Below are 55,454 nucleotides of genomic sequence, written 5' to 3'. Positions count from 1 at the left end.
GCGACGGGACGTTGAACGCCTGCGCCGCCGCGCTGGCCGGGACCGGCGTGCCGATGGCCGTGGTGCCGATCGGCACGGGCAACCTGGTGGCCCGGAACCTGGGGATTCCGCGCGATCTCGCCTCGGCCGTGGCGACCGCGGTCGGCGGCGCCGAGCGGCCGGTGGACCTGGGGCGTCTGGGACCGCCGGACGGCGGCGTGCTGGTCGGGATGGCGGGTGTGGGCCTGGACGCCGCGATGGTGCAGGACGCTCCGAAGGCGTTGAAACGCCGGGTCGGCTGGCCCGCGTACGTGGTGTCGCTCGTGCGCCATCTGGCGGACCGCGGTTTCCCCGCCGTGGTGGAGGTGGACGGCCGGCGCAGCCGTCACTGGAACGTCCGCACCGTCGTGGTCGGCAACGTCGGCGCGCTGCACGGCGGACTGGCGCTGTTCCCGGACGCGCAGCCGGACGACGGGGTGCTGGAGGTGGCGGTCCTCGCACCGCGGACGGTGCTCGGGTGGATACCCGTCGCGGCGCGGTTGCTGCGCGGCGGAGGCGGGCCGCCGACGGTGGTGCGGCGGCGCGGCCGGCACATCGTCATCACCGGCCGCGGCTCCCTGCGGCGCGAGGCCGATGGGGAGCCGCTGCCGGACGGCAGCGTGCTCGACGTCACCGTGGAGCCGGGCGCGCTGTTGCTCCGAACGGAAGGATGAGGGCGGCGGATCCTCGTCGGATCCGCCGCCCTGTCCCCGCCGACCGGTCTCAGCTGTCGATCAGCAGGTGGAATGCCTCGCGGCAGCGGAGCAGCCGCTCCCGCCACATCTCCTCGTCGCCTGTCCCGGACGTTCCGGCCCCGGGCTGGGCGACCGCGTCCGCGATCTGGCCCACCCGGCGCTTGACGCTGTCGGCCAGTTCGGCGACGAGGCGTTCGGCGGCCTCGGCCGCGCGCTGCGGATCGGCGACGAAGCCGGTCTGCACCGCGTCCCACTCGGTGAGGAACCCGGCGCGCTGGTCGTCGGCCAGCAGGGACGCGTCGCGGGGGCGGGCCGGCCGGCCCACGGGGGCGGCGTCGGCCTCGATGGGCGGTTCGGCGGCGGGGTCGGGGGCGGTGGCCGCGGTGGTGCCGCCGCCGTCCAGGCTGCCGTCCAGGCCGCCGGGCCGCGTCGCGGCCGGCCGGAGGTCGAAGTCGTTCGTCATCGTCGTCTCCTCCTTCACCATCGCCCGTACCAGCGGCGTCGGGTGCCGGCGGTCGCACCGCCGCCGAACCCGAAACCGACGAGCCAGGCCACGAACACGATCACGGCGATCCACCACAACAGGTGGGCGGCGAACCCGAGCCCGCCCAGGATCAGCGCTATGAGCAGCACGGTGAGAATGACGGCCACGAGCTGCTTCCCCTCTCGTCAGGGAGGCTTCGGGAGAGCGGACAGTGGTCGCTCACGTCAGTCGCTCCTTCCGGATGGTTCCGTGCCGGCCGGCCCGTTCCGGCCGGCGGCGTCCTCCGGGTGTCCAGCCGGGGCGGTGGTAAACGTCCTTCTCGCGCTCGTCGGCGACGCCGGCCCCGTCGACCCCTGATCCGGCCGGTTCCGGCCGCCGGTGCCGCGCCGGAACCGGAGCGGCCGGCAGGTCCCCGGGGCAGATCAGGCTCCGCAGTTGTCCGGCCGTCGGCCGCCGCCCGGGGTCGACGCACAGCATCGCGGCCAGCAGCGCGCGCCACTGCGGGCTCAGCCGGTCGGGGATCCGGGGCGGCCGGTTGACCACCCCGGCGACGCGCTCCAGCGGCGGGCCCGTGTACTCCGGCCGGCCCGTGAGCGCCTCGAGCAGGACCAGACCGAGCGAGAACACGTCCGAGGCCGGAACGGCCCCGCGGCCCCGCGCCTGTTCCGGCGCGAGATAGCCGGCGGTGCCGACGACGCAGCCGGTGGCGGTGTCGGTGGGGCCGTCCCACGCGTGGGCGATGCCGAAGTCCGCCAGGAAGATGCCGCCTTTCGGGTCCATCAGCACGTTCGCGGGCTTCAGGTCGCGGTGGACTATGCCCCGTGCGTGGATGTGGGCCAGCGCGTCGGCCAGCGCCGCGCCCAGCCGGGCGACCTCGGCGGGCGGCAGCGGCCCGCCCTGGATGATCCGCGCCAGATCCTCGCCCTGGATCAGCGGCATGACGAGGAACCGCCGGTCGCCGTCCCGGCCCGCGTCCAGCAGCGGGACCAGGTGCGGGTGGCGCGGATGGCCGACCGCCGCCAGCAGCCGTGCCTCCTCGGCGAACCGTCCCACCTGCTCGGGCCCGTGGTCCGCGGCCAGCAGGACCTTCACGGCGACCGGCCGCGCCAGCCGGACGTCGGTGGCTGCGAAGATCTCGGCCGCTCCGCCGACGGCGATGCGTTCACCGAGCCGGTAGCGGCCGCCGAGGACGGGCCGGCGGGTGGCGGGAAGAGTCACCGCCGCCCGATATCCCGGATCCGGGGGTTTACACGTCCGGCGCTGATTCCGTCGGCTCCGCGTCCGGTCGCTCCTCCGGCTGCTCCGCCAGCAGCTCCAGGAACGGACCGACCCGCAGATCCCGTTGCGCGGCGTGGCGGAAGGGCAGATCGAGGTTGACGCCGTAGTGGTTGCGCCGCCCGACCTTGTTGCGGGTGACGTAGCCGGCCGCCTCCAGATCCGCGATGATCGCCGCCGTGGCCCGCTCGGTGATGCCCGCCGCGGCGCTCAGCTCCCTGATCCGGGCCTGCGGGTTGCGCGCGATCTCCACCAGCACATGGCCGTGCGACGTGAGCAGCGTCCACGCGTCTCGTTTGCCAGTGCGTGTCACGTCGCGATGATAACTCATCGGAAGCGAGAAACATGTTTGGTGATTCATGCTTCGCCCGCGATTCGCCGTGCGGATCGCGGGCATGGGGGTCGGATGGAGATCCTGGCCTACGCCGACCGCGCGGTCGAGCTGGTGAACACTGACGTTCCCGGTGCGGACCGCGACTACTTGTCCTCCGAACAGGATGTGCGCCGCCTGCTGCCGGCGGCCTGGACCATCACCCGCCAGGCCGCCGAGGACGGCCTACGCGAGCTGCGTGAGGTCCGGCCCCGGCTGCGCCGGGTCTTCGAGCAGGCGGCGGCCGGGAACGGCCGCAGCGCGGTGCAGGCCGTGAACAAGTTGTTGGGCGATTTCCCTGCCTCACTGTCGATCAGCGACCACGACGACGATGGCTGGCACATGCACCTGGCCGACGCGGACTCCGGTCCGGCCCGCCGGTTCGTGACCGGGGCGGCGCTCGGGCTGGCCTACACCATCGCCGAGCGCGGGCCGGAGCGGCTGGGGGTGTGCGAGGCCACCCCGTGCCGGGCGGTGTTCGTGGACACCACCACCAACTCCTCGCGGCGCTACTGCTCCGACCGCTGCGCGACGCGCGCGAACGTCGCCGCCTACCGGGCCCGCAAACGGGCGGCCGCGCTCAGCTGAGGCCGGGTCCCAGGGGGTCGCCGGAACCGGGCGCCGGCGGTGCGGTGAGCGGCGCCGGCCCCGGGAGCGGTGCGGGCGGTTCGGGAAGCGGTGGAACGGCGGCACCGTCCGCCCCATCCATCACATCCATCACCTCCGCCACCGCATCCATCACCTCCGGCACAGCCGCCGCGGCGACACCTTCGGGAGCGGCCGCCACAGGGCCGGCCGGCGCGAGCCCCTCGGCGAGGCTGGTGCCCGTGAGCAGTTCCAGGAACGGCCCCACGTGCAGCCCGTTCTGCGCCGAGTGCCGGAACGGGTTGTCTCCGTTCAGCACGTACTGCGTGCGTCGCCCGACCCGGATGCGCTCCACGTACCCGGCCCGCTCCAGATCGGCGATGATCGACTGAGTGGCGCGCTCAGTGATGCCGATGATGGCGCTGAGGTCGCGCACCCGCGCCCGGGGGTCGCGCGCGATCTCGACGAGGACGTGGCCGTGGGAGGTGAGCAGCGTCCAGGGCCGGCGTTCGTCTCCCTCCATCTTTCGAGCATATCGCGGCCGGTATGGAATGGTGTTGATTCCTCGCAAGCTTCTGCGGCCGGTCGCCTGGTTCACGGCACGCCGACGGGGTAGACGGGCGCTTCGATCAGAAGATGCCCGGGAGGCCATCATGCGACTGCTCCTTCTCCACGACGACCCCGTGCGCCGCCATCAATGGCAGGACCGGGCCGCGTGCCACGACTACGGAAGCGACCTGTTCTTCGAGCCGGACAACGAGCTGCGCGTCGTGCGCGCCCGCCGTGAGCAGGCCGCGAAGCGGGTCTGCGCGGCCTGCCCCGTGCGCGCGGAGTGCCTGCGCTTCGCCGAGTCCGGGCCGGAGGTGTTCGGCGTCTGGGGCGGCACCACGCAGCGGGAGCGGGCCGTCCGTCGGCGCCGGCGCAAGCGGCGGGCCGCCCGCCGCCCCGGGGAGTCCGCGAGCGGACCGGCCCGTTTGAACGCATGAGGGCCGGGCAGGACGGCGCCTTCAGCCGGATCCCCCGTCGCAGGGGGCTGCCTCCGCGCCGGGATCCGGCCTCGTATGGGAGGTGATCGACATGGCGGTGATGAAACCGCAGACCACCACGACCGAGCCGGTCGAGGTGGGATCCCGGGTGTTCCTCACGGCGCTGGGCGCCCTCGGCCTGATCCTGGGCGCGTTCCAGCCCTGGACGCGGCACCTGGACGGCACGGACTTACCGTGGGGCGGTCTGTCGCAGGACACCGTCGACGTCCCCGACAACGCCATGCGCACCCTGGGCGCCGCGGCCATCGCCCTGGGGCTGCTCGCCGTGCTGGGCCTGGCCGACGCCAGCGGCATGCTGACCCGCGTGGCCGGTTCGGCCGGGATCGTGGGGCTGGTGCTGTTCATCATCCAGGTCGAGCGCTCGCCGTTCCACAGCATCGAGGACGGGGTCTGGATCGCGATGGCCGGCTCGGTGCTGTGCGTGGTCGCCGGGCTGAAGGCCGAGCGAGTGAAGGTGCCCAAGGAACCAGGGGACTACTGATCGGTTCCGGGCCGGTCTTGTCGGTCCGGGCAGGTCTGATCAGGTCTGATCGAGGCTGGGCGAGTTTGGACAGGTCTGGGCAGGTCGTTTCCGGGCGGCTTTCCTAGACTGGCCTCATGGCGCGGCTCAACGACGAAGTCGGCGCGCTGCTCCAGGAGTACGCCGACCTCATTCTGCTGACCGGCGGCAACGCCTTCCGGGCACGGTCCTACGAGAAGGCGGCCCGCTCGGTCGGCGGCTATTCGGAGGACCTGGCCCACCTCGACGAGGAGGGGATCCACAAGATCCCCGGGGTCGGCGACTCCACGGCCGCGAAGATCGCCGAGTACCTCGCGACGAAGCACATCGCCGCCCTCGACAAGCTGCGCGCCCAGGTCCCGCCCGGCGTCCGGGAGATCACCTCGATCCCCACGGTCGGGCCGAAGACGGCCGTCCAGCTGTACCGGCAGCTCGGGATCAAGTCGGTCGACGAGCTCCGGGCGGCCATCGACGCCGACAAGGTGAAGGGCCTGCCGGGGCTCGGGGCGCGCGCCGTCGAGAACATCCGGCAGGGCATCGACCAGGTGAGCCGGGCGGGACGGCGCTCGCTGCTGAGCACCGCGCTCGACCTGGCCGAGGAACTGGTCGCGGCGATCAGCGAGGTGCCGGGCTGCACCCGCTGCGCCTACGCCGGCTCGCTGCGGCGGATGCGCGAGACCGTCGGCGACGTCGACATCCTGGCCACCGCCCGGGACTCCGCCCCGCTGATGGCGGCGCTGCGCGACCGGCCGGACGTCGCCGACGTGATCGGCAGCGGCCCGACGAAGACGTCCGTGCGCACGGCGAAGGGCCTGCAGGTGGACCTGCGGGTCGTCCCGACGGCGGACTGGGGGGCCGCGCTGATGTACTTCACCGGCTCCCGCGCGCACAACATCAAGCTGCGCGGCCGCGCGGTGAAGGCCGGGATGAAGCTGTCGGAGTACGGGCTCTTCGACGTCGAGACCGGGAAGAAGCTGGCGTCCCGGACCGAGAAGGAGGTCTACGCGGCGCTCGGACTGCCCCTGATCCCGCCGACGCTGCGCGAGGACCGCGGCGAGATCGAGGCGGCGCTGGACGGCGAACTCCCGGACCTGGTCACCCTCAAGGACCTGCGGGGCGACCTGCACACCCACACCGACCTCACCGACGGCCTCGCGCCCCTGGAGGCGATGCTCGAAGCGGCGGCCGGTCTGGGCTACGCGTACTACGCCGTCACCGACCACGCGCCGAACCTGGCGATGCAACGTATGACCGACGACAAGATGCTGGCCCAGCGCGAACGTGCCCGCGCCCTCGACCGCACCTACCACGGCATGCGCGTCCTGCACGGCACCGAGCTCAACATCGACGCCGACGGCGGCGTGGACTGGCCCGCGGACTTCCTGGCCGGCTTCGACATCTGCGTCGCCTCGATCCACTCGTCCTTCAACCTGGACCGCGGCGCGCAGACCCGCCGCCTGATCCGCGCGTGCGAGAACCCCTTCATCAACATCATCGGCCACCCGACGACCCGCCTGCTGGACCGCCGCGAGCCCATCGACGTCGACCTGGACGCGGTCTTCGCGGCCGCCGGCCGCACCGGCACGGCGCTGGAGCTCAACTCCTCCCCGCACCGCCTCGACCTGAACGACGAGCAGATCATGGCCGCCCGCCGCCACGGCGTCCGCTTCGCCGTCGACAGCGACGCCCACTCGGTGCCGCAGCTCGTGGGGAACCAGAGGTTCGGCGTGGCCACGGCGCAGCGCGGGTGGCTCGGTAAGGACGACGTCATCAACACCTGGAGCCTGACGCGGCTTCGGCGCTTCTTGCGGAAGTCCGCGGTGCGTGAGTAGGCGGTGCGGGGGATGTCCTTGTGTGACATCCCCATGAGCTTGACCTATCGTATTATTTCAGAACACTGATGCAGTGGCTGACCAGGGGTAGTCTCCCCGCCTCGCAGTCTGGACCGGATGTCATGGCTCCCACGCGCCGAACCGTCCTCGCCGGGGCGGTCGCCACAGCCTTCTCCACCGCCGTGCCCTTGAAGACGAGCGCCGCCGCGGAGCCCCTGCCGCGGCTTTCCAACCTGGCGCACCTGGACTTCCTCCGCGCCTCGGTCACGCCACCGCCGACCCCTGGACACGCCACGTACGGCTCCGACCGGCTCGGCGTCTTGTGGACCTACGCCGACCGCCAAGCGGACGGCTCATACAAGCGGATCGGCGGGGGCACCTACGATCCGGTGACCGACACCTACAGTCAAGGTGCCTACAACGCCGACGACATCGCGCGAGCGGCCGTCGTCTACATCCGGCACTGGCAGCAGTTCCACGAAGCGTCGTCGCTCGAGGCGGCGCGCGGGCTGCTCCGGGCGCTCACCTTCCTGCAGTCGCCCAACGGCAACGTCGTCCTCTGGATGCAACCCGACGGCACTCTCAACCCGAGCGCCATCCCGGTCGAGCTCCCCGATCCCTCCGATTCCGGGCCGTCGTACTGGCTCGCCCGCACGGTCTGGGCGCTGGGGGAGGGCTACGCCGCGTTCCGGCATACCGACCGCGCGTTCGCGGGCTTCCTCCGGGACCGGCTCGAGCTGTCGATCGCCGCCCTCGAACGCCAGGTCCTGCCGCGCTACGGCCACTACAACGTCGTCGACGGCCGACGGCTCCCGGCCTGGCTGATCGTCGACGGCGCCGACGCGACGTCCGAGGCGGTCCTCGGGCTCGCGGCGTACGTCCGGTCCGGAGGTTCGGCCGATGCCCGTCGGGCCCTGGCCCGCTTCGCCGAGGGCATCGCGATGATGAGCGCCGGCTCGACGCGCGAGTGGCCGTTCCGCGCGCTCCTGCCGTGGGGCGCGTCGATCTGCGACTGGCACGCCTGGGGCGCCCAGATGTCCTCCGCGCTCGCCGCCGCGTCCGCGGCGCTGGGCTCGGCCGAGCTCCTGGCCCCCGCCATCGGCGACACCGCCGGTTTCACTCCGCTGCTGCTGACCTCCGGCGGCCCGGACAACGGCTGGCTCCCGGCCCCGACCGACCGGACCCAGATCGCGTACGGTGTCGACGCCCGCCTCCAAGCCCTCCTCGCCGTCGACCGTCCCGGGCACAGGCACCTCGCCGCCTTCGTCGCCGCGTGGTACTTCGGCGCCAACCGCGCCGGCCGGCCGATGTACGACGCCGAGACCGGCCGCACCTACGACGGGATCTCCGGCGCCGGCGTGGTCAACCGCAATTCCGGCGCCGAGTCCGCGATCCACGGCCAGCTCTCGATGCTCGCCCTCGACGCGCGCCGCGACGTCGCACGCCTGTCGGGCCCCTGGTCGTACGACGGTCTCCAGACCGTCGAAGCCGAATCCGCCGCCGGCGGCACGGTCGTCACCCCACCCTCGGCCTGGACCGGCGAATCGCAATGGAGCAACGGCTCCTACCTGGCCCTCGACGGCACGGCGACGTGGACGATCCCGCCGGCCACCCAGCCGCGCCTGGTCCTGCCGGTCGTCAACCTCCTCGACACGCCGACGCCCGCGCGCACGGCCTGGACCAGCGGATCCCGCTCCCTGGGCACGCTCACCCACCGGTGCGGGCCGCAGGGCGTCTCGGCCGCCCCCGGAGCGCTGCAGCCGTTGACGCTCGACCGTCCGCTGCCCGCCGCCGCCACCACGCTCACCGCGAGCTCCACGGGTCCGGCCCAGGTGGACGCCCTGCTCCTGCTGCCGATGCTCGGCACCCTCATCGTCGGCGCGTCGACGCTGCTGGCCAGCGTCGACGTCGTTCCCCGCGAAGTCAGCGCGCCTGGCAAGCAGGTCTTGACCTTCGACGCCGACGGAGAACCCGTCGCGTCCGGTGAGCGGGCGCTCGTGCCGCCCGGCGGGTTCGCGGTCGTGCGGAACCGGCCGTGAAGGGTGGCGGCCTCCAGGTCGCGGACCTGCAGCGCGACACGCACAGTGCCACGATCGCCACCAGTACGCCGTCCTGACCGCTCCGGCCGACGAGGCGGTCCGCCGTCGGTCACGACGATCGCAAACCGGCGTTCTCCTTCGACGCCTGCGTGGTCAGGAACGTGCTCACCCGGCGCAGGAAGTACGTGTAGTACCGGCTCATGAGGCGGTCGGGCGTCATGCGGTAGAACGTCGGCAGGTAACGGTCGGTCATCTCGGATCCGGCGAGCCGTGCGGCGTACGCCGCCGGGCGGGCCCGGGACCGTTCGTAGTCCGCCAGCGCAGCCGCCAGGTCACCGGGCGTCTTCCGCAGTGCTTGCGCGAGCGCCCAGGCGTCTTCCAGGGCCTGGTTCCCGCCCTGGGCGACGGTCGGCGGCATGGTGTGCGCCGCGTCTCCGAGCACGGTGACCCGCCCTTTGCTCCAGACGCGGGGGATCTTGTGCCCGTAGTGGGCGAAGTACTCGACGTCCTCGTCGGTGACCGCGTCGAGCAGGGCGTCGACCGGCGAGGACCAGTGCCCGAACCGCTTGCGCAGCATGGCGACCGGCGAGTCCGGCCGCGGCTCGTCAGGAGTCTGCCGCAGGTCGAACCACCACTGCAGGAGTCCGTCGCCGGCGGGCATCAGGCCGCAGAAACCCTCCGGCCCGAGGATCATCAAGCCGCACATCGACGTCGTGGTCTCCAGGGTGATCCGGCTCAGGCCCTGCCAGGTGGCCCAGCCGCTCGGCTGGAGCGGGTCCGATCCCCACACGTGCTTGCGGACGACGGACCGATAGCCGTCCGCGCCGATCACGAGGTCCGCCTCGGCCGTGGAGCCGTCGGCGAGAACGGCGGGCGCCTTGTCCGCATCCTGCTCGACGCTCGTGACCTGGCGGCCGAAGACGACCGTTCCTTCGGGCAGGGCCGAGGCGAGCCGGCGCACGAGGTTGCGTCGCGGCATCGAGATGTTCGGGTGGCCGTAGCGCTCCTCGGCGCGGGCGATGTCGAGACGGAGCAGAACCCTGCTGTCGAAGGTCCGCTGCTCGAGAGCGTCGACCGGCGCGCCCAGGCCGTCGGTCGCGATACCCAGGTCCGCCAGTACCCCCGTTCCGTTGCTCCACAGCGTCAGCGCCGCTCCGGAGGTCCGGAGCTCCGGGGCCCGCTCGACGACGGTGACATCGTGGCCCTCCCTGTTCAGCGCGTGGGCCGCGGCGAGCCCGCCGATACCCGCCCCGATCACCAGAATCCTCACAGGTGTCTCCCTCCGACCTGCACGTCTGATACCAGTGCTGCCATAGTACTATAGCGGAACTGGTAACATGCGGACCGTGGCGCCTCCTCCCAACCTGCAAAGACGCCGGGCGATCGCCGACGGCGCGATCGCCGTCCTGGCCGCCGTGGGTGTCCACGGCTTCAGCCACCGAGCCGTCGACGAGGCAGCCGGCCTCCCGACGGGCACGTCCGCGAACTACTTCCCGAGCCGCGACGCCCTGTTGAGCGCGGCGGCCGAGCGTGTCCTGGAGCTGCACCGCGCGGACATGGAAGCGGCGAACGGCGCCGTCGCCGGCCCGATCGACCGCGACGGCCTCATCGGCCTGATCGCCCTCTCCCTGGAGGCCTCCGCGACGGTCCACCGTGACCGCTATCTCGCCGTCTACGAGCTGACGCTCGATGCGACACGCCGTCCGTCGCTGCAGGCGACCTTCGACGCGATGAAGGAGGAGGCCACGGACTTCACCCTGCGCCAGCACCGGGCCCTGGGCCTGGACACCTCGCGGGAAGATGTCGCCGTCCTCATCACGCTCTTCGGCGGCGCCCTCTACACACTGGTCACCGGGCAGGCCGGCGCCGTCACCTCGGCGACGGCGTACGCACTCGCGCGGCAGATGGTGGCAGGGCTAGATGAGGCGGTCGACCCGGACTGAGACCGCCCGCCGGATCGCGGCGGACCGCCCTTGCCGGCCCCAGGGTCGCCGGAAGGCGCCATGGCTACTTCGGGAGCAGTACGTAGGACAGCCCCGTGTCGAAATGATCCAAACGGACATAAGCAGCCGATGGGACACACAGATCCGTCCGTGGCGGCCGAACGCGGACCCGACACGCCCACCGAACTTCCGGCGCGGAGCTGGTCGGCGGTCTTCAAGCGCACTGTGAAGGAGTTCCGCGACGACGAACTGCCCGACCGGGCCGCCGCCCTGACCTACTACGGCGTTCTGGCGGTGTTCCCGGCTCTGCTCGTGGTCGTGTCGATCCTCGGCCTCCTCGGAGCCTCCGCGACGAACACCCTGCTGGACAACGTCCAGAAACTCGCCCCGGGCTCCCTGCGCGATCTGCTCCACACCGCTGTCACGCAGGTGCGGGCCAGCCGCGGCATCGGCGGCACGCTGGCGGTGGTCGGCCTGGCCGGTGCGCTGTGGTCGGCGTCCGGGTACATCGCGGCCTTCATCCGGGCGGCCAACGCGGTCTACGACATCCGCGAGGGCCGGCCGGCGTGGAAGATCACCCCGCTGCGGGTCGGGCTCACGCTGCTGATGATGGTCCTGCTGCTGGCCAGCGCGGTGATCGTGGTGTTCACCGGGCCGGTGGCCCAGCGGGCCGGCGACGTCCTGGGCCTGGGCCACACCGCCCTGCTCGTCTGGGGGATCGCGAAGTGGCCGGTCCTGGTGGTGCTGGTGGCCTTCATGATCGCCCTGCTCTACTGGGCGGCGCCGAACGTGCGCGACCGGGGCTTCCGCTGGATCTCGCCGGGCAGCGTGCTGGCGGTGCTGCTGTGGCTGGCCCTGTCCGGCGGGTTCGCCGTGTACGTGGCGAACTTCGGTTCCTACAACCGGACCTACGGCACGGTCGCCGGGGTGATCGTGTTCCTGGTCTGGCTGTGGCTGTCGAACCTCGCCATCCTGCTCGGCCTGGAGTTCGACGCCGAACTCGCCCGCGAGCGCGCGATCGAGGGCGGCATGTCCGCCCGGCAGGAGCCGTACGTTCCGCCGCGCGACACCGCCAAGTGGCCGGATGACGAGACGGACGGTGCGGCGGACGGCGACCCGGACCATGAAGCGGACCACGAAGCGGACGACGAGTAGGCCTCAGACGGCGTCTCCGCTGTCATCCCTCTGACATCACCTCGTTCAGGACAGGCCCTGGCCGGATCCGATCGCGTCGACTACCTTGCCCCGCAGAACCAAAAGTTGGCCAGACAACTTATTTGTTGGCTGGACAACTTCGAGCTGTTCACCAAGCGCGGAGGCCCCGTCAACTTCGCGTCTCCATAGTCGTGTCGCGCTCCGTCACTGTCCCGCTGCCCGCTGAACGGAAGGAACCCGCCTTGACCCGTCTGTCTCTGCGCCACGCCGCCCCAGGCGGCAGGAGAACCCTGATCGCCTCCACCGCGCTGCTGGCGCTGCTGGCCGGCGCCCTGTCCGTGACCGCCGCCCGCCCGGCCCACGCCGCGGCCGCGATGAGCGGCAACCTGTTGGTGGACGCCGGTGCCGAGGACGCGGCCCAGTGCTCGTCCAACGGCCTGGACGGCATGACGATGCCCGGCTGGACCATCGTCTCCGGTGAGCCGAACGCCGTCTGCTACGGCGCCTCGGGATACCCCGACTCCAGCACCCCCGGCTCGCCCACGCGCGCCAAGCAGTTCTTCGCCGGCGGCGCCACCGGCAACTCGGACCTGGCGCAGACCGTCGACGTCTCCGCGGCCGCCTCCGCCATCGACGCCGGCGGCGTCCCCTTCAACCTGTCCGGCTGGCTCGGCGGCTACAGCACCCAGAACGACCGCGCCGGGATGACCGCGACCTTCCTCAACGCGGCCGGCACCTCGGTCGGCACCGCCTCCATCGCGCCGGTCACCAGCACCGACCGCGGCGGCAGCACCAAGTTCCTCCAGCGCACGGCCACCGGCACGCTTCCCGTCGGCACCCGCTCCATCAAGGTCGATCTGGGCTTCACCTGGACCGCGGGCAACACCACCGACGGCTACGCCGACGACGTGTCGCTGACCGTCGGCGCCACCGTCCCGACGCCGAACCTGACCGCCCCGCCGTCCTCCGTCCCGGGCTTCGACCACGTCTTCCTGGTCTACATGGAGAACGAGGACTACTCGGACATCATCGGCAACACCTCGCAGGCCCCGTACATCAACAGCCTGCTGTCCAAGGGCACGTCCCTGAGCCAGGCCTACGCCACCACACACCCGAGCGATCCGAACTACGTCGCCCTGGCCGCCGGCGGCCTGTACGGCCTGCACGACAACAGCGTCTCCACCACCACGATCAACGCCCCGCACGTCGGCAACAGCGTCGACAACGCCGGCAAGTCGTGGAAGGCGTACGTGGAGAACGCCAACGGGAACTGCGACTACTCCTCGCACGGCTACTACGCCCCGGACGACGTCCCGTTCACCTACTTCCAGAACTTCAAGGTGGACAAGTCGGCCACCGGCTACTGCGCGAAGCACGACCAGCCGCTTCCCCAGATGACCAGCGACCTCGCCTCGGCCTCGACCACCCCGAACTTCGTGTGGTTCGAGCCGGACGACTGCGACGACATGGAATCCTGCGGCGTCACCGCCGGTGACACCTGGCTCAAGAACACCCTGCCCACCATCTTCAACTCCCCGGCGTGGACGCAGCAGAAGTCGCTGCTGATCCTCACCTGGGACGAGGGCGCCACCAAGGCCTACGGCCCGAACTACCCGAACCGCGTCCCGGCCCTGCTGCTCGGGTCACAGAACACTGTGAAGGCCGGCTACACCAGCTCCCAGCGCACCGACCAGTACGGCCTGCTCCGCACGGTCGACAAGGCCCTCGGTCTGGCCCCGCTGACCAACAACGACGCCTACGCGGCCACGGTCAACGACGTCTGGACCCAGACCAGCGCCGCGACGCTCACCACGTCGACCCCGACCGTGGTGAACGGCTCCACGGCCACCTTCTCGTACACGACGCCCGCGGCCACCAGCAGCTCGACGAACTGGATCGGGATCTACAAGCAGGGCGACACCCCCGGCACCCAGTCCGCCACCGCCTGGCAGTACGCGCCCGGAACCAGCGGCACGCTCAACTTCACGGCGAACTACGGCCCGGGCACCTACCAGGCGTACTACTTCAGCAACGACGGTTACACCGCCCTGTCCGGTCCGGTGACCCTCACTCTGATCTCGACCACTCCCACGCTCACGACGTCGACGCCGACCGTCGCGAACGGATCGTCCATCACGTTCTCCTACACGACGCCGCCGGCCACGGACAGCGCGAAGAACTGGATCGGCTTCTACAAGCCGAGCGACACCCCGGGCAGCCAGGCGTCGACCGCCTGGCAGTACACGCCGGGAGTCACCGGCACCGCCACGTTCACCGCGAACTACGGGGCGGGCACGTACAACGTGTACTACTTCAACAACGACGGCTACACGGTCCTCGCGGGCCCGGTGACTGTCACGCTCAGCTAGCGGCGCGCCGCCCGCCTGCGCAGGGACATCGCGCGGGCGGGCGGCCGGCCAGTCACCGAGGTCCGCTCTCACCCCGTCCGCGCCATCCCGATGGAGTCCGGCGCAGTATCGACGAAGCCGAACTTGCGATAGAGGTGATGGGCCTCGCCGTCCGCGATCAGTGACACATAGGCGGTCGCCGGCGCGCGCCGTTCCAACGCGGCGGTCAGCTCCGCCATGATGCGGCGCCCGAGGCCCCGCCCCTGGTGCTCCGGCAGCACGCAGACGTCGACGATCTGAAAGTGACAGCCGCCGTCGCCGACGATCCGTCCCATCCCGACCGGGCGCCCGGCCGCACCGGCGGTGACTGTGACGGCGTGCCACGAACCGGCGAGGCCCAGGGTTGCGGCCTGCGGCGATTTGTCGTTGAGGCCTGAGCGGGCGCGGAGCATCCGATAGTCCGCGACGGACGGCGCTCCTGCGGTGATCTGGTACTCGTCGTTCATGGTGGGTTCCTTTCCGATCCGGTTCAGGCGTGTGCCGAGTAGCGCCGACGACCGACGGCGGCCGCCAAGGTCAAAGGGATGGCGATCAAGGTGCTGATTCCGAACAGCGCGCCGTATTCGCCGCGGTCGGCCAGGGGTGAGCCCAAGGCGGAGCCGACGGCGCTTCCGACGAACAGCGAGGCGACGAACAACGCCACAGACGTGCCGCGGGCGTCCGGCGTCAACGTCGTCGCCCAGGTCTGAAGTGACGAGTGCAGGAACGACCAGCCTCCGCCCAGCAGGATCGCGGCCAGGGAGACGGCGGCCGGGGACTGGTCCGCCGCCGCTGCGGCGAACCCCGCGCACATCATCAGGCCGCCGGCAGCCGTCAGCGTCCACGCGGCGCGCGTGGCGACCAGCCTGAGAAGCCGGGAGAACACGATCGTGCCCGCACCGTACAGAGCGGTCACGAGCCCGGCCCGGGCCGCGCTGAGGCCGCGGTGCTCCAAGGCGGCGGCCAGGAAGGTGAAGCCGCCCAGCAAGAGCGCGCCCTCCACCAGGCCGAGACCCATGACGAGCCACGACCAGCGGATCTTCAGGACCGCCGCGATCCGCTGACCGGGCCCGAGGGCGACGGCATCCGTCCGCGGCCCCTCGGGCGCCGTCCGCAGCCTGACCGCCAGCACCGCGGCCAGCGCTCCCGGCACGACGAACACGGTCCGCCAGTCGACGAGGTCGGCGCCGGCGCCCGCGGTCACGGTCGCCCCGGCAGTGCCGACGGCCAAGGCGAGCTGCAGGTCGGACAGTGCCCGCTGGCGCACCGCGACCGGGACGGTGTCCCCGACGTAGGCCAACGACGTCGGGACGACGCCGCCGAAGGCGGCACCCGTCGCCGTGCGCAGAACGATCAGCGCGCTGAGGTTCGGGGCCAGCGCCGAGCACGTCGCGCACCCGGCCGCCAGGCCGAGGGCCACGCGGGCGATGCGCAGGCGCCCATGGCGATCGGAGAGCACGCCCCAGACCGGTTGAGCACAGCCATAGGCGAAGAAGTACCCGCTCGCCACCAGGACGGCGGATCCCAGCCGGACGTGGAAGGCAGCGGAGAGGACCACCAGCATCGGAGTGATCGCGAATCGATCGAAGTTGCTGAGGAAACAGGCCAGGACCAGGGGTCTGGGAACGGCGGGAGCCGTCGTCCGGGCCGCGGAGGCGCCGGCGGGCGCACTGCCGGGCAGGCTGTCGGTCGTCATGATCCGATGGTGCGATCAGGCGCCGGCGGCCAGCCAGGCCAGAGATCATCCTGGTACTTTCGCTCCCACGATGACTTCTCCAGAGCAGGCAGCGACCGAAGCGGGACGCCGCGCCCTCGGCAGGTTCATCCGCTCCCGCCGCGAGCGGCTGTCCCCGGCGGACGCCGGCATCCCGAACGCCGCCCGTCGGCGTACCCCCGGGCTGCGGCGCGAGGAGGTCGCCGCGATCTCCGGCATCAGCCAGAGCTGGTACACGTGGCTGGAACAGGGCCGGGACATCAAAGTCTCCCGGCAGATCCTCAGCGCCCTGGCCCACACTCTCCAGTTGTCCGACACGGAGCGACGGCACCTGTTCCGCCTCGCGGGGGAGTTGCCGCCGGCCGAGGAGGAGTCCGGCACCTGCCCCCGTCCCGACGAGCAGCTTCTGAACATGCTGGACGCGCTCGACCCGAACCCCGCGTTCCTCCTCGACCAGCACTGGGACCTCCTCGGCTGGAACACCGCCGAGGCGGCACTGATCCCCGGCTACGACGACCTGCCCCCGGCCCGGCGCAACATGCTCTGGCTGCTGTTCGGCTGGCCCCCGGCCCGCGAGGTGATGGTGGACTGGGACCGCCAAGCGTCCCCGGTGCTGGCGCAGTTCCGCATGGTCGCCGAGGAACATCCCCACGACCCCCGGTACGCCGAGATCGTCGAGGACCTGCACCGCCACGTCCCGGACTTCTCCACCTGGTGGGAACGGCACGAAGTGGCGGACTACCGGACGGTGGTCAAGCGCTACGACCACCCGCTGGCCGGCCCGATGACGCTGCGCCAGTCCAAGATGACCGTCGCGGACGATCCACGGATCCACCTCGTGGCCCGCCTGCCCGCGGATCCCGCTTCCGCCGCCCGGCTCGTCGCGCTCCGCGACGCGAAGTGAGAGTCCTGACTCGCGGGCCCAGCCCGCGCGGCTACAGTGATGCTCAGTCCTAGTCCGTGGGAGGCGGTCGATGATCGAGCTGTCGCAGGTGATCCGGGAACTTCGCACCGAGCTGTACGAGGCGATCGCCACGGCCACCGGACAGGACCTGCGGTTCGAGGTCGGCCCGATCGAACTGGAGCTCACCGTCGCGATCACCCGCGAGACCGCGGGCGGCACCAAGATCAAATTCTGGGTGGTCGACGCCGACGCCTCGGGCAAGGCCGGCACCGTCACCACGCAGCGCGTCAAGCTCTCGCTGGAGCCGAAGCTGGGCCCCGGCGACCGCCGGCCGGAGGTCTCGGGGCGGGCCGGTGAGCGGGAGCGATGACGGGCTCGACGTCGGACGTGCCGCCGAGGTCATCGTCGAGCTGCGCGAAGGGCGAGGGCCCGGACGGCGCGGGTCGGGCTATCGGATCGGCACCACGGCGGTTCTGACTGCCGCGCACGTGGTCGCTGAGGCCGAGCGGATCGAGCGGATCCGGGTGCGGTTCAACGCCGACACCCCCGATGAATGGACGGCCGAGGCGGAAGTCGAGGTCGCGCATCAGGATTCCGATCTCGCGGTCCTGACGATCGATCGTGACGACCCCGTTCCGGCCGTCCGGTGGGGGCGCATTCCGGAGCGCGACGCCGTCGTGGCGTGCAGCGGCCTCGGGTTCCCCTGGTTCAAGCGCCGCGACGACGGGTTGACCACTTATCGCGAGCTGTTCCACCTCGTGGGCTCGGCCCCGGTGTTGTCGAACCACCGCGGCGGGACCTTGGAGATCGCGGTCGCCACGCCGCCGGAGCGCGATCCCGATCCGACCAGGTCCGCCTGGGAGGGCATGTCGGGTGCGCCGGTGTTCGCGGCGGGCCGCCTGATCGCCGTCGTCAAGAACCATCACGCGCCGGAAGGCGTCGGCCGGCTGGAGGCCGTCAGGCTGGACTCCCTGTTCCGTGACGCGCCGGTCGAACTGCGTCGTGCCCTCGGGCTTCCCCCCAGGCTGGAGGCGTTGCCCGACGTACTCCCGACTCCAGCCAGGTCGCTGGAGCTGGAGGCGCATCGCGCGGATGTCGCTTCGATCGCTCCGGAGTACCTGCTGGATCGCCGCCTGGAACTCGACGAGCTCACCGAGTTCTGCTCGAAGCCCGAGCGGTACCTGTGGTGGCAGGCCGGACCCTGGGCCGGCAAGACGGCACTCGCCGCCACCTTCGCGATCAATCCGCCCGACGGGGTGCGCGTCGCGTCCTTCTTCGTCACCGCACGCCTGGCGGGACAGGCCGACGCCGCGGCGTTCGCGACGTCGATGATCCGCCAACTCGCCGAGATCGCGGAGATCCCGCTGCCCGAGCGGGTCGGCGCCAACCTGATGCCGTACTTGGTCGGCGAGGCCTCCGCACGCTGCGCTCAGCGCGGCGAGCGCCTCCTGATGATCGTCGACGGCCTCGACGAGGACCAGGGCACCAAGCCGAGCATCGCCTCCCTGCTGCCCCGCCACCCACCGGACAACCTCCGCGTCCTGGTCATGAGCCGCCCGCACCCCGGCATCCCCGGCGACGTCGACGGATCGCATCCGCTGCGCACCTGCCGCGTCCGGGGCCTGGACCGCTCCGATTACGCCCGCCACCTGGAGATCCGTGCCCGCGAGGAACTCAAGGACCTGATCAGGGACAGCGGCGACGAATACGAGGTCGTCGCGCTGATCACGGCGAGCGGCGGTGGTCTGACCGTCGCCGACCTGGCCGAGCTCACCGGTCGCCGGCAGCATCAGATCACGTGGCACATCGAGAGCGTCTTCGGGCGGAGCCTCACCTCACGCACGCGTGCGACCGGTACCGCGTACCTGTTCGCGCACGAGACGTTGCGCGACATCGCCGAGGAGACGCTGCGTCCTGAGCTGCCCGCCTATCACGAGCGGCTGCACGCGTGGGCTGACCGCTACCGGCAGCTGGAGTGGCCGGAGGGGACACCCGGATACCTCCTGGCGCCCTACATGCGGCTGCTCACCAAACTCGATGAGCGCGATCGTCTCGCCTTCCTCGCAGCGGACAGTCGACGGCACGACCTGATGCTCGACGTCACCGGCACCGATCAGGAAATCCTCGCCGAACTCGCCAGCGCTTGGGAACTGGTCGCGGACGGTCCCCGCCTCGCGCCGTTGACGTTGCTGGCAGCCGAGCGTGGACGGCTCCTCCACCGCGCGCAGTACATGCCACCACAATTGGCGGGCGTGTGGGCGCGGCTCGGCTACTCCTCCCGCGCGGCGTATCTCAGTCGCCGTGTCCACTATGAGGACCTGGCTGACTTCGCCCTCGCTCTGGTGGAGACCGGGCGCCACCAAGAAGCCGAGCAGGTGGCGCTTCGAAGCACAGACGACAGCGCTTTGGACATATGGAGCGCGTTGCTGGAGGCGCACGCCGGCATTCCTGGGGAGTTCGATCGCATCCTGGCCGCGGCTCTGGATCATGTCGACCGGATGGCGTCCAGCGCCGCCGACATGCGCCATGTTCGGCGACTCCTCAAGGTCCTTCGGAAGTCGGCGGGGGAGCGCTTCGATCAGTCGGCGGCCCGGATCGCGCGCGTGGTGTCCGCGCGGGAGTTCGACCACGAGCAGCTCTGGTCGCTCCCGGCTGTCGCCGAATACGCCCCGCACGACGCACGGCGGATTCTGCGTGCGGCGATCCAGCGGTTCGTCGACGGGGACGGTCCTACCCGTCGGTCCATGGTCGTCCCCTTGGCCGTCGCGGTGTCCGAAACGAACCTGGCGACACCCGCCGAGACGCAGCGCGTGATCGACGTCGCGGAGTCCTGGGTTCGTGCACCCCAGGTGCCGTTGACCCTTGAGGAGAAGGTCAAGCTGATCACCGCGATCGCCAAGCGCGACGCCGAGCGCGCGGGAGAGATGCTGGCGACGCTGCTCCCCGAACTGGTCCGCACGCCCGACTGGGATTCGGGGCGGAACTGGGAGCAGCTGGTTTCGGCGTTGGTCCTCGCAGGCGGTGTGGCGTGGGCCGAGAGGCTGGTGTCGCCTGCGGGGCTCGACCCGATCGGCGTCGCCCGGTCGTGCTCCGCCTTGCTTCGTACGGGGCGGTTCGACGACGCTCCTGCAGCGGCCCACACGCTCATCGCGCGTGGAGCGGCGGCGGCGCGGTCGATCGGTGAGCCGCCCTTCGTTCCGGCCGACCGCCCCTACTTCCTCGCGGAAATGGCGGCCGTGGCCGTGCCCTTCGACAGATTGCTCGCCGCGGAACTCGCGATCGAGTCGGAGAGCGCCGCGCGCGGATTGCCGCTCCCGGAGTTCGACACGCAGATCAGAGAACCGCTGATCCGTGCCTTCTTGAGAGTCGGTCGCCCTGTCGCCGCGGAGCGTTTGTCGACCATCGACGGGCCGCTCCTGGCCGAGATCGCCCAGGAGTACGCGAGATCTTCGCCCGCTGATGCCGAACGCTTGGTCGACAGGGCTTTGAGCAGACCACGTTGGCCGATCGGAGGGGGGAAGGGCCGCAGGCTCGACGAGGTGGACCTGGCCCGTCTGGCGACGGCGGTCTCCGTGACCCGTCCCGCGCAGTCCGAGGAACTGGCCCGAAGGGCTCTCGCGCGTGCCCAGGCCCATCGGACGAGCGGGAAGAGGTTCGACGCGCTCCTCGCTCTGGGCACACACCTGCCCGCCTGCCACGGCGACATGGCGGTTTCGGCGATCAGGTCCGCGCTGGAAATGATCACCGCCGGCGAGGTGTCCACGGGCAGACGGAGCGCCGTGGCCAAGGCCTTGGTCCGGTTCGATCCCGAAGCCGCTGAGCACCTGGTGGAGATCGGGGATCAGACGCAGTGGACCGAGATCGAGCGGATCGCTGTGTTCGCGTCCACCGCCCCCGCCCGGGCCGCCGAACTGGCCGGTGAACGGCTCGGCCGGCCCGACTTCGATCAGTATGCCTGGTGGCTGCCGGACCTCGCTCAGGCACTCGTCGGGTCTCGCGACGATCCCGGCCATCCCTCTCTCTTGCCGATCGCCCGTCTTTGCGTCTTGGCCGCTCTGGCCGGGGAGGACTGGAGTGAGGCTCTGCCCGCTCTCGCGGTTCTGGAACCCGAAGCGGTGGAAGCCGTCGCGGCGTGGTTCGGAGTGTAACGTTCTGATTCATGAGCGAATCGCCCGATATGGTAGCGACCGCGTTCGACCGCCGCGTCGAGCCGATCGCGCAGCTGTCCGAAGCCGCTGACGCGATCGCGGCCGCCTGCCTCGCCATGGCGCGCGCCTTCCGAGCCGGCGGCCGCCTGCTCGTGTTCGGCACGGGGACCGCCGCGACCGATGCGCAGCACGTCTCCGTCGAGTTCATGCATCCGGTGATCGTGGGAAAGCGGGCGTTGCCCGCGTTCTCGTTGGCCGCGGATTCGGCGACGGTCAGTGGCCTGGCGCGGCGGGGCGGCCTCGATGCCGTGTTCGCGAACCAGCTCAGGGTGCTGGGACGCTCGCAGGACATCGCGGTGGGCGTCTCCGGGGACGGCGACTGCCCCGCTGTGGCACAGGCCCTCACCGTGGCACGCGCCAGCGGTATGACGACCGTCGCCCTCGTCGGCGCCGACGGCGGGCAGATCGCGGCGCGCGAGCTGGCCGAACACTGCCTTGTCGTCCGGTCCGGCGATCACCGCGTGGTCAAGGAAGGCCACGTCACGCTGTACCACCTCTTGTGGGAGCTCACGCACGCCTACCTGGAGCAGCCGCATGCTCTCGATCAGGCGTCCGCCCCCGATGCGTCCGCACCTGACGCGCCCGCCGACAATGCCAGCAGCGGCGGCGGCATCAGCGGGCTCTACCCGTTCCTCTACTCCGGCCCGACCTCCCTGGACGCGCTCACCGCCGAAGTCGCAGCCTCGGCGCGGGCGAAGATCGCCGAGATCGCCGACCTCCGGCGATCCGTCGGCGAAGCCGAGGGGGAGTCGCTCGCCGCATGCGCTGCCGCCTTGGCCGCCGGCTTCAGCCAGGGCGCCACACTGCTGGCGTTCGGCAACGGCGGCAGCAGCTCCGACGCGCAGGACATCGTCCACACCTTCCTCGACCCCGGCGCCCCGGAGAGTGTCGCCGCGGCGCTCCCGGCCCTGTGCCTCACCAACGACACCGCTGTCGTCACCGCCCTGTCCAACGACGTCGGCTTCGACGTCGTCTTCGCCCGCCAGCTCCAGGCCGTCGGGCGTCCCGGCGACATCGCCGTCGCGGTCTCGACCAGCGGCGGGTCCGCCAACGTCCTGGCCGCGCTGGCCGCCGCCCGCAAAGCGGGGATGACGACCGTCGGCTTCGCCGGCTACGGCGGCGGCAAGATGGCCGAGCCGGGCCTGGTCGACCACTTGTTCGCGGTCCCGTCCGCGTCCGTGCACCGGATCCAGGAAGTCCAGACGACGCTCTACCACGTGCTGTGGGAGCTGGTGCAGCAGGACGTGCGGCAGGACGCCGGCCTCACCGCAGCCGGTCCCGCGCCCCGCACACCGCAGCCTGTCCGAGGCTGATCCCGCCGTCGTTCGGCGGAACCCGGCGGTGGGTCAGCACGCTGAACCCCGCCGCCTCCAGCCCCGTGACGCAGCGCTCGACGAGCAGGACGTTCTGGAACACGCCGCCGGACAGCGCGACCGTGTCCAGCGCCGTGTCCCTCCGGATCAGCTCGCAGACCTCGACGACCGTCGCGGCCAAGCCGTTGTGGAAGCGCGCCGCGACGACCGGTGTCGGCACGCCGGCGCCCACGTCGGTAAGGACCGACTCCACCAAGTCCCCGCCCTGGACGACCAGAGGTGCCCCCGACTCGATCCGCGCGACGTAGCACCCGCACTCCGAACGATCGGCCATCTGTTCGAACTCGACCGCCGCCTGTCCCTCGTACGACACCACATCCCGAACCCCCGCCAACGCCGCCGCCGCGTCGAACAACCGGCCGGCACTCGACGTCAGCGGCGCGTTCAGCCCGGCGCGCGCCGCGGCCACGACCTGCCCGAACCGCTCGCCCCGCCGCGCGGCCATCGCCCGCACCGGCGCGACGTCCGGCCACTCGCTCCCGAACACGGCATCCAGATACGCCGCGCCCATCCGCCACGGCTCCCGCACGGCGCGCGCCCCACCCGGCATCGGCACCGTCGCCAGATGCGCCGCCCGCGTGTACCCCGCCAGGTCGGCGACCAGGAACTCCCCGCCCCACAGCGTCCCGTCGTCACCCATCCCCAGCCCGTCGAACGCGACGCCGATCACCGGCCCGGCCGTCTCGTTGTCGGCCAGGCACGCGGCGATGTGCGCGTGGTGGTGCTGCACAGCGACCAGCTCCACCTCCTCATCAAGGTCGCCGTAGTCGAGCGCGTACTTCGTCGACAGGTACTCCGGGTGCAGGTCGTGCACGACGGCCCGCGGCGTCACCGAGAAAAGCTTCCGCATGTGCTCCACACCTTCGGCGAACGACCGCAGCGTCTCGTGGTTCTCCAGGTCACCGATGTGGTGGGACAGGAACGCGTGCCGATCACGGCCCAGGCAGAAGGTGTTCTTGAGCTCCGGTCCGCAGGCCAGGACGTCGCGCGGGAACCCCCACGGCAGCGTCAGCGGCGCGGGCGCGTAACCGCGCGAGCGCCGGATCGGCAGCGCCGCGCCCCGGCTCACGCGCAGCACCGAGTCGTCGATCCGGGTGTGGATGGCGCGGTCGTGGACCAGGAAGGCGTCCGCCACGCCGGCCAAGCGGCGCAGCGCGTCGTCGTCGCGGTAGGCGATCGGCTCGTCCGACAGGTTGCCGCTGGTCATCACCAGCGGGTCGGGATGGGCCGCGGTCAGCAGATGGTGCAGCGGCGTGTACGGCAGCATGACGCCGAGGCTGCGCTGCCCGGGAGCCACCGACGGCGCGACGGCGGCGCCGGTCTCGTGGCGGCGCTCCAACAAGACGATCGGGCGCGCGGCATCGATCAGCAGGCTCTCCCCGGCGCCGTCCACCTCGCACAGCCGCCGCGCGGCGGCGACGTCGGCCACCATGAGCGCCAGCGGACGCTCCTCGCGGTGCTTGCGGTGTCGCAGTGTCCTGACAGCGGTCTCGTCCGCGGCCGCCACGGCCAGGTGGTACCCGCCCAGCCCCTTGATCGCCACGATCGAGCCGCCGGCCAGCAACTCGGCCGCTCCCTTCACCGGATCACCCGGCAGCTCCGTCCCGTCGCCCGACCGCAGCCGCAACCGCGGCCCACACTCCGGGCAGCACACCGGCTGCGCGTGGAAGCGCCGGTCGAGCGGATCCTCGTACTCCCGCTCGCAGGGTCCGCACAGCGTGAACGCCGCCATGGTCGTGCCCCGCCGGTCGTACGGCAGCTCGCGCACGATGCTGTACCGCGGGCCGCAGTCGGTGCAGTTCGTGAACGCGTAGGCGTGCCGCCGGTCGGCCGGGTCCGCCATCTCGGACAGGCAGGCGGCGCACGTCGCCGTGTCCGGCGCCACCAGGACGGTGCGCGGGCCCGACCGCTCGCTGGCCGAGATCGAGAAGCCGGTCTGTCCGAGCGGAGCCAGAGGCGCGACGTCGACCCGCTCCACCCGGGCCAGCGGTGGGGCCTGGCCGGTGAGCGCGTCCACCAAACGGTTGAGCGCCCCCGGGTCGCCCTCGGCCTCGATCACCACCCCCCGCCCGTCGTTGCCGACGAAGCCGCCGAGGCCCAGGCGACACGCCAGGCCGTACACGAACGGCCGATAGCCGACGCCCTGCACGACTCCCTGGACGCGCACCAGGATCCGCGTCTTTTCCGGTCCCGGTTCGTGCGGGGCGGCAATCCTCATGGTCTACAAATACCGACGAACCAGTGGAAAGCACCGTAGGTTGGACCGCGCGTCGGCCCGTGCCGCACCAGCACCACGAGAATCCGGAGTGCGGGCCGTTCCAGACGAACGGGAGGCGATCATGCCGGCTGCCGAAGCGGCCTCCGCCGAGGAGACCGTGATCCATATCCTGTGGCTGAACGCGGGGCTGAGTTGCGACGGTGACTCCGTCGCCCTGACCGCGGCGAGCCAGCCCAGCATCGAGGAGATCGCGCTGGGCGCGCTGCCCGGGCTGCCGAAGGTGGCCGTGCACTGGCCGCTGATCGACTTCGAGTGCGGGCCCACCGGCGGCGCGGACGACTTCCTGGAGTGGTTCCGCAAGGCCGACCGCGGCGAGCTGGAGCCGTTCGTGCTCGTCGTCGAGGGTTCGCTGCCGAACGAGTCGATCAAGGACGAGGGCTACTGGGCCGCGTTCGGCACCGACCAGGAGACCGGCCAGCCGATCACCACCACCGAGTGGGTGACCCGGCTGGCGCCGAAGGCCACGATCGTGCTGGCCGTCGGCACCTGCGCCACCTACGGCGGCATCCACGCCATGTCCGGCAACCCCACCGGCGCCATGGGCGTCCCGGACTTCCTGGGCTGGGACTGGACCTCCAAGGCGGGCATCCCGATCGTGTGCGTGCCCGGCTGCCCGATCCAGCCGGACAACCTGTCCGAGACCATCACCTACCTGCTCTACCAGGCCGCCGGCCAGGCGCCGATGATCCCGCTGGACGATGCGCTGCGGCCGGCCTGGCTGTTCGGCCAGACCGTGCACGAGGGCTGCGACCGCGGCGGCTACTACGAGCAGGGCCAGTTCGCCGAGTCCTACGGCACCCCGACCTGTCTGGTGAAGCTCGGCTGCTGGGGCCCGGTCGTCAAGTGCAACGTGCCCAAGCGCGGCTGGATGGGCGGCATCGGCGGCTGCCCCAACGTCGGCGGGATCTGCATCGGCTGCACGATGCCGGGCTTCCCGGACAAGTTCATGCCGTTCATGGACCAGCCGCCCGGGGCGATCATGTCCACCACCGCCTCCCGGGCCTACGGGAAGGTGATCCGCAACCTGCGGTCGATCACCGGCAAGACCGTCGACGCCGAGCCGAAGTGGCGCCGTCCCGGACCCCAGCTGACCACCGGCGCCAAGCGCACCTGGTGACCGCCCGCCAAATCCTCCGGCCTCGACGGACGACGAACGATGTGAGGGAACGCGCATGACCGCCACGACCAGCAGCAAAGGCAAGGCCGCCGCCAAGGACGGCCTGGTGGAGATGGCCTGGGATCCGATCACCCGGATCGTGGGCAGCCTCGGCATCTACACGAAGATCGACTTCAAGAACGCGACCGTGGCCGAGTGCCACAGCACCTCCTCGATCTTCCGCGGCTACAGCCTGTTCATGAAGGGCAAGGACCCCCGGGACGCGCACTTCATCACCAGCCGCATCTGCGGGATCTGCGGCGACAACCACGCCACCTGCTCCTGCTACGCCCAGAACATGGCCTACGGCGTGAAACCGCCGCATCTCGGCGAGTGGATCGTGAACCTCGGCGAGGCCGCCGAGTACATGTTCGACCACAACATCTTCCAGGAGAACCTGGTCGGCGTGGACTACTGCGAGCGGATGGTCAAGGAGACCAACCCCTCGGTGCTGGCCAAGGCCGAGAACACCCCGGCGCCGAACGCCGAGGCCCACGGCTACAAGACCGTCGCGGACATCATGCGGGCCCTGAATCCGTTCAGCGGCGAGTTCTACCGCGAGGCGCTGCAGGTCAGCCGCTCCACGCGGGAGATGTTCTGCCTGATGGAGGGCCGCCACGTCCACCCCTCCACGCTGTACGCGGGCGGGGTCGGCACCGTGGCGACCGTCCAGCTGATGACCGACTACCTGACCCGGCTCATGCGCTACGTCGAGTTCATGAAGAAGGTCGTGCCGATGCACGACGACCTGTTCGACTTCTTCTACGAGGCGCTGCCCGGCTACGAGAACGTCGGCCTGCGCCGGACCCTGCTGGGCTGCTGGGGCTCGTTCCAGGACCCGGAGTACTGCAACTTCTCCTACGCGGACATGACCGACTGGGGCCGGAAGATGTTCGTCACCCCGGGCGTCGTGGTCGACGGCAAGCTCGTCACCAACGACCTGGTGGACATCAACCTCGGCATCCGGATCCTGCTCGGCAGCTCCTACTACGAGGACTGGAACGACCAGGAGACCTTCGTCACCCACGACCCGCTGGGCAACCCGGTCGACCGGCGGCACCCGTGGAACCAGCACACGAACCCGCACCCGGCCAAGCGCGACCTGGAGGACAAGTACAGCTGGGTGATGTCCCCGCGCTGGTTCGACGGCAAGGACCACCTGGCGCTGGACACCGGCGGCGGGCCGCTGGCCCGGCTGTGGTCCACGGCGCTGTCCGGGCTCGTCGACAACGGCTACGTGAAGGCCACCGGCCACAGCGTGCAGATCGAGCTGCCCAAGACCGCGCTCAAGCCGCCCGTGACGTTCGAGTGGAAGATCCCGAAGTGGAGCAACACGCTCGAACGCAACCGGGCCCGGACCTACTTCCAGGCCTACGCGGCCGCGTGCGCGCTGCACTTCGCCGAGAAGGCGCTGGCCGAGATCCGCGCCGGGCGCACCCAGACCTGGGAGAAGTTCGAGGTGCCGGACCAGGCGATCAGCTGCGGCTTCACCGAGGCCGTGCGCGGCGTGCTGTCCCACCACATGGTGATCCGGGACGGGAAGATCGCGAACTACCACCCGTACCCGCCGACGCCGTGGAACGCCAGCCCGCGCGACTCCTTCGGGACGCCCGGGCCGTACGAGGACGCGGTCCAGGACCAGCCGCTGTTCGAGGAGAACAAGGGCGACGCGTTCAAGGGCATCGACGTGATGCGGACCGTGCGGAGCTTCGACCCGTGCCTGCCGTGCGGGGTGCACATGTACCTCGGCGGCGGGAAGACGCTGCAGAAGCTGCACACGCCGACGATGGCGACGCCCGAGTGATGGACGGCACCGACGAGATGGACCGGCTGGTCGAGGTCGGCGAACGGATCGAGCGGGTCCTCGAAGGGGGCGACCCGTCCCGTCCGGTCGCCCGGGACGAGGCGCGCGACCTGGTGCGCCTCGTGACCGACCTCTACGGCGCCGGACTGCAGCGGCTGCTGGCGCTCGTCGACGAGGCCGGGGCGCTGCACGACGCGCTGCTGTCCCGGATCGCCGACGATCCGCTGGTCGGGAGCCTGCTGCTGGTCCACGGGCTGCACCCGGACAGCGTCGAGCGGCGGGTGGCCGTCGCGCTGGAGGAGCTGCGGCCGCAGCTGGAGCGGCACGACGTGACCGTCGAGGCAGAGGTGCGCGACGACGCCGCGGTCCGCTTGCGCGTCGTCGGTGCGAGCGGGTGCGCCTCGACGTCGGAGGCGCTCGTCGACGGCGTCCGGGCGGCGGTCGAGGCCGCCGCGCCGGAGGCCGTGGTCGAGGTCGAGACGGCGCGCGCCGACTCCGGGACCTTCATCCCCCTGGAGTCGCTGATGCCGGGACTGCGGCCCGGCTCCGCCCCCGAGGCGCCCGGCCGGAGCGCCGCGGACGCGTCGTGCTGCACCGGCCCCAAGACACCGACCCGGAACGCGGTGCCGGCATGAACCGTCCGGCGGCCGCCCCACCCCAGCGCGACGCACTCGCCGCGCTGCGCCGGATCCGCACGAACGGTCCCAGGACCCGGCCCCGTTCCGGGTCGCCGGCCGTCGTCGAGCGCTGCGAGCTGTGCGCGGCGGTGGTCCCGGCCGAGCACCGGCACGTCGTCAACCTCGACAGCCGGGCGCTGCTGTGTGCCTGCCGGCCCTGTTCGCTGCTGTTCGAGCACGAGGGCGCGGACCTCGCCTACCGGACCGTGCCCGACCGCCACCTCGCGCTCCCGGCGCTGCCGCGCGAGCTCTGGGACCGCCTCGACGTCCCGGTCGGGCTGGCGTTCGTCTTCCGCAACACGCGGCAGGAGCGGACCGTGCTCTGCTACCCCGGTCCGGCCGGGGCCACCGAGGCCGACCTGCCGACCGACGCCTCCGAGGTCTTCAGCGAGGCCGTGCCGGATGTGGAGGCCGTCCTGGTCCGGGCCCGGGACGGCCGGTTCGACCGCTTCGTCGTGCCGATCGACGCCTGCTACGCGCTGGTGGGGCACCTGCGCAAGCAGTGGCGGGGCTTCGACGGCGGCGCCGAGGTCCACGCGCGCGTGGCGGAGTTCTTCGGCGACGTCGAGCGCAGGGCGGTGCGAAGCGCGTGACCGATCTCGCCTTCACCGTCCTGGACATCAGCCCCGAACCGTATGCCGCCGCTCCCAACCTGTTCGCGCGCCTGCGGATCACCGAGTCCTCCGGCGAGCCCGTGCACGCGATCGCGCTGCGCTGCCAGGTCCGGATCGAGCCTCGGCGCCGCGCCTACACCGCCGAGGAGAAGACCGACCTCGCGGACCTGTTCGGGGTGGCCTCGCGCTGGGGCGAGACCCTGCGGCCGGTGCTGTGGACGCAGACCTCGACGATGGTGCCGGGCTTCACCGGCTCGGCCGACGTCGACCTGCCGCTGCCGTGCACCTACGACTTCGAGGTCGCCGCCGCGAAGTACCTGCAGGCGCTCGGCGGCGGCGAGGTGCCGTTGAGCCTGCTGTTCAGCGGCACGGTGTTCACGCGCGGGCTGACCGGTTTCGGGGTGGAGCAGATCCCGTGGCATCTCGAGGCGGCCCACCGGATGCCGGTCCGGGTCTGGCGGGAGCTGATGGACGCGTACTTCCCGAACAGCGGCTGGATCCGTCTGGACCGCGAGACGCTGCGCCGGCTCGGGCGGTTCCGGTCCGAGCGGGCGATGACCGACTGGGGCCAGGTCTTCGACGCACTACTGCCGGCTGAGGAGCTGGAGGGCTCGCTATGACGCAGGTCGACGCCGCCGCCTCGGGGGAGGAGACGCGCCTGGCGGCCGCCCGGCGTGTGGCCGACGCGGTCCTGTTCGAGGGCTACATCCTCTATCCGTACCGGTCGACCTCCGCGAAGAACCAGATGCGGTGGCAGTTCGGCATGCTCGGGCCGGTCGGCGCCGCGCAGGCCGGCGTCGGCGAGGAGGCGGGGCTGCGCACGACCCTGCTGGTCGCGCCCGGTTCGAACGCCGAGGTGGGCCTGGACCTGACCCTGCGCTTCCTGCACCCGCAGTACCGGGCCGTCGAACGGGCGGCCGGCTCCGCGTTCGAGGCGGTGGACGAGCTGTCGATCGGCGGCGCGCGGTGGGTGCCCTGGCACGAGGGCGTGGTCTGCGAGGTCTCGCTGCCCGCCATCACGTCCGACACCGTGATCCCGATCGAGATCGCCGGCGGCGAGGACGTCGAGCCGCTGCGCGACGGCGAACGGGTCGCGGGGCGCCTGGTGCGCACGCGCGAGCCGCTGCGCGGTCAGGTGCGGGTGTCGTGGCGGCCGCTGGACGCCGCCGGTCCGCTCGTGGCGGTGGACATGGGGGTCGAGAACGTGGGCCGCTGGAACCGGTCCGGGGCGGAGGGCGGCCCGCGCACCGTCGCGCGGGACCTGGCGGCCCGGGTCTCCTTCGCCGGAGCCCACATCGTGGCCCGGGTGCGGGGCGGGCGATTCCTGTCGCTGATGGATCCGCCGTCCTGGGCCGCGGACGCCGCTGCCGCCTCGCACCAGTACCGGTGCTGGCCGGTGTTGCTCGGAGCGCAGGGCGGGCCGGACGATCTGGTGCTCGTCTCGCCGATCATCCTGTCGGACCGCCCCGCCGTCGCCCCGGAGAGCCCCGGCGACTTCTTCGACGCGACGGAGATCGACGAGATGCTCGCGCTGCGCGTGCAGACGCTGACCGACGACGAGAAGGCGCAGGCCCGGGGGACCGATCCGCGGGCCGCCGAGATCATCGAGCGCTGCGACACGATGAGCGACGAGACGATGGCGGGGCTGCACGGTGTGGTGCGCGATCGGGACGGCGGGGCCGTGGCGGCCGACCTGGCCGACGCCGTTCACCTGGCGTGCGCCGTCGACGCCGCCGACCACTCCGACGCGACCTTGCTCGACACCGGCGACACCCCGTGGTGGGACCCGGCCTCGGACGCGTCGGTGGCCCCCGAGAGCGACACGGTCCAGATCGCGGGCGTGGCCGTGGGCAAGGGCAGCGTGGTGCGCCTGCACCCGCTGCGCCGCGCCGACGCCCAGGACATGTTCCTCGCCGACCAGACCGCCACGGTGGCCGCGGTCCTGCACGACGTCGACGGGGCCGTGCACGTGGCCGTCACCCTCGACGCCGACCCCGGCAACGACCTGCACGCCTGGTACGGCCGCTACCACTACTTCGCCCCCGAGGAACTGGAACCCCTGCGATGAGCGCGCGCGTCCTGGTGGCCGGCATCGGCAACGTGTTCCTCGGCGACGACGGCTTCGGCTCCGAGGTGGCCCGGCGGCTGGCCGCCGAGCGGCTGCCCGAGGGCGTGTCCGTGGTCGACTACGGCATCCGCGGCATGCATCTGGCGTTCGACTTGCTCGACGGTTACGAGGTCCTGGTGCTCGTGGACGCGCTGCCGCACGGCGGCGCGCCCGGGGACGTCACGGTCCTGGAGGTCGGCGAGGAGGACCTCGGGTCGGGGGAGTTCGACGCGCACGGGATGAGTCCCGTCGCGGTCCTGGGCAGCCTCGGCTCGCTCGGCGGCCGGCTGCCGCCGCGGACCCTCGTGGTCGGCTGCGAGCCCGGGGACGTCGGGGAGGGGATCGGGCTGACGCCCGAGGTCGCCGCGGCGATCGACACCGCGTTATCGGCCATCCGGGTGCTTATCTCCCGCGACTCGGTAGACCTCACCAGCATCGCGAAAGGTGTGTGACATGAAGGTACTCGGCTTTTTCAGCGCGCTCGCTCTGACCGCCGCCGGCGCGGCCGCCGCTGTGATGGCGGTGCGCTCGCTCCCGGACGTGGCGCGCTATCTGAAGATCAGGAGCATGTGACATGCACGAGATCGGCTACTGCGCCGGGGTCCTGGAGGCCGTCGAGCGCCGCGCCGCCGGACGGCCGGTGGCGCGGATCGGCGTCCTGGTCGGGGCCCTGCACCGGATCTCGCCGGCCGCCTTCGAGCAGTCGTTCCGGCTCGTCGCCGACGGCGGGATCGCGGCCGGTGCGAGCACCGACGTGCGGATCGCGCCGGTGCGCGCCACCTGCGCGCTCTGCCCGGCGGCGTTCGAGACCGCGGAGGCCGCGCCGACGTGCCCGGACTGCCACGGCACCGACGTCGCCATCGAGGGCGGCGACGAACTGGTGCTGCAGTGGGTGGAGTACACCTCGCCGGACGGCGGGGAGGCGGCGCGCGAGGCCGCCGGTCCCGTCCCGGTCTCGGCGCGAGAGGACCACTGACCCGTGTGCCTGGCCATCCCGGGACAGGTCGCGGAGCTGGTGCCGGACAGCGACGACCAGCTGGCCGTGATCGACGTGGTCGGCGTCAAACGGAAGATCAACATCGGCCTGCTGCCGCCCGGCTCCCTGGCCCCCGGCGACTGGGTCCTGATCCACGTCGGCTTCGCCATGTCCAAGGTCGACGAGCGGGAGGCCGCCGAGGCGCTGGCCGTGCTGGAGATGATGGGCCAGGCCTTCGACGAGGAACTGCGGGCGGTCGCGGAATCGGACCCGGTGTGAGCGGCGGGGAGCCCGGGCCCGACGGCGGCTACGGGGCCTGCTCCGCCGACGGCGGGTGCCTGACCTGTGGCGACGTCGCGGTGCCGCTGACCGTGGTCGAGCTCGACGGCGCCGACGCCCGCTGCCGGGACGAGGCCGGGCGGGGGGAGACCGTCGCGATCGAGCTGGTCGGTCCGGTGCGGGTCGGGGACCGGCTGCTGGTGCACGCCGGGGTCGCGCTCGAGGTGCTCGCGCCGCCGCCGGTGACCGAGGCCTGACCCGCTTCCCGATTCTTCGAGCTGACGAGCAGGAGCCCGTGATGCGCTTTGTCGACGAATACCGCGACCCCGATCTGGCCCGGGTGCTGTCGGTGCAGATCGCCGCCCTCGCCGAGCCGGGGCGGCACTACAAGTTCATGGAGGTCTGCGGCGGTCACACCCACGCCATCTACCGCTATGGCGTCCACGACCTGCTGCCGGAGAACATCGAGCTCGTCCACGGCCCGGGCTGCCCGGTGTGCGTGATCCCGATGGGCCGCGTCGACGACGGCATCGCCCTGGCCGAACAGCCGGGCGTGATCCTGACCTGCTTCGGGGACATGATGCGGGTGCCCGGCGGCCGCGGCTCGTTCCTGGAGGCGAACGCGCGCGGCACCGACATCCGCATGGTGTACTCGCCGCTGGACGCGCTGCGCATCGCCCGCGAGAACCCGGACCGGCAGGTGGTGTTCTACGCCATCGGCTTCGAGACCACCGCGCCCTCGACCGCGCTCACCGTGCTGCGCGCGGAGCAGGAGTGCGTCGAGAACTTCTCGGTGATGTGCAGCCACGTCACGATCATCCCGGCGATCAAAGCCATCCTGGAGTCGCCGGACCTGCGCCTGGACGCCTTCATCGGCCCCGGGCACGTGTCGACGGTCATCGGCTGCCGTCCGTACGAGTTCATCGCGCGCGACCACGGCAAACCGGTGGTGTGCGCGGGCTTCGAGCCGCTGGACGTGCTGCAGGCGGTCCACATGATCATGAAGCAGCTCGCCGAGGGCCGCAGCGAGGTCGAGAACCAGTACGGGCGGGTGGTCCGCTGGGACGGCAACGAGCTGGCGCTCCGGGCCCTGAGCCGGGTCTTCGAGCTGCGGCCGTTCTTCGAGTGGCGCGGCCTGGGCTCGATCCCGCAGTCGGCGTTGCGGTTCAGCCCGGCGTACGCGCGCTTCGACGCGGAGCAGCGGTACGCGCTGCCGGGCGTGCGGGTCGCGGATCCGAAGGCGTGTCAGTGCGGCGAGGTGCTCAAGGGAGTGCTGAAGCCGTGGGAGTGCAAGGTGTTCGGCACGGCGTGCACGCCCGAGACGCCGATCGGCACCTGCATGGTGTCGTCCGAGGGCGCCTGCGCCGCCTACTACAACTATGGCCAGTACTCACGGCAGCGCCTCGACCTGCAAGTGCTCTGATAGGGAGTTCCCCATGCCGAAGGTCCTCACCGAGGAAGAGGTCGGTGCCCGCATCGAGGAGATGCGCCGGCGGCCGCAGCGGTTCCGGGACGGCCGGATCACCATGGCGCACGGCGCGGGCGGCAAGGCCAGCCGGGCGTTGGTCGAGGGGCTGGTCGTGCCGCTGCTGGGCGACCGAGCGCCGGCGACCCTGAGCGACGCGGCGGAGCTGACGGTCGACGGCACGCGGCTGGCGTTCACCACCGACTCCTTCGTGGTCCGCCCGCTCAGCTTCCCCGGCGGGACGATCGGCGAACTGGCGGTCAACGGCACCGTCAACGACCTGGCGGTCAGCGGGGCGCGTCCGCTGGCCGTGTCGCTGGCGATGATCCTGGAGGAAGGGCTGCCGGCCGAGGCGCTGGAGGAGCAGGTGCGCGCGATCGGCGCCGCGGCTTCGGCGGCCGGGGTGCCGGTGGCGACCGGGGACACCAAGGTCGTCGAGCGGGGCAAGTGCGACGGGATGTACCTGACGACGACGGGCGTCGGCGTGCTGCGGGCGGACGCCTCGCTGGCCCCCGAGCGCGTCCGGCCGGGGGACAAGGTCCTGGTGTCCGGCACGATCGGCGATCACGGGGTCGCGATCATGCTGGCGCGTGGCGGGCTCGACCTGGAGGCCGAGGTCCGCAGCGACACGCGGAGTCTGTGGCCGGTGGTGCATGCGCTGCTGGACGCGTGCGGACCGGAGGCGCACTGCCTGCGCGATGCGACGCGGGGTGGTGTGGCGACGGTGCTGAACGAGATCGCGGCCGCGGCCGAGGTCGGGGTGCTGGTCGCCGAGGATCGGCTGCCGGTGCGTCCGGAGGTGACCGGGGCTTGCGAGATCCTCGGCATCGATCCGCTTTACGTGGCCAACGAAGGCAAGTTGGTGGCGTTCGTCGCGCCGGAGGTCGCCGATGCGGCGCTGGAGGCGATGCGCGGCGTCGAGGCCGGTGCGGACGCGGCGGTGATCGGCGAGGTGCGGGACGAGCCGCCGGGGCGGGTGCTCGGGCGGACGGCGTTCGGCGGCCATCGGATCATCGACGTGCTGGTCGGGGATCCGTTGCCGCGGATCTGCTGACCAGCGGCGGATCGTCATGAACCCGCCGCGCGAAGCGGCTGACGATCTCGCCGACCAGATGGCCGCGGAGGACGGGAATGGTGGCGGCTGTGCCGCAGCTCCGGCGTCGTGGATGCGCCCGATTCACCTGCTACGGGGGCAGCGCAGGCTGTACCGCCGTCGGCGGTCTCGAGCGGTTCCCGAATCGCCCTATCGGTAATAACCCGCCATCAGCTCACGAGACCAGCGCGGCTGCGTCACCGGATCCACCGGCTCGAACTCCCGCATATACGGCTTGACGTCCAGCACGGGCGTCCCGTCGAGCGCGTCGAGATCCGCGACGTGCAGATCGAGTCCGTCCACCTTCAGCAGCCGGCACCGCGACACGCCCAGCCGGTTCGGCCGGAACGGCCCGTGTCCGGCGAACACGCCGACCGGCGGCCACTCCGGGTTCCCGCGGGCCGGACGGGGCTCGGTGCGGATCTTCGCCGGGTCGACGCGGTCGAACAGGAAGACGACCTCCAGGTGGGAGAAGTCCTCCAGGCCCTGGACGGCGCCGGTGCCGAAGCGGGAGGCGTCGAGGCGGAGGGTCGCCGTGACGCCGTACCAGTCGTCTTCGACCCACTCGTCGCGGCCGCCTATGACGGTGCCGATCGGGTGGACGAGGAACTCGGGTATCTCAGCGGGCATGGGAGAGTCTTACATCAGTCGAGTGCGCGGTATTCCGCCGGGGGCTCGACCAGGTGCGGGAGGCGCGTGACGTAGTCGTGTCCGTGAAGCGTCAGCATGGCCCAGTGCCAGGCTTCGTCGTGGAAGACGAGACCGCGGTAGGGGCCCGGCGGCTCGTAGGCGTAGAACAGCTCGGCCGCCTCGTCGGCCTCTTCCTGCGACTTGCCGCCGTAGGCGCGCATCACCCACGCGTAACGCGAACGCTCGCCCTTCAGGTACGCCAGGTACTCGTCCTCCTCGGCGAACGGCTCGTCGCCTCCCTTGTCCTCTCCCATAAGGATCATGCTAAGGCGTGCCAGTGTCCGTGTCCGTGTCCGTGTCCGCGCCCCGCGTCTCAGATCGCGCGCCGCAGCGCGGCCTCCACGGCGTCGATCAGCGGATCCCCGTCGGTCCGCGGGTGGCGGGTGAGTCCGAACTCGATGTCCGGGAGCTCGGGCAGCAGGTCCTGGTTGTGCGCGATCATCGACGGTTCCAGGTTCGCGGGCATCAGCGCCGCGACGCCGAGCCCGGCGCGGATCGCCCCCAGCACGCCGATCAGGCTGTTGCTCTCGAACGCGACCTGCCACCGCCGCTCAGCGCGCTCCAGCGCCTCCAGCACCCGGGTGCGCCACGTGCACGGATTCGAGAACAGCACCACCGGCAGCGGATCGGCCTTCACGTCCACCCCCTCGCCGACCGCCCACACCAGCGGGCGCCGCACCGTCCAGCGCGGCGGCCCGGGCACGTCCGACACCTCGTCGAGCACGAGCTGCACGCGCCCCGCGTCGTAGGCCTGCCGCGTCGCGGACTGCGAAAGGCAGAGCACTTCCAGCGTGGCGCCGGGGTGCAGCCGCGTGAGGTCGGCGAGGGCCAGCGGGAGCCGGGACGCGGCCAGGTCCTCCAGCAGTCCCACACCGCAGTGGCCGGTGAGCGCGCCTCCGGTCTCGGCGAGCGCCTGGGCCGCCAGCGACAGGATGCGCTCGGCGTACGGCAGCAGTTCCTCGCCCGCGCGGGTCATCACCACGCCGGCCGGAGAGCGGTGCAGCAGTGGACGTCCCACCGTGTGCTCGAGCTTTCGCAGCTGCTGGCTGAGCGCGGGCTGCGTCTGTCCGAGGGCGGTGGCGGCGCGGCTGATGCTGCCCGCGCGGACCGCGGTGACGAACGACCGCAGCAGCACGATCTCCAAGTCCTTGGCCATAAGCAACCATTATGCCGACTCCAACGAACTCGCCACTTCCTATGGCATCGGCGGCGATCTACCGTCGAGCACGTGACTGGATACCGACAGCTGTTCGCGGTTCCCGGAATGGCGTCGCTGCTCGCCGTCTCGCTGCTCGCCCGCATCGCGATCATGGCTGTGGCGATGGCGTTGACGATGTACGTCGTCCTGGGACTGCACATGAGCTATGTGGCTGTGGGCGGCGTCGACGGGGCGCTGACCGCGGGGATGGCTTTGGGCGGGCCGCTGCTCGGCCGCGTGATCGATCGGCGGGGTGCGCGGTTCGTGCTGCTGGTCACCGTGGTGGCGCAGTTCGTGTTCTGGCTGAGCGTGCCGGCGCTGCCTTACGCGGTCTTGCTGGTGGCGGCGTTCCCCGCGGGTTTGTTGATGGTGCCGGTCCCCCTGGTGGCTCGGCAGGCGATCGCCGCGATGACGACGGCGGGACAGCGCCAGGCTGCCTTCGCGCTGGAGTCGGTGCAGGGCGAGCTGTCCTATCTGGTGGGGCCGCCGACGGTGATCCTGTGCGCGACGATCGTGGCGCCCGGCGTGGTGGCCTGGGGTTCGGGGGCGGCGCTGGTGGCGGGTGGTCTGGGTATCGCGCTGCTGGATCCGCCGATGCGGCGTGCGGACGAGGCGGTGCCGGACACAGCGGACCGTCCCCGGCGACGGGAGTGGCTGGGGCGGCCCATGACCGCGGTGCTGCTGATGGCGTTCGGCACCACGCTGCTGCTCGCCGGCACCGACCTGGCCATCGTCGCGAGGCTCCAGGACGCCGGTCAGATGACATGGGCCACCGTGGTGGTGGCGGTGTACGGGACGTCGTCCGTCGTCGGCGGGCTGGTCTACGGCTCGCTGTCCCGGCCGCTGCCCACGTGGCTGCTGCTCGGCTTGCTCGGGGCGGCGACCGTTCCCGCCGGGCTGGCCCCCGGCTGGCCGGGGTTGTGCGTGGCCGGCGTCTGTGCCGGGCTGCTCACCGCGCCGACGCTCTCCACCGCGGCGGACGCGGTCAGCCGGCTGGCGCCGGACGGCGCGCGAGGCGAGGCCACGGGCCTGCAGTCCTCGGCGTTGAGCGCGGGGTTCGCTCTCGGATCCCCGATCATCGGTGCGGTGATCGACGCCTCCGCGCCGGCGGTCGGCTTCGTCGCGGCCGGGCTGGCCGGCCTTGGCGGCGCGCTGGTCGGGTATCTGCTGTCCCGCCGGGTGCCGGTGCCAGTGCCAGTGCCAGTGCCTGTGCCGGCGTCGGGGCGAGCGCGCGTGTCGGCCCTCGAACCCTGCGGGGCGGGAACCCAGCCCGTCGGCTGACCGGCGCAGAGCACTGTCAGCCCGTCGCGGCCCGCCGCCGCGCGTCCACCTCGATCTCGATCCTCATCCGCGGATCCGCCAACCCGCAGACCATCATCGTCGCGGCCGGCCGGACCTCGCCGAAGCACCGGCGCAGCGTCGGCCAGCAGGGCTCGAAGTCCTCCCGGTCGGGAAGCAGATAGCGGACGCGCACCACGTCCGCGAACCCGCTCCCAGCCTCGGCCAGCGCGTCGCCGATGTTCCGCAGACACTGTTCGGCCTGCTCGACGACGTCGTCGGAGATCGTCATCGAGGCGTAGTCGAAACCGGTCGTGCCGGACACGTGGACCCAGTCGCCGTCGACCACCGCTCGTGCGTAGCCGATCTGCTCTTCGAACGTCGACCCGCTGAGGACGTGCATCCTTTCCGCCATGGGGAGAACGCTAGGCAGGCAGCCGCGATATTTCCAATAGCTTGCAGGGCTCAATCTGATATCTCTAGCGATATGGAGCCTTCCGACCTGCCCCTTCCGCAGCTGCGCGCCTTCGTCGTCCTCGCCGAGGAACTCCACTTCGGGGCCGCCGCCGCGCGGCTCGGCATCGCACAGCCGCCGCTGAGCCAGCAGATCCGGAGGCTGGAGGACCGGGTCGGGTATCCGCTGTTCACGCGGGGGCCCCGAGGCGTCGCGCTCACGCCGGCCGGTGAGGCACTCCTTCCGGCCGCGCGCAGCACGCTGACCACGCTGGCCGAGGCCCTCGTGGCCGCCCGGGCCGTCGGCGAGGGCCGGGCCGGGAGCCTGCGGATCGGCTTCGCCGCCTCGCTGGGGCTGACGGTGCTGCCGACCCTGCTGCGCCGTTTCCGTGAACGGTTCCCGGACGTGCGCCTCCAGATCCAGGAGACGACGACGGCGCCGCAGCTGGCCGCGCTCCGGGATCGCAGCCTGGACGTCGGCCTGCTGCGCGAACCCGGCGACGACGACCCGGAGCTCGCGTTCCGGACCGTGCTGACCGAACCGTTCGTCGCGGTGCTCCCGGCCGGCCACCTGTACGCCGGCCGGGAGCGCGTCGCCGTCGCAGACCTCGAAGACTCGCCGTTCGTCCTGCCGCCGCGCCACGTAGGTCCCCGTCTGCACGACCAGATCCTCGGCCTGTGCACCGACGCCGGCTTCACCGCGCGGATCGCGCAACACGCGGTGGAGTGGCAGACCGTGTGCGCGCTCGTGGAAGCGGGCCTCGGCGTGGCCGTCGCCCCGGCGAGCATCGCGCGCATCCGGCTGGAAGGTGTCGTCTTCCGCCCGCTGGACGCGGACCTCCGTACCCGGGTCGCCGTCGGCTGGCACCGTGACCGGCACGGTCCGCTGGTCGATCACCTGCTGGCGGTTCTCGGCACGTGACGTGCTGTGGTCCCGGTAGCCCGAAGGGGCTAACAGATCGGTTTGTCCCCGCCTGTTCCGGGCACGTCTCGGCGGTCACGCCTCGGACGAGCAGCCTAAGGAGCCACCCCATGGGCGTCGGAATTTCCACCGCGGGAAGCGGAGCGGACCGCGACGACCCGAAGGACGCCCAGCTCGCCGCGTTCCGGTCCGGTCCGCCCGAGGACGCCGTCGTCACGACTGACCAGGGTGTCCGTGTCGACGACACCGACAACTCGCTGCGGGCCGGGGAACGGGGGCCGACGCTGCTGGAGGACTTCCAGGGCCGGGAGAAGCTCACCCACTTCGACCACGAGCGCATCCCCGAGCGGGTGGTGCACGCGCGCGGGTCGGCGGCCTACGGCTACTTCGAGTGCTACGCGTCGCTGAGCGACCTCACCTGTGCCGACTTCCTCTCCGAGGCCGGGCTGCGGACGCCGGTCTTCGTGCGGTTCTCGACCGTGCAGGGGCCGCGCGGTTCGGCGGACACGGTGCGGGACGTGCGGGGCTTCGCCACGAAGTTCTACACCCGCGAGGGGAACTACGACCTGGTCGGCAACAACATGCCGGTGTTCTTCATCCAGGACGCGATCAAGTTCCCGGACTTCGTGCACGCGGTGAAGCCGGAGCCGCACAACGAGATGCCCACCGGCGGGACCGCGCACGACACGTTCTGGGACTTCTGCTCCCTGCAGCCCGAGTCGACGCACATGCTGATGTGGGCGATGTCGGACCGCGCGATCCCGCGGAGCTTCCGGATGATGCAGGGCTTCGGCGTGCACACCTTCCGGTTCGTCACGGCCGACGGCCGCGGGACGTTCGTGAAGTTCCACTGGCGGCCCAAGCTCGGGGTCGCGTCCCAGGTGTGGGACGAGGCGCAGCTGACGGCCGGCAAGGACCCGGACTTCCACCGCCGCGACCTGTGGGAGGCGATCGAGGCCGGGAACTTCCCGGAGTGGGAGCTCGGCGTGCAGCTGGTGGCCGAGGAGGACGAGCGGAGCTTCGACTTCGACATCCTCGACGCCACGAAGATCATCCCGGAGGAGCTGGTTCCGGTGCGGCCCATCGGCCGGATGGTGCTGGACCGCAACCCGGAGAACTTCTTCGCCGAGACCGAGCAGGCCGCGTTCCACACGGCGAACATCGTGCCCGGCATCGACTTCTCCAACGACCCGCTGCTCCAGGGCCGCAACTTCTCCTACCTGGACACCCAGCTGATCCGGCTGGGCGGCCCCAACTTCGCGCAGCTGCCGGTGAACCGGCCGGTGGCCGAGGTGCACCACAACCACCGTGACGGCTACGGCCAGCAGGTGATCCACCGGGGAACCAGCTACGCCCCCAACTCCCTGAACGCGAACCAGCCCCACCAGGGCGGGCAGGAGCGGCAGGCCGGCGTCTTCCAGCACTACCAGCAGCGGATCGACGGCGACGTCATCCGCCGGCGCAGCGGAAGCTTCTCCGACCACTACAGCCAGGCCACGCTGTTCTGGAACAGCATGGCCGACTGGGAGCGCCGCCACATCGTCGAGGCGTTCCGTTTCGAACTCGGGAAGGTCGAAACGGCGGAGATCCGCGAGCGCATGGTGGGGAACCTGGCCCGCGTCGACGCCGACCTGGCGGGCCGCGTGGCCGAGGGACTGGGCATGCCGGCCCCGGAGAAGGCGGCCGAACCGCACCACGACCGCACCTCGCCGGCCCTGAGCCAGGACAACCTGCTGCCCGGAGACCCCAGTACCCGCAAGGTGGCGGTGCTGGCCGCCGACGGGGTCGACTCCGCGCGGGTCACCGCTGTCGTCTCGGCCCTGACCGAACGCGGCGTCATCGCCGAAGTCGTCGGGCCGCGAGGCGGGACGCTGCGGGATCAGGACGGCGGGAGCGGCCTGGAGGTGGACACGGCGCTGCCGACGACGGCTTCGGTCCTCTATGACGCGGTGCTGGTGCCAGGCGGCGAGGGGACGGTGCGGGCCCTGGCTGAGAGCCCTGACGCGCGCCGCTTCGTCGAGGAGGCGTACCGCCACGGCAAGCCGATCGGCGTGCTGGACAACGCCGCCGAGCTGCTGTCCGGCATCAGCGGCGCCGACCTCGCCCCCGACGTCGAGGGCAGCGGCGTGCGGTCCCGGCAGGGTCTCGTCGCCGCTGTGAGCGAGGGCGATCTGAGCGGGTTCCGCGACGCGTTCGTCGAAGCGCTGGCCGCGCACCGGTTCCCCGATCGCCTGTCCGCGAGCTGACGCCCTCCGCCGAAGAGCCGACCAGTGAAGGAGGTGGAGATGGAGCCCTCGGTGGACCGGATCGCCGACCCCTGGGGCGCCCGCACGCCCTACGGCGCCGGTGATCGCTGGCCGGTGCGGGTCGACACCTATCTGTCGCCGGGAGTCCGCGAGGCCGACGTGCGCCAGTGGGTCCCCTCCGCCTCCTTGCTGCACTCCAACGGCGACGCCATGGACATCGCCGTGGCCGACGGACGCGTCGTCGGCGTCCGCGGCCGCGCGACCGACCGGGTCAACCACGGCAGGCTCGGGCCGAAGGACCTGTTCGGCTGGCAGGCCGGCGCCTCCGCGGACCGGCTGCTGCGCCCGATGATCCGCGAGGGCGGGCGCCTGGTGGAGTGCGACTGGCCGACCGCGATGGGCCGGGTGGTGTCCCGTTCGCAGGAGCTGTTGAAGGAGCTTGGACCCGGTTCGATCGGCTTCTACACCTCCGGCCAGCTCTTCTTGGAGGAGTACTACACCCTCGCCGTGATCGCCCGCGCGGGCATCGGGACGAACCATCTGGACGGTAACACCCGGCTCTGCACGGCCACGGCCGGGGAATCACTCAAGGAGTCCTTCGGCAGCGACGGCCAGCCGGGGTCCTACACCGACGTCGACCACGCCGACACCCTCGCGCTGTTCGGACACAACGTCGCCGAGACCCAGCCGGTGCTGTGGATGCGGATGCTGGACCGCCTCGAGGGGCCGCGGCCGCCCCGCCTGCTCTGCGTGGACCCCCGGCCGACGCCCGTCGCCCTCCGCGCGGACGTCCACCTGGCGCCGAAACTGGGTACGAACCTCGCCCTTCTCAATGCGCTGATCCACGAGATCATCCGCCGCGGACACGTCGACAAGGCCTACGTCGAGGCGCACACCGTCGGCTTCGAGGAACTCGAATCCGGGACCGCGTCCTGCACACCGAAGTGGGCCGCCTCCATCTGCGACGTGCCGGCTCGCAGCATCGAGGAGGCCGCGGAGCTCCTGGGGACCGCGCGACAGCTGACGTCCACCGTCCTGCAGGGTGTCTACCAGTCGCATCAGGCGACCGCGGCCGCCGTCCAGGTCAACAACATCCACCTGCTGCGGGGCATGCTCGGCCGCCCCGGGTGCGGCGTGCTGCAGATGAACGGCCAGCCCACCGCCCAGAACACCCGTGAGTGCGGGGCCGACGGCGACCTGCCGGGCTTCCGCAACTGGAACAACGAGGACCACGTCGCGGATCTGGCGAAGGTCTGGAACGTCGATCCGGAGGACATCCCGCACTTCGCGCCTCCCACGCACGCCATGCAGATGTTCCGGTACGCCGAGCAGGGCAGCATCGGCATGCTCTGGATCAGCGGCACGAATCCGGCCGTGTCCCTGCCCGAGCTGGGGCGGGTCCGCGCGATCCTGGAGCAGGACCGGCTGTTCACCGTCGTCCAGGACATCTTCCTGACCGAGACCGCGCAGTTCGCCGACGTGGTCCTGCCGGCCGCGACCTGGGGCGAGAAGGTCGGCACCTTCACCAACGCCGACCGCACCGTGCACCTGTCGGCCAAGGCGGTCGAGCCGCCCGGCCAGGCCCGGCCCGACCTCGACATCTTCGTGGACTACGCCGATCGGATGGGCTTCCGGGACAAGGACGGCGCTCCGCTGGTGTCGTGGAGGCACGCCGAGGAGGCGTTCGAGGCCTGGAAACGGTGCAGCGCCGGACGGCCCTGCGACTACACCGGACTGACCTACGACAAGCTCCTCCAGACCGGCGGCATCCAGTGGCCGTGCACCGCGGAAGCCCCCGAGGGCACCGAGCGCCTGTATACGGACGGATTCCCTTGGGCCGCACCGGACGAGTGCGAGACCTACGGCAAGGACCTCCTCACCGGTGCCGCCACGAGTCCGACCTCGTACAAGGCGATGAACCCCGACGGCAAGGCCATGTTGAAGGCCGCCGAGTTCGTGCCGCCGCACGAACAGACCTCGCGGGAGTATCCGCTGCAGCTCACCACTGGCCGCACGATCTACCACTTCCACACCCGCACCAAGACCGGCCGGGTCGCGCAGCTCAACGACGCCGCCCCGGAAGTCTGGGCCGAAGTGTCGGCCCCGGACGCCGACCGCCACGGCATCGAGGAGGGGGACCTGGTCGTCATCGCCACGCCGCGCGGTCTGATCGGGGCGCGCGCCCGCATCAGCGGCATCCGCCCCGGGGTCGTCTTCGTCCCCTTCCACTACGGCTACTGGGACACCCCCCACGGGGACCGCCCAGGACTCGGCGAGCCCGGCCGCGCGGCGAACGAGGGGACGGTCACGGACTGGGACCCGGTGTCCAAGCAGCCGTTGTTCAAGCTCTCGGCCGCGCGGATCTCCTCGGTGCGCCACGACGGGGAGCCGTCCCGGGCCCCCACCACCGGGGCCGGCGCGCCGGTGGCCGCGGCCGGCGTGGCACCGACCGCTGGGGGCGGCGCGGCCCGCGCGACCCAGTCGCGAGGCGGCGCCGCGGAGGAAGCGGGGGGATCCTCATGAACGGCACCGCGCTGATGCTGGACGCCGTCCACGGAGCGGAGACGCGGCTGGCCGACGGCTTCGAAACGGTCGCGGAGCGTCACCGTCACGAGCCGGAGATCCGCCACGTCGCCACCGACCTGGCGGGCTGGTCCCGCGACCACGCCGCCCGTCTCACCGAGGCGGCCCGGGACCGGGGCCTCAGCGAACTCGCGGCGCCCGGCACGGGGTTCGGGCACAGCGCGGTCCTGCTGCGCGAGACCTCCGACGAGGCGCTCGGCTACCGCCCCGGGCTCCTGCTGCTCCGCGATCTGCTCGATCTGCACGCCGCCGCCGGGGCGAACTCCCTGTACTGGGACATGCTCACGGCGCTCGCCAAGGCGACCAAGGACGAAGGGCTGCTGGATCTGGCGAACAGCTGCCATCCGCGGACCCGGCGCCAGGTCGCCTGGGCGCGATCGATGATCGAAGTTCTCTCCCCTCAGGCGCTGGCCAGCGCTCCGGAAGCAAGGAGTCACTGATGGACCAGAAGGAACCGCAACCGCGACCGACCGCTGTCCCGGCCCCGGACCCGGAGCCGGAAGTGGAACCGGAATCGGTATCGGAATCGGAACCGGAACAAGAAACGGAAACGGCATCGGCATCGGCATCGGACGAGGCTGAGCAGCCGGCGACGGAGCCGGAGGAGTCGCTGGAGGAACGGACCGCCGAAGTGATGGCCGAGGCGCGCAAGGAGGTGGCGCGGGCCAAGGAGACGCTGCACGACCAGCTTCTGCCCGCGGCGGAAAGCGGCGTGGTGGGCGACTACGAGGACGAGGAAGGAGAGCCGGACAAGGACGACACCAGAGGGGCGTGGCCCAACTGGAGCTGACGTCACTCCCAGCGGACGGAGTTCTCCTCCGTCAACGACTCCGGGGCGGCGGGCAGGACGCAGAACGGCAGTCCCGCCGGGTCGCCCATCACCCACCACGTGTCGACGTGGCGTACGCGCACGGCGCCCAGTCCTTCCAGGCGCGCGACCTCCGCCTCGACGTCGTCGGTGTGGATGTCCAGGTGGATGCGCGGATGTCCCTCACCGAGCTCTTGGACCAGGAGGGTGAGGTGCTTCTCGTAAGGCAGGTCGGCGCCCACGTACTCGGGGAACCGCGGGTAGAGGCGGGTCAGTTCCGTGCCGAGGACGCCCTGCCAGAACTCGGCGGCCCGACGGGCCTCGGCGCCGGGCACGTCGATGACGACCTTTTCGAGCCGGCTGTGGTGGGGCATGCGCTCCTGCTGCCCCGCCGTCGTGGCGGCAAACGCGGGATCCCGGTCGGATCGCCCGTTTCCTTCGGATATTCCGGGGCACCGAGCAGCTCATGATCCAGATCGGCTACACGATGATGACCGAACAAGCCGGCCCTCGGCAGCTGGTCGAGGACGTGGTCCAGGCCGAGCGGGCCGGCTTCGACTTCTCCGTCGCCTCCGACCACTACTTCCCCTGGCTGGACGAGCAGGGGCACGCCCCGTACGTGTGGAGCGTATTGGGCGCCGCCGCGCAGGCGACGTCGCGGATTCCGCTGATGACGTACGTGACGTGTCCGACCTTCCGGTACCACCCGGTGGTCGTGGCGCAGAAGGCCGCCACGATGCAGCTGTTGTCCGAGGGGCGTTTCCGGCTCGGCCTGGGCTCCGGGGAGAACCTGAACGAACACGTGGTCGGGCGCGGCTGGCCCGCGGTGGCCGTGCGCGAGGACAAGCTGGGCGAGGCCGTGGAGATCATCCGGCGGCTGTTCGACGGCGGCTACGTGACGCACCACGGCGAGCACTTCCAGGTCGAGGGCGCCAAGTTGTGGGACCGCCCGGACACCCCGCCGCCGATCGGCGTGGCCGTCTCCGGACCCCGCTCGTGCGAGCTGGCGGGACGGCTGGCCGACGTGATGATCGCGGTGGAGCCGAAGGCCGAGCTGGTCTCGATGTTCGAGGACGGCGGCGGCCGGGGGAAGCCGAAGATCGGCCAGCTCCCCGTGTGCTACGACACCGACCGCGATCGTGCCGTGAAGCGCGCGCACGAGCAGTTCCGCTGGTTCGGCGGCGGCTGGAAGGTGAACGCCGAGCTGCCCGGCACGGCCGGGTTCGCCGCGGCCACCACGTTCGTCCGCCCCGAGGACGTCGCGGACTCGATCCCGTGCGGGGACTCCGTGGAGGACTTCGTCGAGGCGGTACGGCCGTTCGCCGACGCCGGTTTCACCGAGGTGGCGCTGGTCCAGGTCGGCGGCGACGCGCAGGGGCCGTTCCTGGATTGGGCCGAGAAGGCGCTGATCCCGGCGCTGCGTGAGCTGTGAGGCGGCCATGACCTCTTCCGCGAAGGCCGGCACGGCCGCGCTCCTCGACCTCGACGGGACCCTCGTCGACACCAACTACCAGCACGCGATCGCCTGGTACCGGGCCTTCCGGGACCACGGCGTCGTGCTCCCCGTATGGCGTCTGCACCGGCACATCGGCATGGGCGGCGGCCAGCTCGTGGCCGCCGTGGCGGGGGAGCGCGTGGAACACGGACTCGGCGACGATGTGCGCGATGCCCACAGCCGCCACTTCCGCGACCTCCTCGACGAGGCCGAGCTGATGCCGGACGCCCGGCGCCTGATCGAGGTCCTGCACGAGCGGGGCGACGCGGTCGTGCTGGCCAGCTCGGCCAGCGAGGAGAACCTGAAGCACTTCCGCTCCATGCTGGACGCCGACGATCTGCTGGCCGGCGCGACCTCGAGCGCCGACGTCGAGCAGGCCAAACCCGAGCCGGACATCATCTGCGCCGCGCTGGAGAAGGTCCCGGACGCCGAGCGCTCGGTGCTCATCGGCGACTCGACGTGGGACTGCATCGCCGCCCGCCGGGCCGGAGTCGCCTCGGTGGCGCTGCTGACCGGCGGGTTCTCCGAGCAGGAGCTGCGCGACGCCGGGGCGGCCGCGGTGTTCGAGTCGATCGCGGCGTTGCTCGAACAGCTGGATCGGACGCCGCTGGGGTGACCGGAGCGGCTAGGGCGTGTTTGAGAAGTCGGGTGGGTGGTGTCCCGCAGCCTGTGAGCAGGTCGAGCGCGACGGCTCAGCGGCAAGCATGGCAAGACGGACGGCCTGCCTCATCCTGGTTGGCTGTGGCTGGTCGTCCGGCGCCGCCAGGCGCCGCCGATCAGCCGTCACGCCCCGCCCGACTTCTCAAACACGCCCTAGCAGCCCTCTGACCGGAGCGCCGGATTCCGGAGCCGGCAGGCAGGGGCGAACGGCCTGTGCCGCTCCGGTTCCATCGCCTCTGTCCGCGGCGCAAGCCATCCAGTGACCTGGATAACGAGGCAGACGCAGTGAGGCGCTGCCCGGGCGAAGAAAGGCAGACGTCGATGGACGACGAACGAGAGGCCGCCGCTGTGCGTCGCACGACGCCGGTCCGCGTCGAGGGCGACCTCGAACAACCGCTGTCCCGGTGGCTGTGGCTGGCCAAGTGGCTGCTGGCGCTACCGCACTACATCATCCTGTGGGTCCTGTGGATCGCCTACTTCCTGCTGAGCGCGGTCGCGCTGGTGGCGATCCTGGCCACGGGGCGCTACCCCCGTGGGATCTTCGACTTCAACGTGGGTGTGCTGCGCTGGACGTGGCGCGTCGCGTTCTACTCCTACGGAGCGCTGGCCACCGACCGGTATCCGCCGTTCTCGTTGGCGGACGACCCGGACTATCCGGCACGGCTGGAGATCGCCTTCCCCGGGGAGCTCTCCCGAGGCAAGGCCCTGGTGAAGTGGTGGCTGCTGGCCATCCCGCACTACCTGATCGTCGCGGTGTTCCTGGGCGGTATGCACTTCGGGCCCACCTGGCCGGACGCGGGGCTGCTCGGCGCCGCCGTACTGGTCGCGGGGTTCGCGGTGCTGTTCACCGCGCGGTATCCGCTCGGCCTGTTCGACTTCGTCATGGGGATCAATCGCTGGGTTCTGCGGGTCGCGGCGTACGCGAGCCTGATGACGGATGAGTACCCGCCGTTCCGGCTCGACATGGGAGCGCGGGAGCCCCAGGACCGGTGAAGAGGGGCCGAAGGTCCCGGTCCGGTCGGGCGCGTTCGGCCCTGAACCGGGCCCGCCTTGATCGGCGAGGGTTGGGGCATTCGCGCTACCGCGCTTCCACCGCCTAGTCAGGGGACTTCCCATGAGCAACCACATCGACGCCGCCACCGGGCCGGCGTCCTCGACGGTCCCGCCGGACCCCGGTGCCGGGCCGGCGCACCGTTTCGGCCTTCCGACGGCGACCGCGCTGGTCGTCGGCACGGTCATCGGCACCGGCGTGTTCGCTCTGCCGTCAGCGCTGGCCCCCTACGGGCCGATCAGCCTGGTCGCCTTCATCCTCGTCACGATCGGGGCGCTGGCCCTGGCCTTCGCGCTCGCGGCGCTGTCCAAGCGCGTCCCGGGCTCGGGCGGCCCGTACGTCTTCGCCCGGGACGCCTTCGGCGACTTCGCGGGCTTCCTCAACGCCTGGTCCTACTGGATCACCGCATGGGCCGGCAACGCGGCCATCGTCGTGGCCTGGGTCGGCTACGTCGAGGTGTTCTGGAACAGCGGCCACACCAAGGCCTGGTCCATCGTGATCGCCCTGGCCGGCCTGTGGATCCCGGCGCTGGTCAACCTCTCCGGGCTGCGCAGCATCGGCGCCGCCCAGCTGGTCACCACGGTCTTCAAGTTCATCCCGCTGCTGTTCATGTCCACCGTCGGGCTGCTGTTCATCAAGGCCCACAACTTCGGGCCCTTCAACGGCAGCGGCACCGGGGCCGGCGGCGCCGTCTCCGCCGCCGCGGCCATCGCGCTGTTCAGCTACCTGGGCATCGAGACCGCGTCGGTCGCCGCGGGCCGGGTCCGCGACCCGAAGCGGAACGTGGCCCGGGCGACCGTGCTGGGCACCGTCGCCTGCGCCGTCGTCTACATCCTCGGCACGGTGACCGTGTTCGGCACCGTGTCGAACGCCGCGCTGCAGAAGTCCACCGCGCCGTTCACCGACTCCGCCAACGCCATCTTCGGCGGCCACTGGGCCGGCGACCTCGTGGCGGTCGCGGCGATCGTCTCGGGCATCGGGGCGCTGGTCGGCTGGACGCTGATCGTCGCCGAGATGCCGCAGGCCGCCGCCCGCGACCGTCTGTTCCCGGGACGGTTCGCCACCGAGAGTCGGCGCGGGGTCCCGGCGTTCGGCATCGTCGTCTCGACGGTTCTGGCCTCGGTCCTGACCGTGGTGAGCTACACCCGGTTCGACAAGGTCTTCACCACGATCGTGCTGCTGTCGGTCGTGACCGCCGTGATCCCGTACCTGTTCAGCGCCACCGCGCAGCTGTACTGGCTGCTGACCCGGGGCCGGGCGGCGAACTGGCCGCACCTGCTGCGGGACGTGGCGGTGTCCGTCATCGCGCTGGCGTTCTCGTTCTGGAGCCTGTCCGGCAGCGGCTACCAGGCGGTGTACTACGGAGCGTTCTGCTTGTTCCTCGGCCTGCCGGTCTACGTCTGGATGAAGATCGGGCGCGGGGAGTACGGCGAGAGCGTCGTCATCCCCGCCGAGCTGACGGTGGACGGATCATGAGCGCCGCGTGGGGCGTCGCATCAGAGGTCGGACAGCTTCGCGAGGCGATCGTGCACCGGCCCGGTCTCGAGCTGACCCGCCTGACGCCGGCCAACTGCCGGGAGCTGCTGTTCGACGACGTGCTGTGGGCCGACAAGGCCCGCGAGGAACACGACGAGTTCGTGCGCGTGCTCGCCGGCCGGGGCGTCCGGGTGCACCGCTTCGGCGACCTGTTCGCCGAGACGCTGCGCTCGCCGCAGGCCCGGGCGTTCGTGCTCGACCGGATCTGCACCCCGGACAGCCTCGGGCCGACCCTCGCGGCCGCGCTGCGCTCGCTGGCCGAGGACGCCGACGGCGAGACGCTCGCCGACCTCCTCATCGGCGGTGTGACCCGGGCCGACCTGTCGCCGCTGGCCATCCCCAGCCTGCGCTGGCAGAGCCTGGAACTCGACGACTTCGTGCTGCCGCCGCTGCCGAACACGCTGTTCCAGCGGGACAACGCCGCCTGGATCGGCCCGGGCGTCAGCGTCAACCCGATGGCGATGCCGGCCCGGCGGCGCGAGTCGGTCCACACCCGCGCCGTGTACCGGTTCCACCCGCTGTTCGCCGACGCCGGGTTCCCGGTGTTCTACGGCGGCGACGACGCGGACCACCAGCCCGCGACCCTCGAAGGCGGGGACATCCACGTCCTGGGCCGGGGAGTCGTCCTCGTCGGCATGGGGGAGCGCACGACCCCGATGGGCGTCGAGAACCTGGCCCGCGAGCTGTTCCGGCACCGGGCCGCCCGTCAGGTGATCGCGGTGCAGCTGCCGAAGTCGCACGCGTTCATGCACCTGGACACCGTGCTGACGATGGTCGACACCGACACGTTCGTCCGCTACCCGTATCTGGACGCCGGGGCGCTGCGGCCCTGGCTGATCACTCCCGCCGACCCGGACGAGGTCGTCGAGCGCGACAGCGCGGGCCTGCACATCGAACGCCGGGACGACCTGTTCCAGACCATCGCCCGGGCCCTGGACCTGGACAAGATCCGGGTGCTCAGCGCCGAGGAGGACCTGCGCGCCGCCCAGCGCGAGCAGTGGGACGACGCGAACAACTTCCTGGCCCTCGCGCCCGGCGTCGTCGTCGGCTACGAGCGCAACACCGTCACCAACGCCATGCTCCGCGACAACGGCGTCACCGTCCTGCCGATCCCCGGCAGCGAGCTGGGCCGCGGACGGGGCGGGGCCCGCTGCATGACCTGCCCGATCCGCCGCGACGGCATCTGACGCCGACTCGCACTCCCACCACTTCGACCCTTATATAGGAGAATGACCATGATCGTGAACCGGCACCCCGGATCGTTGCTGAAGGAACTGGACCTCACCAAGGAGCAGTTCCTGGCCCTTCTCGACCTCGCCCGCGACCTGAAGAAGGCGAAGAAGGCGGGCACGGAGACCCGGCACCTCGTCGGCAAGAACATCGCCCTGGTCTTCGAGAAGTCGTCCACCCGCACCCGCTGCGCCTTCGAGGTCGCCGCCCACGACCAGGGCGCGCACGTCGCCTACATCGGCCCCGAGGGCTCCCACATCGGCCGCGACGAGTCCATCGCGGACACCGCCCGCGTCCTGGGCCGGATGTTCGACGGCATCGAGTTCCGCGGCTACGCGCAGGACGCGGTCGAGACGCTCGCCGACCACGCCGGGGTACCCGTCTGGAACGGCCTGACCGATCAGTGGCACCCCACCCAGATGCTCGCCGACATCCTGACCATGACCGAGCACAGCGACAAGCGCCTGGAGGACGTCGCCTACTGCTTCGTCGGCGACGGCCGCAACAACGTCGCGCGCTCGCTGCTGGTCACCGGCGCGCTGCTGGGCATGGACGTGCGCATCGGGGCCCCGCGCGACCTGCAGCCGCCGCCGGAGGTCGTCGCCGCCGCCGAGAAGCTCGCCGCGGCCAGCGGCGCCCGCCTCACCGTCACCGATGACGCCGCCGAGGCGGTGCGTGGCGTCGACTTCGTCTACACCGACGTGTGGGTGAGCATGGGCGAGGCCGCCGACAAGTGGGCGGCGCGCGTCCCCGAGCTGCTGCCCTACCGCGTCACCGAGGACCTCATGGCCGCCACCGGGAATCCGGAGGCGAAGTTCCTGCACTGCCTGCCGGCCGTCCACGACGACCGGAGCGACCTCGGCCGCCGGGTCCGCGAGGAGTTCGGCCTGGTCGGCGCGGAAGTGGCCGACGAGGTCTTCGAGTCGCCGCGCTCGGTGGTCTTCGACCAGGCCGAGAACCGCATGCACACCATCAAGGCGGTCATGGTCGCCGCCTACCGGGATCCCCGATGAGGATCCTGGTGGCGCTCGGCGGCAACGCCCTGCTGGAGCGCGGAGAGAAGCCGGACGCGGCGATCCAGCGCGAGCACGTGCGGGTGGCGGCCCGGGCCCTGGCCCCGCTGGCGGACGAGCACGAGCTGATCCTCACCCACGGCAACGGGCCGCAGGTCGGCGTGCTGGCGCTGGAGAGCGCGGCCGACCCCGCGCTGTCCAGGCCCTACCCGCTGGACGTCCTGGGCGCCCAGACCCAGGGCATGATCGGCTACTGGCTCGCCCAGGAACTGGGCAACGCCGGGGTGAAGCGCCCGATCGTCGCGGTGATCACGCAGACTGTCGTGGATCCGGCGGATCCGGCGTTCGCCGCGCCGTCGAAGTTCATCGGACCCGTCTACTCCGGGCGGGAAGCCGAACGCCTGGCCGCGGACCGCGGCTGGGCCATGGCCCGGGACGGCGCGTCGTGGCGGCGGGTCGTGGCCTCCCCGCAGCCGGCCGACGTGCCCGAGATCGCGTCGATCCGCAACCTGAGCGCCTCCGGCACGATGGTGATCTGCGCCGGCGGAGGCGGCGTACCGGTGACGCGGAGCGAGGACGGCGTTCTCACCGGTGTGGAAGCCGTCGTCGACAAGGACCTGTGCGCCGCGCACCTGGCGATCGAACTGAAGGCCGACCGCCTTCTGCTGCTCACCGACGTGGCGGCGGTGATGAAGGACTTCGGGACCCCGCGTGCCGAGCCGATCCGCCGCCTGAGCCTCGCGCAGTCGTCGGAGCTGCATCTGCCGGCCGGGTCCATGGGCCCCAAGGTCGAGGCGTGCGGACGGTTCACGGCCGCCACCGGCAATCCCTCTGCCATCGGCTCGTTGCGGGAAGCGGCGGCGGTGATCGGGGGGACGGCCGGTACCACGGTGGTGCCTTGATGGTGTGGTGATGACCGCCGGCCGACCGCGACGAGGCGGCCGGCAGCCATGCCACGGCCTGGCACGACCAGCTCGGATCCTGGCTTATGACGGTGGTTCCACCGAACGGGTGCGCGCCAGGCGGCCCGTCACCGGGAGCGGTCGGGCGCCGCGGGTCCCGGATCGATGTGGACCGAGGTCCCCCGCAGGCCTTCGACGTCCGTCTCGCCGCTGCGCAGCAGCTTCTCGCCCAGGGCGATCAGCGCCCGCCCCGCGGCGACTTCGTCGCCGATCTCCGGGACGTCGAACTCATCGGGTTCGCACAGCGCCTCGCCGACGACCTCGATCGTGCCGGCGCTGGCTTTCAGCCACAGGCGTGCCTGGGTCTGGCCGTCTTCTTCGAAGAAGTAGAGCCTTATCGGCCACTCTCTGACGTGTTGCATGGTGGGCCCGCTTTCCGGGAACGGTTTGGCGTTTTCCATCCTTCGCCTGGGTGCGTGTGCCTTTCAGTGCTCGGCCTCCAGGAGATTCTCCTCGTCCGTCATCCGCCTCGTGTCCGCGGCCATGCGGTCGATGAGCGTACGGACCTCGTCGGTGATGCCGGTGGCGGCGGTCTGGGACAGCTCGTCACACTCGGCGATGCGGTCTGTCAGGTTCTTCCGCAGTGTGAGCAGCCGGGTCTCCTCGGCGACGACGGCGCCGCGTGCTTCGGTGAGTGTCATGAGGAAGGCATCCGCTCGGCTGCGTTCGTCGTGCGGCTCGTGGGGGATGGCGGCGTACCCGTCCGCGGCCGCGATCGTCCTGGTGCCGCCCAGGCGGGCGGTGTGTTCGCGGGTGCGCCTGATCTCGCCGTCGATGTAGGCGAGCTCCTCTGACGTCTCGTCCAGGCCGCGCCGCACGTGCTCGAGCAAGATCCGTTGGCGCCGGTGGGTGACCGCCAGCACGTCGGCGGGGTCGCGATGTCCGCCCTGGCCGGGACGGACGGCGTCGATGGCGCGACGCAGGAGTCCCACGGCGACTCACCTCCTTCGCGGGGCGCCTCACCGACGCCGCGGGGGCGGATTCCGTCGCAGGACCCTCATGGCATCCGCACTCCCCGGCGGCGTCGGCGCTCGACGGGAGAGGCCCGATCCGCTTCTCGCGGATTCCGATTGCGCGGTGCGCGGCACGGGGGAACCGCTGCTCCGCGTCGTCCGTACCCGGACCTCTCCCGCACTCCTAGTCGATCGCATCCGCGGGCCGCGTCCCAGGGCCGAACGGCCCTGATCCGCACCGGGCCGGACGGCCCGGCCCGGGCCGTCCGGGGCCCGCCCGGGACCTTCGGCGTCCCGGAGAAGGCCGTCCGGCCCTGCCAGCTGGGGGAACATGGGCCCATCCTGGACGGGGAACACGGAAAACATCCGGGAGAGAGCCATGAAAGCCCTGATCGTCTACGAGTCCATGTACGGCAACACCCGCGCCGTCGCCGAAGCCGTGGCCTCCGGCTTGAGTTCCGCCTACGAGACCGAGGTCAAGCCCGTCGCCGAGGCCACCGGCGCCGACGTCGGCCAGGCCGATCTGCTCGTCGTCGGCGGTCCGACGCACGTCCACGGTCTGTCGCGGCCCTCCACCCGCAAGGCGGCCGCCGACGCGGCGGCGTCCGACGAGGACCTGTCGCTGGAACCGGCGGCGCAGGGGGTCGGGCTGCGGGAGTGGTTCGATCACCTGGACCGGGGCGACGGCAAGCGCGCCGCCGCGTTCGACACCCGCCTGTCCGCGCCGCCGCTGTTCACCGGCCGCGGGAGTCTGCGCATCGCCAAGCACCTGCGGAAGTCGGCGTTCGAGGTCGCCGACGACCCCGTCAGCTTCCTCGTGGACAAGAAGAACCACCTGCTCGACGGGGAGCTGGAGCGCGCACAGGAGTGGGGTAAGAGCTTGGCCGGTTAGGGCGGTTCCCCAGCGCACACCTCGCGCTACCACTGGATCCTCGGCGCACGCCTCGCGCTGCCACTGGCGTCACGCGGGCGGTTCGAGCACGGCGGACTCGGACGCCGCCGAGGGGCTCGGCCCGTTGACCTCCGTTTTAGTGTGGCGGGCTCAGCGGTGCGGAACGATCAGCAGTGGGCAGGCGGTGTGGCGGAGCAGGGTGTGGGTGGTGGGGCCGATGCGGACGCCCCGGCGTTCGCCGTCGAGTCGTTGGGCGCCGGCGATGAGCAGGTCGGCGTGGTGGGAGGCGGCCGTCAGTACGGCGCTGGCCGGGCCGTCCAGGACTTCGGTGTTCACCCGGGTGTGGGCACAGCGGTCCTCACGTTCCTTGACGCGCCGGTTCAGTTCCAGGCTGGCTTCGGCGAGGGCGCCGGCGCAGACCTCGTGTGCTTCCGGGGTGTCGTCCAGGGCGGAGCGGATCTCGGTGAGGTCGTGGGCGCTGATCACGCGGAGCAGGGCGGTGCGGCGT

General features: G+C 71.5%; 57 protein-coding genes (1 of these 57 running past the window's edge). 40 read left to right on the top strand and 17 right to left on the bottom strand.

The window, feature by feature from the left end; translation table 11 throughout:
* On the top strand, positions 1-692 hold the 3' portion of the coding sequence (locus ABD466_RS28310) for a diacylglycerol/lipid kinase family protein (protein WP_344660238.1). 265 nt of this gene lie to the left of the window's left edge; only the last 692 of its 957 coding nucleotides appear in the window; its start codon lies off the left edge, out of view; its stop codon occupies positions 690-692.
* 49 nt (positions 693-741) lie between these two features.
* Here ABD466_RS28310 and ABD466_RS28305 read toward each other — a convergent pair whose 3' ends face one another.
* The 4 genes from ABD466_RS28305 to ABD466_RS28290 are packed head-to-tail and all read right to left on the bottom strand — an operon-like array spanning position 742 to position 2,803.
* Positions 742-1,176, bottom strand: a complete 435-nt coding sequence (locus ABD466_RS28305; RefSeq protein WP_344660237.1) for a hypothetical protein — start codon at positions 1,174-1,176, stop codon at positions 742-744.
* 14 nt (positions 1,177-1,190) lie between these two features.
* The gene (locus ABD466_RS28300; protein ID WP_344660236.1) at positions 1,191-1,364 is read right to left on the bottom strand and encodes a hydrophobic protein; all 174 of its coding nucleotides are present in this window, start codon (positions 1,362-1,364) and stop codon (positions 1,191-1,193) included.
* A gap of 52 nt (positions 1,365-1,416) precedes the next feature.
* Positions 1,417-2,415 (bottom strand): serine/threonine-protein kinase, encoded by a 999-nt coding sequence (locus ABD466_RS28295; RefSeq protein WP_344660235.1) that lies wholly within the window; start codon positions 2,413-2,415, stop codon positions 1,417-1,419.
* Between the two features lie 28 nt (positions 2,416-2,443).
* Positions 2,444-2,803 carry a helix-turn-helix transcriptional regulator gene (locus ABD466_RS28290; protein WP_344660234.1) on the bottom strand — a complete coding sequence of 120 codons (360 nt, stop codon included), beginning with the start codon at positions 2,801-2,803 and terminating at the stop codon, positions 2,444-2,446.
* A 75-nt stretch (positions 2,804-2,878) separates the two neighbouring features.
* Here ABD466_RS28290 and ABD466_RS28285 point away from each other — a divergent pair, with 75 nt between their 5' ends.
* Positions 2,879-3,430 (top strand): CGNR zinc finger domain-containing protein, encoded by a 552-nt coding sequence (locus tag ABD466_RS28285; RefSeq protein WP_344660233.1) that lies wholly within the window; start codon positions 2,879-2,881, stop codon positions 3,428-3,430.
* Here ABD466_RS28285 and ABD466_RS28280 read toward each other — a convergent pair.
* On the bottom strand, positions 3,423-3,950 hold the full coding sequence (locus tag ABD466_RS28280; protein WP_344660232.1) for a helix-turn-helix transcriptional regulator: 528 nt from the start codon (positions 3,948-3,950) through the stop codon (positions 3,423-3,425). The genes ABD466_RS28285 and ABD466_RS28280 overlap by 8 nt on opposite strands.
* A 130-nt stretch (positions 3,951-4,080) precedes the next feature.
* Between ABD466_RS28280 and ABD466_RS28275 the strand changes: the two genes are divergently transcribed.
* The 4 genes from ABD466_RS28275 to ABD466_RS28260 all read left to right on the top strand — a co-directional run bounded on the left by ABD466_RS28275 (position 4,081) and on the right by ABD466_RS28260 (position 8,843).
* Positions 4,081-4,413 carry a WhiB family transcriptional regulator gene (locus tag ABD466_RS28275; protein ID WP_344660231.1) on the top strand — a complete coding sequence of 111 codons (333 nt, stop codon included), beginning with the start codon at positions 4,081-4,083 and terminating at the stop codon, positions 4,411-4,413.
* A gap of 91 nt (positions 4,414-4,504) precedes the next feature.
* Complete coding sequence (locus ABD466_RS28270; protein ID WP_344660230.1) at positions 4,505-4,954, top strand: sugar:proton symporter; 450 nt, start codon at positions 4,505-4,507, stop codon at positions 4,952-4,954.
* Positions 4,955-5,070: 116 nt separating this feature from the next.
* A complete protein-coding gene (gene polX / locus ABD466_RS28265) occupies positions 5,071-6,804 on the top strand; it encodes a DNA polymerase/3'-5' exonuclease PolX (protein ID WP_344660229.1) in 1,734 nt (577 codons plus the stop codon).
* Between the two features lie 122 nt (positions 6,805-6,926).
* The gene (locus tag ABD466_RS28260) at positions 6,927-8,843 is read left to right on the top strand and encodes a hypothetical protein (RefSeq protein ID WP_344660228.1); all 1,917 of its coding nucleotides are present in this window, start codon (positions 6,927-6,929) and stop codon (positions 8,841-8,843) included.
* 109 nt (positions 8,844-8,952) lie between these two features.
* Here ABD466_RS28260 and ABD466_RS28255 read toward each other — a convergent pair whose 3' ends face one another.
* On the bottom strand, positions 8,953-10,113 hold the full coding sequence (locus ABD466_RS28255; protein WP_344660227.1) for an FAD-dependent oxidoreductase: 1,161 nt from the start codon (positions 10,111-10,113) through the stop codon (positions 8,953-8,955).
* 76 nt (positions 10,114-10,189) lie between these two features.
* Here ABD466_RS28255 and ABD466_RS28250 point away from each other — a divergent pair, with 76 nt between their 5' ends.
* From ABD466_RS28250 to ABD466_RS28240, 3 genes are all read left to right on the top strand, one after another.
* Positions 10,190-10,786 (top strand): TetR/AcrR family transcriptional regulator, encoded by a 597-nt coding sequence (locus ABD466_RS28250; RefSeq protein WP_344660226.1) that lies wholly within the window; start codon positions 10,190-10,192, stop codon positions 10,784-10,786.
* Positions 10,787-10,915: 129 nt separating this feature from the next.
* The gene (locus ABD466_RS28245) at positions 10,916-11,941 is read left to right on the top strand and encodes a YihY/virulence factor BrkB family protein (protein ID WP_344660225.1); all 1,026 of its coding nucleotides are present in this window, start codon (positions 10,916-10,918) and stop codon (positions 11,939-11,941) included.
* 242 nt (positions 11,942-12,183) lie between these two features.
* Positions 12,184-14,310: an alkaline phosphatase family protein gene (locus tag ABD466_RS28240; protein WP_344660224.1), complete on the top strand. Its 2,127-nt coding sequence runs from the start codon at positions 12,184-12,186 to the stop codon at positions 14,308-14,310.
* Positions 14,311-14,378: 68 nt separating this feature from the next.
* On the opposite strand, the gene ABD466_RS28235 is transcribed toward ABD466_RS28240, so the two are convergent.
* Both ABD466_RS28235 and ABD466_RS28230 read right to left on the bottom strand, forming a co-directional pair.
* The gene (locus ABD466_RS28235; protein WP_344660223.1) at positions 14,379-14,795 is read right to left on the bottom strand and encodes a GNAT family N-acetyltransferase; all 417 of its coding nucleotides are present in this window, start codon (positions 14,793-14,795) and stop codon (positions 14,379-14,381) included.
* A 23-nt stretch (positions 14,796-14,818) separates the two neighbouring features.
* Positions 14,819-16,024 (bottom strand): MFS transporter, encoded by a 1,206-nt coding sequence (locus tag ABD466_RS28230; RefSeq protein ID WP_344660222.1) that lies wholly within the window; start codon positions 16,022-16,024, stop codon positions 14,819-14,821.
* A 70-nt stretch (positions 16,025-16,094) separates the two neighbouring features.
* Between ABD466_RS28230 and ABD466_RS28225 the strand changes: the two genes are divergently transcribed.
* The 4 genes from ABD466_RS28225 to ABD466_RS28210 all read left to right on the top strand — a co-directional run bounded on the left by ABD466_RS28225 (position 16,095) and on the right by ABD466_RS28210 (position 22,467).
* Positions 16,095-16,946, top strand: coding sequence for a helix-turn-helix transcriptional regulator (locus tag ABD466_RS28225; protein WP_344660221.1), 852 nt, complete (start codon positions 16,095-16,097; stop codon positions 16,944-16,946).
* A 70-nt stretch (positions 16,947-17,016) separates the two neighbouring features.
* Complete coding sequence (locus ABD466_RS28220) at positions 17,017-17,316, top strand: trypco2 family protein (RefSeq protein ID WP_344660220.1); 300 nt, start codon at positions 17,017-17,019, stop codon at positions 17,314-17,316.
* Positions 17,300-21,094, top strand: a complete 3,795-nt coding sequence (locus tag ABD466_RS28215; RefSeq protein ID WP_344660219.1) for a trypsin-like peptidase domain-containing protein — start codon at positions 17,300-17,302, stop codon at positions 21,092-21,094. The genes ABD466_RS28220 and ABD466_RS28215 overlap by 17 nt, the downstream gene beginning before the upstream one ends.
* A gap of 29 nt (positions 21,095-21,123) precedes the next feature.
* Positions 21,124-22,467, top strand: coding sequence for a D-sedoheptulose-7-phosphate isomerase (locus tag ABD466_RS28210; protein WP_344660218.1), 1,344 nt, complete (start codon positions 21,124-21,126; stop codon positions 22,465-22,467).
* Here the strand turns inward: ABD466_RS28210 and hypF are convergent.
* Entirely contained in the window at positions 22,418-24,745 is a 2,328-nt protein-coding gene (hypF, locus tag ABD466_RS28205; protein WP_344660217.1) for a carbamoyltransferase HypF, read from the bottom strand. The genes ABD466_RS28210 and hypF overlap by 50 nt on opposite strands.
* A 121-nt stretch (positions 24,746-24,866) precedes the next feature.
* Between hypF and ABD466_RS28200 the strand changes: the two genes are divergently transcribed.
* Genes ABD466_RS28200 through hypE form a run of 13 tightly spaced genes read left to right on the top strand, consistent with a single transcriptional unit; the run spans position 24,867 to position 34,937 of the window.
* Positions 24,867-25,922, top strand: a complete 1,056-nt coding sequence (locus ABD466_RS28200) for an NADH-quinone oxidoreductase subunit B family protein (RefSeq protein WP_344660216.1) — start codon at positions 24,867-24,869, stop codon at positions 25,920-25,922.
* A 55-nt stretch (positions 25,923-25,977) separates the two neighbouring features.
* On the top strand, positions 25,978-27,765 hold the full coding sequence (locus ABD466_RS28195) for a nickel-dependent hydrogenase large subunit (RefSeq protein WP_344660215.1): 1,788 nt from the start codon (positions 25,978-25,980) through the stop codon (positions 27,763-27,765).
* Positions 27,765-28,400 (top strand): NifU family protein, encoded by a 636-nt coding sequence (locus ABD466_RS28190; protein ID WP_344660214.1) that lies wholly within the window; start codon positions 27,765-27,767, stop codon positions 28,398-28,400. The genes ABD466_RS28195 and ABD466_RS28190 overlap by 1 nt, the downstream gene beginning before the upstream one ends.
* On the top strand, positions 28,397-29,035 hold the full coding sequence (locus tag ABD466_RS28185; protein WP_344660213.1) for a DUF5947 family protein: 639 nt from the start codon (positions 28,397-28,399) through the stop codon (positions 29,033-29,035). The genes ABD466_RS28190 and ABD466_RS28185 overlap by 4 nt, the downstream gene beginning before the upstream one ends.
* Positions 29,032-29,676, top strand: a complete 645-nt coding sequence (locus ABD466_RS28180; protein ID WP_344660212.1) for a DUF6084 family protein — start codon at positions 29,032-29,034, stop codon at positions 29,674-29,676. The genes ABD466_RS28185 and ABD466_RS28180 overlap by 4 nt, the downstream gene beginning before the upstream one ends.
* Positions 29,673-31,124: a hypothetical protein gene (locus ABD466_RS28175; RefSeq protein ID WP_344660211.1), complete on the top strand. Its 1,452-nt coding sequence runs from the start codon at positions 29,673-29,675 to the stop codon at positions 31,122-31,124. Before ABD466_RS28180 ends, ABD466_RS28175 begins: the two co-directional genes overlap by 4 nt.
* Entirely contained in the window at positions 31,121-31,615 is a 495-nt protein-coding gene (locus tag ABD466_RS28170; protein WP_344660210.1) for a hydrogenase maturation protease, read from the top strand. The genes ABD466_RS28175 and ABD466_RS28170 overlap by 4 nt, the downstream gene beginning before the upstream one ends.
* Before the next feature lies 1 nt (position 31,616).
* Positions 31,617-31,736, top strand: a complete 120-nt coding sequence (locus ABD466_RS44500; RefSeq protein WP_425558761.1) for a DUF6893 family small protein — start codon at positions 31,617-31,619, stop codon at positions 31,734-31,736.
* Between the two features lies 1 nt (position 31,737).
* Positions 31,738-32,139, top strand: a complete 402-nt coding sequence (locus tag ABD466_RS28165) for a hydrogenase maturation nickel metallochaperone HypA/HybF (RefSeq protein ID WP_344660209.1) — start codon at positions 31,738-31,740, stop codon at positions 32,137-32,139.
* A gap of 3 nt (positions 32,140-32,142) precedes the next feature.
* Complete coding sequence (locus ABD466_RS28160) at positions 32,143-32,418, top strand: HypC/HybG/HupF family hydrogenase formation chaperone (RefSeq protein WP_344660208.1); 276 nt, start codon at positions 32,143-32,145, stop codon at positions 32,416-32,418.
* Positions 32,415-32,675 carry a HypC/HybG/HupF family hydrogenase formation chaperone gene (locus ABD466_RS28155; protein ID WP_344660207.1) on the top strand — a complete coding sequence of 87 codons (261 nt, stop codon included), beginning with the start codon at positions 32,415-32,417 and terminating at the stop codon, positions 32,673-32,675. The genes ABD466_RS28160 and ABD466_RS28155 overlap by 4 nt, the downstream gene beginning before the upstream one ends.
* A 41-nt stretch (positions 32,676-32,716) precedes the next feature.
* Positions 32,717-33,841 carry a hydrogenase formation protein HypD gene (gene hypD, locus ABD466_RS28150; RefSeq protein ID WP_344660206.1) on the top strand — a complete coding sequence of 375 codons (1,125 nt, stop codon included), beginning with the start codon at positions 32,717-32,719 and terminating at the stop codon, positions 33,839-33,841.
* A gap of 13 nt (positions 33,842-33,854) precedes the next feature.
* Entirely contained in the window at positions 33,855-34,937 is a 1,083-nt protein-coding gene (gene hypE, locus ABD466_RS28145) for a hydrogenase expression/formation protein HypE (RefSeq protein WP_344660205.1), read from the top strand.
* Between the two features lie 189 nt (positions 34,938-35,126).
* Here hypE and ABD466_RS28140 read toward each other — a convergent pair whose 3' ends face one another.
* The 3 genes from ABD466_RS28140 to ABD466_RS28130 are packed head-to-tail and all read right to left on the bottom strand — an operon-like array spanning position 35,127 to position 36,822.
* Positions 35,127-35,606 (bottom strand): SAM-dependent methyltransferase, encoded by a 480-nt coding sequence (locus tag ABD466_RS28140; RefSeq protein ID WP_344660204.1) that lies wholly within the window; start codon positions 35,604-35,606, stop codon positions 35,127-35,129.
* 14 nt (positions 35,607-35,620) lie between these two features.
* Positions 35,621-35,920 carry a hypothetical protein gene (locus ABD466_RS28135; protein WP_344660203.1) on the bottom strand — a complete coding sequence of 100 codons (300 nt, stop codon included), beginning with the start codon at positions 35,918-35,920 and terminating at the stop codon, positions 35,621-35,623.
* 59 nt (positions 35,921-35,979) lie between these two features.
* Positions 35,980-36,822 (bottom strand): LysR family transcriptional regulator, encoded by an 843-nt coding sequence (locus ABD466_RS28130; RefSeq protein ID WP_344660202.1) that lies wholly within the window; start codon positions 36,820-36,822, stop codon positions 35,980-35,982.
* A 72-nt stretch (positions 36,823-36,894) separates the two neighbouring features.
* Here ABD466_RS28130 and ABD466_RS28125 point away from each other — a divergent pair, with 72 nt between their 5' ends.
* Positions 36,895-38,145 (top strand): MFS transporter, encoded by a 1,251-nt coding sequence (locus ABD466_RS28125; protein WP_344660201.1) that lies wholly within the window; start codon positions 36,895-36,897, stop codon positions 38,143-38,145.
* A 16-nt stretch (positions 38,146-38,161) separates the two neighbouring features.
* On the opposite strand, the gene ABD466_RS28120 is transcribed toward ABD466_RS28125, so the two are convergent.
* Complete coding sequence (locus tag ABD466_RS28120; protein WP_344660200.1) at positions 38,162-38,557, bottom strand: RidA family protein; 396 nt, start codon at positions 38,555-38,557, stop codon at positions 38,162-38,164.
* A gap of 72 nt (positions 38,558-38,629) precedes the next feature.
* On the opposite strand from ABD466_RS28120, the gene ABD466_RS28115 reads away from it, so the two are divergent.
* From ABD466_RS28115 to ABD466_RS28095, 5 genes are all read left to right on the top strand, one after another.
* The gene (locus tag ABD466_RS28115) at positions 38,630-39,517 is read left to right on the top strand and encodes a LysR family transcriptional regulator (protein WP_344660199.1); all 888 of its coding nucleotides are present in this window, start codon (positions 38,630-38,632) and stop codon (positions 39,515-39,517) included.
* Between the two features lie 110 nt (positions 39,518-39,627).
* Positions 39,628-41,763: a catalase gene (locus ABD466_RS28110; RefSeq protein WP_344660198.1), complete on the top strand. Its 2,136-nt coding sequence runs from the start codon at positions 39,628-39,630 to the stop codon at positions 41,761-41,763.
* A gap of 39 nt (positions 41,764-41,802) precedes the next feature.
* On the top strand, positions 41,803-44,286 hold the full coding sequence (locus ABD466_RS28105; RefSeq protein WP_344660197.1) for a molybdopterin oxidoreductase family protein: 2,484 nt from the start codon (positions 41,803-41,805) through the stop codon (positions 44,284-44,286).
* Positions 44,283-44,786 (top strand): hypothetical protein, encoded by a 504-nt coding sequence (locus tag ABD466_RS28100; protein ID WP_344660196.1) that lies wholly within the window; start codon positions 44,283-44,285, stop codon positions 44,784-44,786. The genes ABD466_RS28105 and ABD466_RS28100 overlap by 4 nt, the downstream gene beginning before the upstream one ends.
* Positions 44,786-45,136, top strand: coding sequence for a hypothetical protein (locus ABD466_RS28095; protein ID WP_344660195.1), 351 nt, complete (start codon positions 44,786-44,788; stop codon positions 45,134-45,136). Before ABD466_RS28100 ends, ABD466_RS28095 begins: the two co-directional genes overlap by 1 nt.
* 2 nt (positions 45,137-45,138) lie before the next feature.
* Here the strand turns inward: ABD466_RS28095 and ABD466_RS28090 are convergent, their stop codons facing one another.
* Positions 45,139-45,528, bottom strand: a complete 390-nt coding sequence (locus tag ABD466_RS28090; RefSeq protein ID WP_344660194.1) for a VOC family protein — start codon at positions 45,526-45,528, stop codon at positions 45,139-45,141.
* A gap of 92 nt (positions 45,529-45,620) precedes the next feature.
* Here ABD466_RS28090 and ABD466_RS28085 point away from each other — a divergent pair, with 92 nt between their 5' ends.
* The 7 genes from ABD466_RS28085 to ABD466_RS28055 all read left to right on the top strand — a co-directional run bounded on the left by ABD466_RS28085 (position 45,621) and on the right by ABD466_RS28055 (position 53,041).
* Positions 45,621-46,586, top strand: coding sequence for an LLM class F420-dependent oxidoreductase (locus ABD466_RS28085; RefSeq protein WP_344660193.1), 966 nt, complete (start codon positions 45,621-45,623; stop codon positions 46,584-46,586).
* A 7-nt stretch (positions 46,587-46,593) separates the two neighbouring features.
* Entirely contained in the window at positions 46,594-47,265 is a 672-nt protein-coding gene (locus ABD466_RS28080) for an HAD family hydrolase (RefSeq protein ID WP_344660192.1), read from the top strand.
* A 365-nt stretch (positions 47,266-47,630) separates the two neighbouring features.
* On the top strand, positions 47,631-48,302 hold the full coding sequence (locus tag ABD466_RS28075) for a DUF4389 domain-containing protein (protein WP_344660191.1): 672 nt from the start codon (positions 47,631-47,633) through the stop codon (positions 48,300-48,302).
* A 121-nt stretch (positions 48,303-48,423) separates the two neighbouring features.
* Positions 48,424-49,836 carry an amino acid permease gene (locus ABD466_RS28070; protein WP_344660190.1) on the top strand — a complete coding sequence of 471 codons (1,413 nt, stop codon included), beginning with the start codon at positions 48,424-48,426 and terminating at the stop codon, positions 49,834-49,836.
* Complete coding sequence (locus ABD466_RS28065) at positions 49,833-51,083, top strand: arginine deiminase (protein ID WP_344660189.1); 1,251 nt, start codon at positions 49,833-49,835, stop codon at positions 51,081-51,083. Before ABD466_RS28070 ends, ABD466_RS28065 begins: the two co-directional genes overlap by 4 nt.
* Before the next feature lie 48 nt (positions 51,084-51,131).
* On the top strand, positions 51,132-52,139 hold the full coding sequence (gene argF / locus ABD466_RS28060; RefSeq protein WP_344660188.1) for an ornithine carbamoyltransferase: 1,008 nt from the start codon (positions 51,132-51,134) through the stop codon (positions 52,137-52,139).
* Complete coding sequence (locus tag ABD466_RS28055; RefSeq protein ID WP_344660187.1) at positions 52,136-53,041, top strand: carbamate kinase; 906 nt, start codon at positions 52,136-52,138, stop codon at positions 53,039-53,041. The genes argF and ABD466_RS28055 overlap by 4 nt, the downstream gene beginning before the upstream one ends.
* A gap of 128 nt (positions 53,042-53,169) precedes the next feature.
* Here the strand turns inward: ABD466_RS28055 and ABD466_RS28050 are convergent, their stop codons facing one another.
* Together ABD466_RS28050 and ABD466_RS28045 are read right to left on the bottom strand one after the other, a co-directional pair.
* Positions 53,170-53,463 (bottom strand): dsRBD fold-containing protein, encoded by a 294-nt coding sequence (locus ABD466_RS28050; protein WP_344660186.1) that lies wholly within the window; start codon positions 53,461-53,463, stop codon positions 53,170-53,172.
* 63 nt (positions 53,464-53,526) lie between these two features.
* Positions 53,527-54,033, bottom strand: a complete 507-nt coding sequence (locus tag ABD466_RS28045; RefSeq protein WP_344660185.1) for a hypothetical protein — start codon at positions 54,031-54,033, stop codon at positions 53,527-53,529.
* Positions 54,034-54,433: 400 nt separating this feature from the next.
* Here ABD466_RS28045 and ABD466_RS28040 point away from each other — a divergent pair, with 400 nt between their 5' ends.
* Entirely contained in the window at positions 54,434-54,946 is a 513-nt protein-coding gene (locus ABD466_RS28040; protein ID WP_344660184.1) for a flavodoxin family protein, read from the top strand.
* A gap of 150 nt (positions 54,947-55,096) precedes the next feature.
* Here ABD466_RS28040 and ABD466_RS28035 read toward each other — a convergent pair.
* A partial coding sequence (locus tag ABD466_RS28035; protein ID WP_344660183.1) for a universal stress protein occupies positions 55,097-55,454 on the bottom strand: 358 nt, incomplete at its 5' end.

This window comes from Catenulispora subtropica, assembly GCF_039531675.1.
GTDB classification, from domain to species: Bacteria; Actinomycetota; Actinomycetes; order Streptomycetales; family Catenulisporaceae; genus Catenulispora; species Catenulispora subtropica.
Note: the sequence above shows the minus strand (reverse complement) of the source record. Positions and strands in the feature narration are given on the sequence as shown.

Bases quoted from the DNA above. Each gene is read 5' to 3' on its own strand.
- ABD466_RS28305 (WP_344660237.1), bottom strand. From the start codon at position 1,176: ATGACGAACGACTTCGACCTCCGGCCGGCCGCGACGCGGCCCGGCGGC.
- ABD466_RS28290 (WP_344660234.1), bottom strand. From the start codon at position 2,803: ATGAGTTATCATCGCGACGTGACACGCACTGGCAAACGAGACGCGTGG.
- ABD466_RS28285 (WP_344660233.1), top strand. From the start codon at position 2,879: ATGGAGATCCTGGCCTACGCCGACCGCGCGGTCGAGCTGGTGAACACT.
- ABD466_RS28280 (WP_344660232.1), bottom strand. From the start codon at position 3,950: ATGGAGGGAGACGAACGCCGGCCCTGGACGCTGCTCACCTCCCACGGC.
- ABD466_RS28275 (WP_344660231.1), top strand. From the start codon at position 4,081: ATGCGACTGCTCCTTCTCCACGACGACCCCGTGCGCCGCCATCAATGG.
- ABD466_RS28270 (WP_344660230.1), top strand. From the start codon at position 4,505: ATGGCGGTGATGAAACCGCAGACCACCACGACCGAGCCGGTCGAGGTG.
- polX (WP_344660229.1), top strand. From the start codon at position 5,071: ATGGCGCGGCTCAACGACGAAGTCGGCGCGCTGCTCCAGGAGTACGCC.
- ABD466_RS28260 (WP_344660228.1), top strand. From the start codon at position 6,927: ATGGCTCCCACGCGCCGAACCGTCCTCGCCGGGGCGGTCGCCACAGCC.
- ABD466_RS28245 (WP_344660225.1), top strand. From the start codon at position 10,916: ATGGGACACACAGATCCGTCCGTGGCGGCCGAACGCGGACCCGACACG.
- ABD466_RS28235 (WP_344660223.1), bottom strand. From the start codon at position 14,795: ATGAACGACGAGTACCAGATCACCGCAGGAGCGCCGTCCGTCGCGGAC.
- ABD466_RS28230 (WP_344660222.1), bottom strand. From the start codon at position 16,024: ATGACGACCGACAGCCTGCCCGGCAGTGCGCCCGCCGGCGCCTCCGCG.
- ABD466_RS28225 (WP_344660221.1), top strand. From the start codon at position 16,095: ATGACTTCTCCAGAGCAGGCAGCGACCGAAGCGGGACGCCGCGCCCTC.
- ABD466_RS28220 (WP_344660220.1), top strand. From the start codon at position 17,017: ATGATCGAGCTGTCGCAGGTGATCCGGGAACTTCGCACCGAGCTGTAC.
- ABD466_RS28210 (WP_344660218.1), top strand. From the start codon at position 21,124: ATGGTAGCGACCGCGTTCGACCGCCGCGTCGAGCCGATCGCGCAGCTG.
- hypF (WP_344660217.1), bottom strand. From the start codon at position 24,745: ATGAGGATTGCCGCCCCGCACGAACCGGGACCGGAAAAGACGCGGATC.
- ABD466_RS28200 (WP_344660216.1), top strand. From the start codon at position 24,867: ATGCCGGCTGCCGAAGCGGCCTCCGCCGAGGAGACCGTGATCCATATC.
- ABD466_RS28195 (WP_344660215.1), top strand. From the start codon at position 25,978: ATGACCGCCACGACCAGCAGCAAAGGCAAGGCCGCCGCCAAGGACGGC.
- ABD466_RS28190 (WP_344660214.1), top strand. From the start codon at position 27,765: ATGGACGGCACCGACGAGATGGACCGGCTGGTCGAGGTCGGCGAACGG.
- ABD466_RS28185 (WP_344660213.1), top strand. From the start codon at position 28,397: ATGAACCGTCCGGCGGCCGCCCCACCCCAGCGCGACGCACTCGCCGCG.
- ABD466_RS28175 (WP_344660211.1), top strand. From the start codon at position 29,673: ATGACGCAGGTCGACGCCGCCGCCTCGGGGGAGGAGACGCGCCTGGCG.
- ABD466_RS28170 (WP_344660210.1), top strand. From the start codon at position 31,121: ATGAGCGCGCGCGTCCTGGTGGCCGGCATCGGCAACGTGTTCCTCGGC.
- ABD466_RS44500 (WP_425558761.1), top strand. From the start codon at position 31,617: ATGAAGGTACTCGGCTTTTTCAGCGCGCTCGCTCTGACCGCCGCCGGC.
- ABD466_RS28165 (WP_344660209.1), top strand. From the start codon at position 31,738: ATGCACGAGATCGGCTACTGCGCCGGGGTCCTGGAGGCCGTCGAGCGC.
- hypD (WP_344660206.1), top strand. From the start codon at position 32,717: ATGCGCTTTGTCGACGAATACCGCGACCCCGATCTGGCCCGGGTGCTG.
- hypE (WP_344660205.1), top strand. From the start codon at position 33,855: ATGCCGAAGGTCCTCACCGAGGAAGAGGTCGGTGCCCGCATCGAGGAG.
- ABD466_RS28140 (WP_344660204.1), bottom strand. From the start codon at position 35,606: ATGCCCGCTGAGATACCCGAGTTCCTCGTCCACCCGATCGGCACCGTC.
- ABD466_RS28135 (WP_344660203.1), bottom strand. From the start codon at position 35,920: ATGGGAGAGGACAAGGGAGGCGACGAGCCGTTCGCCGAGGAGGACGAG.
- ABD466_RS28130 (WP_344660202.1), bottom strand. From the start codon at position 36,822: ATGGCCAAGGACTTGGAGATCGTGCTGCTGCGGTCGTTCGTCACCGCG.
- ABD466_RS28120 (WP_344660200.1), bottom strand. From the start codon at position 38,557: ATGGCGGAAAGGATGCACGTCCTCAGCGGGTCGACGTTCGAAGAGCAG.
- ABD466_RS28115 (WP_344660199.1), top strand. From the start codon at position 38,630: ATGGAGCCTTCCGACCTGCCCCTTCCGCAGCTGCGCGCCTTCGTCGTC.
- ABD466_RS28110 (WP_344660198.1), top strand. From the start codon at position 39,628: ATGGGCGTCGGAATTTCCACCGCGGGAAGCGGAGCGGACCGCGACGAC.
- ABD466_RS28105 (WP_344660197.1), top strand. From the start codon at position 41,803: ATGGAGCCCTCGGTGGACCGGATCGCCGACCCCTGGGGCGCCCGCACG.
- ABD466_RS28100 (WP_344660196.1), top strand. From the start codon at position 44,283: ATGAACGGCACCGCGCTGATGCTGGACGCCGTCCACGGAGCGGAGACG.
- ABD466_RS28095 (WP_344660195.1), top strand. From the start codon at position 44,786: ATGGACCAGAAGGAACCGCAACCGCGACCGACCGCTGTCCCGGCCCCG.
- ABD466_RS28090 (WP_344660194.1), bottom strand. From the start codon at position 45,528: ATGCCCCACCACAGCCGGCTCGAAAAGGTCGTCATCGACGTGCCCGGC.
- ABD466_RS28085 (WP_344660193.1), top strand. From the start codon at position 45,621: ATGATCCAGATCGGCTACACGATGATGACCGAACAAGCCGGCCCTCGG.
- ABD466_RS28080 (WP_344660192.1), top strand. From the start codon at position 46,594: ATGACCTCTTCCGCGAAGGCCGGCACGGCCGCGCTCCTCGACCTCGAC.
- ABD466_RS28075 (WP_344660191.1), top strand. From the start codon at position 47,631: ATGGACGACGAACGAGAGGCCGCCGCTGTGCGTCGCACGACGCCGGTC.
- ABD466_RS28070 (WP_344660190.1), top strand. From the start codon at position 48,424: ATGAGCAACCACATCGACGCCGCCACCGGGCCGGCGTCCTCGACGGTC.
- ABD466_RS28065 (WP_344660189.1), top strand. From the start codon at position 49,833: ATGAGCGCCGCGTGGGGCGTCGCATCAGAGGTCGGACAGCTTCGCGAG.
- argF (WP_344660188.1), top strand. From the start codon at position 51,132: ATGATCGTGAACCGGCACCCCGGATCGTTGCTGAAGGAACTGGACCTC.
- ABD466_RS28055 (WP_344660187.1), top strand. From the start codon at position 52,136: ATGAGGATCCTGGTGGCGCTCGGCGGCAACGCCCTGCTGGAGCGCGGA.
- ABD466_RS28050 (WP_344660186.1), bottom strand. From the start codon at position 53,463: ATGCAACACGTCAGAGAGTGGCCGATAAGGCTCTACTTCTTCGAAGAA.
- ABD466_RS28040 (WP_344660184.1), top strand. From the start codon at position 54,434: ATGAAAGCCCTGATCGTCTACGAGTCCATGTACGGCAACACCCGCGCC.